The sequence below is a fragment of the Brevibacterium sp. FME17 genome, assembly GCF_014897515.1.
In the GTDB taxonomy this organism is placed as follows: domain Bacteria; phylum Actinomycetota; class Actinomycetes; order Actinomycetales; family Brevibacteriaceae; genus Brevibacterium.
This window is the reverse complement of the sequence record NZ_JABUYD010000027.1, coordinates 1-46,816: the sequence shown is the minus strand read 5'-3', so window position 1 is coordinate 46,816 and position 46,816 is coordinate 1. Positions and strand designations below refer to the sequence as shown.

Annotated in this window: 47 protein-coding genes, 1 tRNA gene and 1 pseudogene; 20 read left to right on the top strand and 29 right to left on the bottom strand. The window is 63.0% G+C overall.

The annotated features are described in order from the left end of the window. Window positions 1-35: 35 nt before the first annotated feature. Window positions 36-1,208, bottom strand: a complete 1,173-nt coding sequence (locus INT40_RS18120; protein WP_193096663.1) for a PucR family transcriptional regulator — start codon at window positions 1,206-1,208, stop codon at window positions 36-38. A 141-nt stretch (window positions 1,209-1,349) separates the two neighbouring features. Between INT40_RS18120 and INT40_RS18115 the strand changes: the two genes are divergently transcribed. The 3 genes from INT40_RS18115 to INT40_RS18105 all read left to right on the top strand — a co-directional run bounded on the left by INT40_RS18115 (window position 1,350) and on the right by INT40_RS18105 (window position 5,819). After that, entirely contained in the window at window positions 1,350-2,681 is a 1,332-nt protein-coding gene (locus INT40_RS18115; RefSeq protein WP_101572192.1) for an MFS transporter, read from the top strand. 100 nt (window positions 2,682-2,781) lie between these two features. Then, entirely contained in the window at window positions 2,782-4,458 is a 1,677-nt protein-coding gene (locus INT40_RS18110; protein WP_193096665.1) for a thiamine pyrophosphate-dependent enzyme, read from the top strand. An 83-nt stretch (window positions 4,459-4,541) separates the two neighbouring features. Continuing rightward, window positions 4,542-5,819, top strand: coding sequence for a M20 family metallo-hydrolase (locus INT40_RS18105; RefSeq protein WP_193071078.1), 1,278 nt, complete (start codon window positions 4,542-4,544; stop codon window positions 5,817-5,819). A gap of 128 nt (window positions 5,820-5,947) precedes the next feature. Here the strand turns inward: INT40_RS18105 and INT40_RS18100 are convergent, their stop codons facing one another. Continuing rightward, entirely contained in the window at window positions 5,948-6,571 is a 624-nt protein-coding gene (locus INT40_RS18100; RefSeq protein WP_193071077.1) for a hypothetical protein, read from the bottom strand. A gap of 327 nt (window positions 6,572-6,898) precedes the next feature. Between INT40_RS18100 and INT40_RS18095 the strand changes: the two genes are divergently transcribed. The 3 genes from INT40_RS18095 to INT40_RS18085 are packed head-to-tail and all read left to right on the top strand — an operon-like array spanning window position 6,899 to window position 8,561. Further along, window positions 6,899-7,513 (top strand): hypothetical protein, encoded by a 615-nt coding sequence (locus INT40_RS18095; RefSeq protein WP_193071075.1) that lies wholly within the window; start codon window positions 6,899-6,901, stop codon window positions 7,511-7,513. Continuing rightward, window positions 7,468-8,127, top strand: a complete 660-nt coding sequence (locus INT40_RS18090) for an NAD(P)-dependent oxidoreductase (RefSeq protein WP_193071073.1) — start codon at window positions 7,468-7,470, stop codon at window positions 8,125-8,127. Before INT40_RS18095 ends, INT40_RS18090 begins: the two co-directional genes overlap by 46 nt. Next, window positions 8,124-8,561, top strand: coding sequence for a MarR family winged helix-turn-helix transcriptional regulator (locus tag INT40_RS18085; RefSeq protein WP_193071072.1), 438 nt, complete (start codon window positions 8,124-8,126; stop codon window positions 8,559-8,561). The genes INT40_RS18090 and INT40_RS18085 overlap by 4 nt, the downstream gene beginning before the upstream one ends. 34 nt (window positions 8,562-8,595) lie before the next feature. Here INT40_RS18085 and INT40_RS18080 read toward each other — a convergent pair whose 3' ends face one another. The 4 genes from INT40_RS18080 to INT40_RS18065 all read right to left on the bottom strand — a co-directional run bounded on the left by INT40_RS18080 (window position 8,596) and on the right by INT40_RS18065 (window position 12,873). Then, entirely contained in the window at window positions 8,596-9,204 is a 609-nt protein-coding gene (locus INT40_RS18080) for a hypothetical protein (RefSeq protein WP_193071070.1), read from the bottom strand. 334 nt (window positions 9,205-9,538) lie between these two features. After that, window positions 9,539-11,350 carry a selenocysteine-specific translation elongation factor gene (gene selB, locus INT40_RS18075; protein WP_193096664.1) on the bottom strand — a complete coding sequence of 604 codons (1,812 nt, stop codon included), beginning with the start codon at window positions 11,348-11,350 and terminating at the stop codon, window positions 9,539-9,541. 1 nt (window position 11,351) lies between these two features. Beyond that, the gene (gene selA / locus INT40_RS18070) at window positions 11,352-12,752 is read right to left on the bottom strand and encodes an L-seryl-tRNA(Sec) selenium transferase (protein WP_193096662.1); all 1,401 of its coding nucleotides are present in this window, start codon (window positions 12,750-12,752) and stop codon (window positions 11,352-11,354) included. Window positions 12,753-12,778: 26 nt separating this feature from the next. Beyond that, window positions 12,779-12,873: transfer RNA gene (locus INT40_RS18065), tRNA-Sec, on the bottom strand. Between the two features lie 82 nt (window positions 12,874-12,955). On the opposite strand from INT40_RS18065, the gene INT40_RS18060 reads away from it, so the two are divergent. From INT40_RS18060 to selD, 4 genes are all read left to right on the top strand, one after another. Beyond that, window positions 12,956-13,564: a class I SAM-dependent methyltransferase gene (locus INT40_RS18060; protein ID WP_193071067.1), complete on the top strand. Its 609-nt coding sequence runs from the start codon at window positions 12,956-12,958 to the stop codon at window positions 13,562-13,564. 65 nt (window positions 13,565-13,629) lie between these two features. Next, entirely contained in the window at window positions 13,630-14,304 is a 675-nt protein-coding gene (locus INT40_RS18055) for a hypothetical protein (protein WP_145997427.1), read from the top strand. Next, a complete protein-coding gene (locus INT40_RS18050) occupies window positions 14,288-14,884 on the top strand; it encodes a TetR/AcrR family transcriptional regulator (RefSeq protein WP_193096661.1) in 597 nt (198 codons plus the stop codon). The genes INT40_RS18055 and INT40_RS18050 overlap by 17 nt, the downstream gene beginning before the upstream one ends. A gap of 97 nt (window positions 14,885-14,981) precedes the next feature. Next, the gene (selD, locus tag INT40_RS18045) at window positions 14,982-15,968 is read left to right on the top strand and encodes a selenide, water dikinase SelD (RefSeq protein ID WP_193096660.1); all 987 of its coding nucleotides are present in this window, start codon (window positions 14,982-14,984) and stop codon (window positions 15,966-15,968) included. 121 nt (window positions 15,969-16,089) lie between these two features. Here selD and INT40_RS18040 read toward each other — a convergent pair whose 3' ends face one another. From INT40_RS18040 to INT40_RS18005, 7 genes and pseudogenes are all read right to left on the bottom strand, one after another. Continuing rightward, entirely contained in the window at window positions 16,090-16,320 is a 231-nt protein-coding gene (locus tag INT40_RS18040; protein ID WP_193071063.1) for a hypothetical protein, read from the bottom strand. A 57-nt stretch (window positions 16,321-16,377) separates the two neighbouring features. Continuing rightward, window positions 16,378-17,616 carry an NrfD/PsrC family molybdoenzyme membrane anchor subunit gene (gene nrfD / locus INT40_RS18035; protein ID WP_101572218.1) on the bottom strand — a complete coding sequence of 413 codons (1,239 nt, stop codon included), beginning with the start codon at window positions 17,614-17,616 and terminating at the stop codon, window positions 16,378-16,380. Further along, window positions 17,613-18,746: a 4Fe-4S dicluster domain-containing protein gene (locus INT40_RS18030; protein WP_193096659.1), complete on the bottom strand. Its 1,134-nt coding sequence runs from the start codon at window positions 18,744-18,746 to the stop codon at window positions 17,613-17,615. Before INT40_RS18030 ends, nrfD begins: the two co-directional genes overlap by 4 nt. A 359-nt stretch (window positions 18,747-19,105) precedes the next feature. Beyond that, a pseudogene (fdnG, locus tag INT40_RS18025) lies at window positions 19,106-22,273 on the bottom strand (formate dehydrogenase-N subunit alpha); the annotation flags it as partial. Window positions 22,274-22,480: 207 nt separating this feature from the next. After that, the gene (locus INT40_RS18015; RefSeq protein ID WP_319022020.1) at window positions 22,481-23,092 is read right to left on the bottom strand and encodes a class I SAM-dependent methyltransferase; all 612 of its coding nucleotides are present in this window, start codon (window positions 23,090-23,092) and stop codon (window positions 22,481-22,483) included. Continuing rightward, window positions 23,089-23,532, bottom strand: coding sequence for a thioredoxin (trxA, locus tag INT40_RS18010; RefSeq protein WP_101572226.1), 444 nt, complete (start codon window positions 23,530-23,532; stop codon window positions 23,089-23,091). Before trxA ends, INT40_RS18015 begins: the two co-directional genes overlap by 4 nt. Before the next feature lie 84 nt (window positions 23,533-23,616). Next, window positions 23,617-24,642, bottom strand: coding sequence for an LCP family protein (locus INT40_RS18005; protein ID WP_193096656.1), 1,026 nt, complete (start codon window positions 24,640-24,642; stop codon window positions 23,617-23,619). Window positions 24,643-25,179: 537 nt separating this feature from the next. Here INT40_RS18005 and INT40_RS18000 point away from each other — a divergent pair. Next, window positions 25,180-25,383 (top strand): cold-shock protein, encoded by a 204-nt coding sequence (locus INT40_RS18000; protein WP_009882802.1) that lies wholly within the window; start codon window positions 25,180-25,182, stop codon window positions 25,381-25,383. A gap of 83 nt (window positions 25,384-25,466) precedes the next feature. Here INT40_RS18000 and INT40_RS17995 read toward each other — a convergent pair whose 3' ends face one another. Continuing rightward, window positions 25,467-25,865 carry a hypothetical protein gene (locus tag INT40_RS17995; RefSeq protein ID WP_193096655.1) on the bottom strand — a complete coding sequence of 133 codons (399 nt, stop codon included), beginning with the start codon at window positions 25,863-25,865 and terminating at the stop codon, window positions 25,467-25,469. A 94-nt stretch (window positions 25,866-25,959) separates the two neighbouring features. Between INT40_RS17995 and INT40_RS17990 the strand changes: the two genes are divergently transcribed. Next, window positions 25,960-26,517 carry a hypothetical protein gene (locus tag INT40_RS17990; RefSeq protein ID WP_193071058.1) on the top strand — a complete coding sequence of 186 codons (558 nt, stop codon included), beginning with the start codon at window positions 25,960-25,962 and terminating at the stop codon, window positions 26,515-26,517. Window positions 26,518-26,524: 7 nt separating this feature from the next. Further along, window positions 26,525-27,169: an HAD-IA family hydrolase gene (locus INT40_RS17985; protein WP_101572231.1), complete on the top strand. Its 645-nt coding sequence runs from the start codon at window positions 26,525-26,527 to the stop codon at window positions 27,167-27,169. Between the two features lie 122 nt (window positions 27,170-27,291). Here INT40_RS17985 and INT40_RS21060 read toward each other — a convergent pair whose 3' ends face one another. The 3 genes from INT40_RS21060 to INT40_RS17975 all read right to left on the bottom strand — a co-directional run bounded on the left by INT40_RS21060 (window position 27,292) and on the right by INT40_RS17975 (window position 28,685). Next, on the bottom strand, window positions 27,292-27,426 hold the full coding sequence (locus INT40_RS21060) for a hypothetical protein (RefSeq protein WP_264298432.1): 135 nt from the start codon (window positions 27,424-27,426) through the stop codon (window positions 27,292-27,294). A 103-nt stretch (window positions 27,427-27,529) separates the two neighbouring features. After that, entirely contained in the window at window positions 27,530-28,099 is a 570-nt protein-coding gene (locus tag INT40_RS17980) for a DapH/DapD/GlmU-related protein (RefSeq protein ID WP_193071057.1), read from the bottom strand. Between the two features lie 82 nt (window positions 28,100-28,181). Then, on the bottom strand, window positions 28,182-28,685 hold the full coding sequence (locus INT40_RS17975) for an SRPBCC family protein (RefSeq protein WP_193096654.1): 504 nt from the start codon (window positions 28,683-28,685) through the stop codon (window positions 28,182-28,184). 61 nt (window positions 28,686-28,746) lie between these two features. On the opposite strand from INT40_RS17975, the gene INT40_RS17970 reads away from it, so the two are divergent. Next, window positions 28,747-29,244, top strand: a complete 498-nt coding sequence (locus INT40_RS17970; protein WP_193071054.1) for a GNAT family N-acetyltransferase — start codon at window positions 28,747-28,749, stop codon at window positions 29,242-29,244. Between the two features lie 165 nt (window positions 29,245-29,409). Here the strand turns inward: INT40_RS17970 and INT40_RS17965 are convergent, their stop codons facing one another. From INT40_RS17965 to INT40_RS17955, 3 genes are all read right to left on the bottom strand, one after another. Continuing rightward, the gene (locus INT40_RS17965) at window positions 29,410-30,348 is read right to left on the bottom strand and encodes a LysR family transcriptional regulator (protein WP_193071053.1); all 939 of its coding nucleotides are present in this window, start codon (window positions 30,346-30,348) and stop codon (window positions 29,410-29,412) included. 82 nt (window positions 30,349-30,430) lie between these two features. Next, window positions 30,431-30,964 (bottom strand): GNAT family N-acetyltransferase, encoded by a 534-nt coding sequence (locus INT40_RS17960; RefSeq protein ID WP_193071052.1) that lies wholly within the window; start codon window positions 30,962-30,964, stop codon window positions 30,431-30,433. 40 nt (window positions 30,965-31,004) lie between these two features. Next, the gene (locus tag INT40_RS17955; RefSeq protein ID WP_319020847.1) at window positions 31,005-31,571 is read right to left on the bottom strand and encodes a dihydrofolate reductase family protein; all 567 of its coding nucleotides are present in this window, start codon (window positions 31,569-31,571) and stop codon (window positions 31,005-31,007) included. A gap of 264 nt (window positions 31,572-31,835) precedes the next feature. On the opposite strand from INT40_RS17955, the gene INT40_RS17950 reads away from it, so the two are divergent. Beyond that, window positions 31,836-32,240 carry a hypothetical protein gene (locus INT40_RS17950; protein WP_193096653.1) on the top strand — a complete coding sequence of 135 codons (405 nt, stop codon included), beginning with the start codon at window positions 31,836-31,838 and terminating at the stop codon, window positions 32,238-32,240. 232 nt (window positions 32,241-32,472) lie between these two features. Here the strand turns inward: INT40_RS17950 and dnaB are convergent, their stop codons facing one another. The 4 genes from dnaB to INT40_RS17930 form a co-directional block, all read right to left on the bottom strand. Beyond that, on the bottom strand, window positions 32,473-33,783 hold the full coding sequence (dnaB, locus tag INT40_RS17945) for a replicative DNA helicase (protein ID WP_050773361.1): 1,311 nt from the start codon (window positions 33,781-33,783) through the stop codon (window positions 32,473-32,475). 173 nt (window positions 33,784-33,956) lie between these two features. Then, the gene (locus INT40_RS17940; protein WP_193071049.1) at window positions 33,957-35,351 is read right to left on the bottom strand and encodes an FtsX-like permease family protein; all 1,395 of its coding nucleotides are present in this window, start codon (window positions 35,349-35,351) and stop codon (window positions 33,957-33,959) included. A 13-nt stretch (window positions 35,352-35,364) separates the two neighbouring features. Further along, window positions 35,365-36,711, bottom strand: a complete 1,347-nt coding sequence (locus INT40_RS17935) for an FtsX-like permease family protein (protein ID WP_319020846.1) — start codon at window positions 36,709-36,711, stop codon at window positions 35,365-35,367. 23 nt (window positions 36,712-36,734) lie between these two features. Further along, the gene (locus INT40_RS17930) at window positions 36,735-37,499 is read right to left on the bottom strand and encodes an ABC transporter ATP-binding protein (protein ID WP_101572245.1); all 765 of its coding nucleotides are present in this window, start codon (window positions 37,497-37,499) and stop codon (window positions 36,735-36,737) included. Window positions 37,500-37,758: 259 nt separating this feature from the next. Here INT40_RS17930 and INT40_RS17925 point away from each other — a divergent pair, with 259 nt between their 5' ends. Continuing rightward, on the top strand, window positions 37,759-38,169 hold the full coding sequence (locus tag INT40_RS17925) for a VOC family protein (RefSeq protein WP_101572247.1): 411 nt from the start codon (window positions 37,759-37,761) through the stop codon (window positions 38,167-38,169). On the opposite strand, the gene INT40_RS17920 is transcribed toward INT40_RS17925, so the two are convergent. Continuing rightward, on the bottom strand, window positions 38,136-38,747 hold the full coding sequence (locus INT40_RS17920) for a TetR/AcrR family transcriptional regulator (RefSeq protein WP_193071047.1): 612 nt from the start codon (window positions 38,745-38,747) through the stop codon (window positions 38,136-38,138). The two genes, INT40_RS17925 and INT40_RS17920, sit on opposite strands and share 34 nt — an antisense overlap. Before the next feature lie 153 nt (window positions 38,748-38,900). Here INT40_RS17920 and INT40_RS17915 point away from each other — a divergent pair, with 153 nt between their 5' ends. Then, a complete protein-coding gene (locus INT40_RS17915; protein ID WP_193071045.1) occupies window positions 38,901-39,761 on the top strand; it encodes an SDR family oxidoreductase in 861 nt (286 codons plus the stop codon). Between the two features lie 58 nt (window positions 39,762-39,819). On the opposite strand, the gene INT40_RS17910 is transcribed toward INT40_RS17915, so the two are convergent. The 3 genes from INT40_RS17910 to INT40_RS17900 form a co-directional block, all read right to left on the bottom strand. Continuing rightward, entirely contained in the window at window positions 39,820-41,364 is a 1,545-nt protein-coding gene (locus INT40_RS17910; protein WP_193071044.1) for an AMP-binding protein, read from the bottom strand. Window positions 41,365-41,396: 32 nt separating this feature from the next. Further along, entirely contained in the window at window positions 41,397-42,530 is a 1,134-nt protein-coding gene (locus INT40_RS17905; RefSeq protein WP_101572255.1) for a DUF5938 domain-containing protein, read from the bottom strand. Between the two features lie 102 nt (window positions 42,531-42,632). Further along, window positions 42,633-43,424, bottom strand: a complete 792-nt coding sequence (locus INT40_RS17900) for an SDR family NAD(P)-dependent oxidoreductase (protein ID WP_193071043.1) — start codon at window positions 43,422-43,424, stop codon at window positions 42,633-42,635. A gap of 120 nt (window positions 43,425-43,544) precedes the next feature. Here INT40_RS17900 and INT40_RS17895 point away from each other — a divergent pair, with 120 nt between their 5' ends. Then, on the top strand, window positions 43,545-44,195 hold the full coding sequence (locus INT40_RS17895) for a TetR/AcrR family transcriptional regulator (protein ID WP_193071041.1): 651 nt from the start codon (window positions 43,545-43,547) through the stop codon (window positions 44,193-44,195). A 69-nt stretch (window positions 44,196-44,264) separates the two neighbouring features. On the opposite strand, the gene INT40_RS17890 is transcribed toward INT40_RS17895, so the two are convergent. Further along, window positions 44,265-45,563, bottom strand: a complete 1,299-nt coding sequence (locus tag INT40_RS17890) for a DUF445 domain-containing protein (RefSeq protein ID WP_101572356.1) — start codon at window positions 45,561-45,563, stop codon at window positions 44,265-44,267. A 173-nt stretch (window positions 45,564-45,736) separates the two neighbouring features. Here INT40_RS17890 and INT40_RS17885 point away from each other — a divergent pair, with 173 nt between their 5' ends. Together INT40_RS17885 and INT40_RS17880 are read left to right on the top strand one after the other, a co-directional pair. Then, the gene (locus tag INT40_RS17885) at window positions 45,737-45,955 is read left to right on the top strand and encodes a DUF2945 domain-containing protein (protein ID WP_101572261.1); all 219 of its coding nucleotides are present in this window, start codon (window positions 45,737-45,739) and stop codon (window positions 45,953-45,955) included. Further along, on the top strand, window positions 45,952-46,539 hold the full coding sequence (locus tag INT40_RS17880) for a DUF488 family protein (protein ID WP_193096652.1): 588 nt from the start codon (window positions 45,952-45,954) through the stop codon (window positions 46,537-46,539). Before INT40_RS17885 ends, INT40_RS17880 begins: the two co-directional genes overlap by 4 nt. Window positions 46,540-46,816 lie beyond the last annotated feature (277 nt).

Sequence of the window (46,816 nt, the reverse complement as noted above, 5' to 3'; positions counted from 1 at the left end):
CACTTTTCTTCTGTCAGTCCACCATCCGGTCGATCCTAATCATGAAAACTCGAGGCTAGACGTGCCGCCTCGGCGGGGATCATCGGGTCGACTCCGGTCAGGTCGGCGAAGCGGCGCAGGCGATTGGCCACAGTATTGCGATGGCAGAACAGTTCCGCGGCGCTGGCTCCGATGCTGCCCGAGTGCAGGTAGGTGTGGACGGCCTCGACGAGACGTTCACGTTCGGCCGCTCCGCAGACGGCGAGCGCACGTTCGACGTCGGTGACGATGGAGTTCCCGGCCGCGTTCAGTGCCTGAGCGGCGAGTCTGGCCCAACCGCGTTCCCAGGTCATCGCCCCCACCTCATCATGTGTGAGCAGCTGCGCCAGATCTCGAGCGGTCAGCGCTGACCTGCGCAGGGACCCGATGCCGGCCGCGTGGACCAAACCCACCCGCACCTCGGCGAGGCGACGTTCGGTCGCTTCCAACCGCGACCCGGCGAGCTCGGACGTGCGAGTGAAGGCAATGAGGACATCGCCGAGGTGGTGCGTGAACATGGTCCCGCCCGCGCGCTCGTGATCGGAGATGAGCACCCGCAGCGCCGAGGTGTCCTCACCGCGGGCGGCCACGACGAGCAGCGGACGTTCCGGATCGAGGCCCAGCGCCGAGGCGATCGTGGACAGACGCTCGTCCGTCGGGTGAAGATCGTCGAACAGTCCCGCGATGAGTCCCTGCCGGACGGAGGATTCTTCCTCCCGCATCCGCTGCTGTTCGGCGGCGTAGGCCTGCTGAACCTGGGAGACGTATTCGTCGACGGTGGAGAGCACGATCCCCGTGTGTCGGATGACGAGCTCCGCGTCGTCTTGCGTCGCGACCCTGGTCAGCGCCTCCCACAAGACGTTGAAGTCATGCCGGATCGCCGTCATCAGTGCCTCCAGCGGAATCCCCACCCGAGCGCGTGAGACCCCAACCTCCGTGGACACCGCAACCGGGCCGTCGAAACCACCGGCACGCAGACCTTCGACGAGGGATTGAAATGAACTATGACCGGTCCGCCGCAGTTCTGAGACCGGAATCGGAGCGGGATCGTAGCCGGGCACTCTGACGACTCGTGACATGAACCGTTCGGTGAGCTGTTCGAGATCGAGGGCATCGAGGAGTTCGATCCAGCGCTGACGGTCTCCCGGCAGCGGCTGATCCCTGAGCTGTCTCTCATGTGTTGGCGGCATCGTCCTAGACTATGTGCAGTTGCACAATCTAAAACAGCGTTCCCGGGGCAAAAGATGCTCGAATTCGTGCGATCTCACTCTGTAGTGTTCTAAGTTACAGGTTGAATGCCCAACCACGTCCTGCGCTCGATGGAGAAATACATGAGTCACAACGACCCAACTGCTGCGGCGGAATACTCCGCGACGCAGGAGCTCAGCATCAAGGATGCCAACAAGGTCGCCCTCGGCGCCCTGCTCGGCACCGCACTCGAATGGTATGACTTCTTCCTCTTCAGCGCGGCTGCGGCATTGGTCTTCAACGTCCAGTACTTCACCAGTGAGAACGCAACCGCGGCCGCAATGGCTTCGTTCGCCACCTTCGGCGTCGGACTTGCCGCTCGCCCGATCGGCGGACTCATCTTCGGTCGCCTCGGCGACAAGGTCGGCCGCCGCCGGGTCCTCATGGTCACGATCGTCGGCATCGGCATCGTCACCGGCCTCATCGGCGCTTTGCCGACCTACGCCGCGATCGGCTTCGCCGCTCCGGTGCTGCTCGTGCTCCTGCGCATCCTGCAGGGCCTGTTCGTCGGTGGCGAATGGTCGGGTGCCATGACGCTCGTCGTCGAGAACGCCCCACTTCACCTGCGCGCACGCTACGCCGCGATTCCTCAGATCGGTTCGCCCATCGGCACCATTCTGTCCTCCGGCGGCTTCTTCATCATGACCCTGATCCTGTCGGCCGACAGCTTCAGCGCCTGGGGTTGGCGCATCCCGTTCCTCGCCGCCATCCCGCTCCTCCTCGTCGCCGTCTACATCCGCAGCCGCCTCGAGGAATCCCCGGTCTTCCGCCAGCTCGAGGAATCCGGTGAGCTCGAGAAGAGCCCCGTGCGCACCACCTTCCGCGACAGCTGGAAACAGATCATCGTCGGCATGGCCGCTGCCCTTCTGGGCGTCGGCGGGTTCTACCTCGTCACCGCATTCTGCGTCTGGTACGGCGTCAACGTCCTCGGCTACGACGATTCGCTTCTGCTCCTTGGCAGCATGGTCGCCGCCGCTGTCGAGATCTTCTGCCTCATCTGGGGCGGAGCGCTCGGAACGAAGTACGGGGCCAGCAAGGTCATCCTGTGGGGTGGAATCGCCTCGGCGGTGGTCGCCGTTCCGGCCTTCCTCATGTTCGCCTCCGGCCAGCCGGTCCTCGTCGTCCTCGCTATGACACTGGCTGTCGGCACACTGTCACTGCCCTACGCCGCCTCCGGCACCGTGATGACCGGCCTGTTCCCAGCCAGCACCCGCTACACCGGCGTCGCCCTGGCCCAGAACGTCGCCGGCATGCTCTCCGGTTTCATTCCGCTGGCAGCCACCGGACTCGTCGCCGCGGCGGCCAATCACTGGTGGCCGGCCGCTGCGATGCTGGCCTTCCTGTCCCTGTTCACGGCCTTCGCCGGGGCCGTCGCACCGCGCCTGAGCGTCGATCTGCCCGGCTTCAAACACTGAGCAACGCTCGCCGAGGTGGGCCGCCGTGAGCACGGCGGACCACCCGCGCCCCCGCCTGCCCTCACACACCATCGCTTCGCCTTCGGAAGGACCCACACGCATGTTCCGCTCGGCCGGTCATCACATCGTCAATACTCTGGAGAACGCTGGTATCCAGCGGGTCTACGCCGTTCCCGGCGAAAGCTACCTCGACGTTCTCGATGGTCTCTACGACTCCTCGATCGAGACAGTCGTGTGCCGTCAGGAGGGCGGTGCCGGGTTCATGGCTCTGTCCGAGTCGCGCCTGACCGGCCGGCCCGGAATCGCCATGGTCACGCGTGGGCCGGGGGCGGCGAACGCCATGATCTCTGTGCACACCGCCTACCAGGACGCCACTGCACTCGTCCTGTTCGTCGGACTCGTGCCCATCGCGGACCGTGCCCGAGAGTCCTTCCAGGAATTCAGCCTGCCCGAGTGGTTCTCCTCGACCGCGAAGAAGGTCATCATCATCGATGATGAGGATCGCGCCGGTGACCTCACGGCCGATGCCCTGCGCATCGCCGCATCCGGGCGCCCCGGCCCCGTCGTCGTGGGACTGCCAGAGGATGTCCTCGTCCGCATGACAGAGGCACCGGACACAGCCCCGGCCCCGATCGCCGAACCTCAGCCCTCTGCAACAGACCTCGAATCCCTGGCCACACGCATCGGCAATGCAGCGAAGCCGGCCTTCGTCCTCGGCGGGGACGGCTGGCACGAGGGCCACGGGCGGGCGCTGCTCGACCTGGCCGCCTCGGCGGGGATTGCGGTCTACTGCGATTGGCGCGCCTACGACGCCGTCCCCCACACCGGACCCGCCTGGGCCGGCTGGTTGGGCTATGGCCGCGCCGAGGCAGTCGCCGCCGGATACGGTGATGCCGACCTTCTCGTCTTCGTCGGTGCCACCCGATCCGATGTGGCCAGCGACGGCTACACGCGCGGCTTCGGTGCGGAGACCGTCGTCGTGGGGCTCGACCCGGAGGCAACCCAGCATGCCGGGCGCATCGACCAGCAGATCCTGGCCTCCCCACGCAGCTTCGTCACGGCGCTGACCGCGTCCACCTCGGTGAACGGCTCGATCGATGCGGCTGATCTGCGCGGGGAGCGCACCGATGAGTGGATGACCTCCCGTTCGGACGTGCAGTCGAAGGTCTCCGCACATCGTCCCGACGCCGAGGTGGCCGGAGCGGTTGCTCGAACCGGCGTCGATCTCGGGGTGGCGTTCGGGATCCTCGACGACCGACTCGACGGGGAAGCCGTGCTCACGTACGGGGCGGGCAACGCCACGATCTGGGGCCACCGCTTCATCAGGCATCTTCAATCGGCGAGCCTCGTCGGTGCCCGCAACGGGGCCATGGGTCTGGCTGTGCCCGGCGCCGTCGCGGCCTCACTCGCCTTCCCAGAACGTCGTGCGGTCGCGATCTGCGGCGATGGCGACTTCCTCATGAACGGTCAGGAGCTGGCCACGGCCTTCGCTCACGGGGCGAGTCCGCTGGTCATCGTCGCCGACAACGGCGTGTACGGCACGATCGTCCAGCACCAGGTCAACCACTATCCGGGCAGGCCCTCGGGCACACGCATGGTCAACCCCGATTTCGCGGTATGGATGTCATCCTTCGGCGGACACGGCGAACGCGTGGAGAAGACCGAAGACTTCGAGGCGGCCCTCGACCGAGCCCTGGCAGCAGAGGGCCCGGCGCTCATCCACGTCCTCATCGATTCCAAGCTCATGCCTCCGGCCGCCGATGAGATCGCAGGCTGACGCTGCCACACGCATGACACAGTCGCACTCCTGACTCTGCCTCACCCCTGACATCTCCCCAGCACACCCGAAAAGGACGCACCATGACACAGACCCCCATTTCGCAGACTCCCGCAGCACAGGCCGACCGTGACGACGAGTTCCTCGCCGACTGGTCCGTGCATTCGCGATTCGGAGCCGTCGAGGGCACGAACGGCGTCGATCGGCAGGCGGCGAGCGCTGCCGATGGCGAGCAGCGCAAATGGTTCGCCGAGCTGCTGGAGAAGCACGGGTTCAGCGTTCACCGGGATGCGATCGGCAATCAGTTCGGTCTGCTCGAACTCGTTCCCGGCGCCCCTTACGTCCTCACCGGATCGCACATGGATTCGCAGCCGACCGCCGGCCGCTTCGATGGGGCGTATGGCGTCATGTCCTCGGCCCACGCCTGCTTCGCCGTCGCCGATGAGCTGCGCGCCGACCCTGCAAGGGCGAAGTACAACCTCGCCGTCATCAACTGGTTCAACGAAGAGGGCTCGCGCTTCAAACCCTCGATGATGGGCAGCAATGTCTTCACCGGCAAGGCCGAGCTCGAGGCGGCACTGGCCACCACCGATCCCAAAGGAATCACCGTCGCCGAGGCGCTCGATGCCATCGGTGAGCGCGGAGACTTCACCGCACCCGAGATTGCCGCCTATGCCGAGATCCACGTCCAGCAGGGTCGCAGCATGGAAGAGGACGGGGTCACGATCGGCCTCGTCAATGCCACCTGGGCCGCCCATAAGTACGAATTCCGTGTCACCGGGGAGCAGGCCCACAGCGGATCGACCCTGATGAGTGACCGCCGCGATGCTCTCCTCGGTGCCGCTCGCCTGGTGGTGGCCGCCCGTGAGCTCGTCGACGAATTCGACGCTGGGGCGCTGCACACCGCGTGCGGTGAGCTCAACGTCTACCCGAATTCCCCGGTCGTCGTCGCGAGCGAGGTCGGGCTGCTCCTCGACCTGCGATCGCCGCGCGCCGAGGTGATCGCCGCCGCCCACGATTCCCTCATGTCCACAATCGCGAAGGTCAATGACGAGGTCGGTGTCGAGATCGAGATCGTCGCCGAACACAGCTGGGATCAGAACCCGTATTCCGAGGACGGGGTCGAGCTGGCACGATCAGCCGCCGAGGACCTGGGACTCACCTCGGCGAGGGTGATGACCGTGGCCGGCCACGACTCGACGAACATGAAGGACACCGTCCCCACGGTCATGCTCTTCATCCCCAGCGTCGGCGGTGTCTCGCACAGCCTGCAGGAGTTCACGAAGGACGAGGATCTCGTCTCCGGCCTGCATCACCTCACCGAGGTGGTGCGGCGGCTGGCCGCTGGCGCGCTGGGCTGAGCTCGCCCCTCCCGCTTCCGCTTCCGCTTCCGCTAGTCAAAAGTGCCCTGGTAGAGCACAAATGCTCTACGTGAGCACGTTTGGCTTGCGGGCGTCAGGGCTCGCCGCAGCCGGGACACATAGGTGCGTCAATTGATGGGCTCGACGTCCTGGTTCTCATCGACGAGTTCTTCGGCCAGCGTCTCCCACTTGTCATAGGCATCGGGATGTCCTGAGCCTTGGACCGCCTGGGCCGCGGCGCCGGGATCCATCGTCTCCCACCCCGCGATCTGAAGCAGCCCCGGGTTCGGGCACTCTGGATTGACTCCGTAGAAGGACTTCGAGGCGTACACCGCATCGGTGATCTGCCCGTGGGTCCCCCAACCGTATGACGGCCGCTGTTGGAACAGTCCGGCAGAGTCTTTGTCGCCGCTGTCGAGATTCCGCAGACTCGATTCCTGCAGCGCGGTCATGACAGCGATCTTCTGAGCCTGGTTCGAGAGTTCAGAGCCCTTGCCGACGGCGATGATGGTGCGCGCATTGTCGCTCTGCTCCTGGGTGAGCTGGCTGGTGTCCTGGGTGCTGCTGATTTCACCGCCGTTGCGGGTATCGCCGGTGGCAGGATGGCTGCCGCTGGTGGGTGCTCGGGTCTCCGCCAGCGCTGCGGTCTCAACTGACGCCGCGGTTGCCGCAGAAGCAGTCGCCGCTGCAGCACCGCCGGCGAGGAGGATTGCTGACAGAGCTGTCACCGCTGATGCTCGTGCAAGTTCCATCTATTCTGATTCTCCCGGTGTCGGCTCGATCGAGCAATGGCCATTGTGTTGAACTATAGGCGAGCGCGACTTACTCTCTGCCGAGAAACGTACGGTCCTCCGCTTTCGATCTTCTGTCTGCTCGCCCACGCTCCAGCCTCCCTAAAAGACAATGGCACCTGCAACGAACACGACGTCAACGTCAGTTGAATTGTGGAGATCCTGCGGTGTGTCGAAGTCGCGCTGCGGTCGGTGGTTCCATTGCCTTGGGCGCCTAACCGTCCCGGCCGCAGCGATATCGATGTCGTCGCAGTTATCAGCGATGAGCGGAAGGAGCGCCGCGGCTTCATGGCACGCTTGCGTCTGCTGCACCTTTCGCAGCTTCCCCGCTTAAGCGTGCGCGCCGGACTTGGGCTGGGCTTCAGCGCGTGCTGCAACACCGTGTTCGTCTGGGAATCGGACGTCTCCAGACCGGTGATTCAGATACGGCCGATCGCCTCACATGTCGGGGAGATCCTCGAGCCAACAGAAGCGTTCGACGTCAATCCGGTGATCTGGAAGCAACTCGTCGACGGCGGCATCTCCGTCCGCGGCGACAAGGTTTCCGACTGGGATCTTGATCCCGAGCCCGAGGTGCTGCACGCGTGGGTGGCACGCAACCTCTGCGAGTACTGGACTCCACTTGCTGACAGCCTGGGCAGCATGCTCTCGACGAATTCCCGGACCATAGTCCGATCATCGAGGTTGCTCTGGCGCGGCTGCTGCGCGACCCGATACCGACGCATCCGCCACGTGAGTGATGGCGGACAAGCACTGGTCTGGCGATGTCCGCTATTCTCATTGAGGCGAGAAACTGATACGCTTCTCGTACTATATTTCCAACGTCGCATCTCCAACCACTCCACGAGGAGGCCCACATGGACATCGCGGTTTTCGGAGCATCCGGGCCGACCGGCCTGCTGATCTGCCAACAGGCAGTCGACGCAGGGCATTCGGTCAGAGCGGTGAGTCGGCGTCGCGAGCGCCTTCCCCTTCCACGAGGTACTGAGGTCGAGCAGGTTCTGGCAGATCCCGGGACTGGGGACGGCATCGACGCAGCGCTATCCGGCGCGCAGGCTGCTCTGTCCGCGCTGGGAGCCGGTTCTTATACGCGAAAGCAGATTGACATCTACTCGGCCGGTACCGCGAATATCGTCGCCGGCCTCAGAGCGCAGGGCGTCGGACGACGACTCGTCGTCGTGAGCTCCGGGCTGACATATCCGCCGCCCCGCCTGAACTTCTTCGCCGACAACATCCTGTTTCCCCTGTTGCGCAATGTCATCGGAAAGACCGTCTACGCCGACATGCGGGCAATGGAGGAATACCTCCTCGACTGCGACGACATCGACTGGACGGTCATGCGGCCGGCCAGGCTGATCAATAGGGACCATGTCTCTGATTATCGGCTGACACTGGATTCCCTGGGCGGCAACTTCACCTCTCGCGCGGATCTGGCCGCGGCGATGATCGCTGAACTCGATGAGTCGCCTCACATCCGACGAGTCGTCGCTCCTTCAACCGACCGACACGCGAAATGAGTGAGGATGGCGCATCGCTGCCCAGCGTCCGTGACGCAATACGCGAACTGAGAATCGAGCTCGTCATCCTCAACGACAGGGTTGCGCGCTCGGTCAAGCTTCAGCCCCGCGATCTGGACATCCTCGATGTCGTCGACCGGGAAGGGCCGTGCACACCGTCACAGATCGCCGACCGGATCGGCTGGAGCCGAGCAACAGTGACCGGAGTGCTCACACGACTCGAGGCCGACAACTGGATCGAACGAGAGACCAACCCCACCGACGGTCGTTCCATGACCATCAGGTCCACTGGGCGATTTGCAGAGTTGAACGCCGCCTATGCTGCTGTCGACCGCGAAGTCGATGATCGCGCCAGAGCCACGGAGGCTGCCGCCTTCATCGTCGAGACGACGAAGAGACTGCGAAGAATCAACCGCTCAGACGCGGCAATCTGAGCACGGCGGTCGGGAGCCAGGCCGGATCCGGAACTCATTCGATGTCGTCGACGTCCTGGTTGTCATCGACGAGCTGCGCGGCAAGGGGTTCCCACTTCGCGTATTCGTCGGGGAAAGCCGAGGACTGCACGTCCTGCGCGGCCCGACCCGGGTCGATGTTCTCCCAGTTGTCGATCTGGGTCAGGCCCGGATTGGGGCTGTCGGGGTTGACTCCATAGAACGACTTCGAGGCGAAGACGGGATCCTCCACCTGCTCGGCCGATCCCCAGTTCATCGAGGGGCGCTGCTGGAACGCTCCGACGGAGTCACGATCCCCGCCGTCGAGATTCTGCAGGCTCGACTCCTGCAGTGCGGTCATCACGGCGATCTTCTGGGCCTTCTCCGACAAGTCTGCGCCCTTACCGACACCGATGATGGTGCGAGCATTGTCGATCTGCTCGGAGCTGAGCTCATCCGGATCGTCGATGCCCACGGCTGTGCCGTCGCCCTGGCCCTGACCGGCCCCCGAGACGTTCTCGCTCGGCTGGTCGACGGCTCCTGAGATCGGACCCGCCGCGGCCGAAGTCACCGCCCCCAGGGAGAGACCCCCTGCGATGACGGCAGCGGACAGTGCAGTCACCGCAAATTTGCGCACGCTGTTCATCTGTTCTCACTTTCCTGTTGGATCGGGCGAGCTGCCCGGACGGCGTCCTGATCGGATTCGGAACACATCTGCTTCCTGCTTTCGGCACAGGGATGCTCCGGTAATCGCCTCACACCACACTGTCGGACGCAGGTAGGCGGTTCAATGCCGAGACGCTCATAGGTGGCTTAGTCTCGCAGCAACGAATCGGAAGGGGCTGGTGAGCATCAGCTCAGAATTCGCTGGATGCTCTGCGACACTACGGGGCGCCCGCACGCATCCGTGACCCGGGTCTCGGCCCGCCCATCGGGCCACTCGAAGGTGAGGGTCAGGCTCCATTCAGGCGCGCGTCTGTCTACCTCACAACCTCGCGTGATGTGTTGTCGATACGGCGGGTCCAACCGCGACCGTCGAGGTATTCGAGCAGGGGAATGACGACGCGCCGCGTGGTGCCCAGAGCCTTCCTGGCCGCACTCGTCGTGAACGGCTGGTCCAGTCGCGCAAGCAGTCGCATCGCCTGTGCCGGTGTCCGTGGTGACACAACCACACCATCGCCGAGGCGCAGGAGCCGTCCCGCGGATTCGGCGACAGCAAGCTCTCGCACTCCCAGTCGGAGTTCTCGCAGGTCATCGGCCTCGGGAGCTGCGAAGGGATTGGCCGCCAAGCGTCGTTCCACCTCGGCGACGCCTGCTTCGGCCGGACCCAGATCGGCGGTGTGACCGGGCGGGCGGACCATGCCTTTGACCGTATCGAGGCCGGCGCGAGAGGCGATGGCAGCGACGAGTTCCTGACCGCCGCTGTCAGGCAATGGAGGGTCGACGCGGCGCAGCTCTTCGGCCAGTGCCTTCTCGGGCACACCAGCAGCCAGAGGCTCTGCCGCCAGCTTCGCCCTCACGATAGTCTCCGCGTTCTCGACCCACTTCTCGAGTGTCTGTCGGTGGACGAGCCATCCTCCGGCGATCTCTTCAACGCCCGCGACGGCGTCGGGAAGCGTCAGTCCGAAGCGCACCAATCTGGCCCGTTCCACGGCTCCACGGCGGGCCACCTCGGCGAGGATGTCCCCGGTTTCCGGACGCCAGTTCAGCTCTCGGGCACGCCGGGTGCCGGCCCCGCGGCGGCCGAGTTCGGGAGGGTCGACATCGAGGACGACGACGCCTGCAAAGACGTTGCGGCTGCCGGGGCTGCGCAGCACGATCCGGTCCGTGACCTGCAGCGGCAGCGGACGCTCGATTGTGAGGCGGGCGTGGTCGCCGTCGAAGGGCCTCATGTGCACCGCGACCGCGGCGGTTCCGATGTGGAGCATGAGTCCGTGCACGCCCTCGTCGAGCAGCTGGCCCATGGTTCGGCGAACGTCGATGATGTCGACGATCGGCCATGCATCGTCGGTGATGAGAGCGTCACCGCGGTGGATATCATCGGCTGCGACCTCGCGCAGATTCACGGCGACACGGGCGCTGGGGGCGACCTCCTCGGCGGAGGAGTTCCGGCTCTGCAGACCACGGACTGCCGTCGCCTCGTCCGAGGTCTCCCCGACGAGGCGCAGGCGGTCCCCGGTGCGCAGAGTTCCGGCCGTGAGCGTGCCGGTGACCACGGTGCCGGCGCCCTTGATCGTGAAGGCGCGGTCGACCCACAGCCGCAGTCGGGCCTCCGCGTCGGGGGCCGGAGCTTCGGCGGTGACGGCATCGAGCGTCGCGACGAGTTCGTCGAGTCCGTCCCCGGTAGTCGCGGAGACGGTGAGCACCGGAGCATCGGCCAGCGGTGTACCCCGCAGTTCGGCTCTGATCTGGGCCTCTGTCGCTGCGACCGACTCGGGGGCGAGGTCAGCGCGGGTGATGACGACGAGGCCGCGGGTGATGCCCAGCGCGGTGATCGCGTCCCGGTGATCACTCGACTGGGCCTGCCACCCCTTGTCCCCTGCGACGACGAGGCACACGATGGGGGCCGGGCCGACGCCTGCGAGCATGTTCGCGAGGAACTTCTCATGCCCGGGAACGTCGACGAAGGCGAGCTCCCTCCCGGACGGCAGAGTCGTCCAGGCGAAGCCGAGGTCGATCGTCAGACCCCGCTTCCTCTCCTCTGCCCACCGGTCCGGTTCCATCCCGGTCAGGGCGTTGACCAGGGTGGACTTCCCATGATCGACGTGGCCGGCGGTTGCGAGAACGTACATCTCAGGCATGGCTCGTGAAGTCCGGATCATCGCCGAAACCCACACCATCGTCACCGAGGTGGTTCCGCGTGTTCGCACGAGCCCGGTTCACGGCCTCGCCGATCAGATCGTCATCGGCTTCTGGGACGCAGCGCAGGTCGATGAGGCATCGTCCCTGGTGAACTCGGGCGACGACTGCCGGGTCGCCGAGGCGCAGCGGGCGGGCGAGCTCCTCGGGCAGTTCGATGGCCCATCCGGGAAGGGGAACACCGGGGGCTCCCCCGCCGCCGACGCGACCGTCATGGGCGACGACGGTTCCAGAGGCAAGCTCTGCCAGGTGCTCGGTGCGTTCTTTGAGTCTGTCGAGATCGATGTGCAGTGCCTCATGGACCGGGTTCTCGGTGTTCGCAACCGTGGCCTCGATTGCGGCCAGCGTGAGTTTGTCGGTGCGCATTGCCCTGGCCAGGGGGTGCTTCGCGATGCGCTGGACGGCGTCGCTGCGACCGAGGATGAGGCCCGCTTGAGGACCGCCGAGGAGTTTGTCACCGCTGACGATGACGACATCGGCTCCGGCGGCGAGCGCGCTGGCGATATCGGGTTCGTTGGGCAGATACGGGTCGGGTTCGAAAAGTCCGCTTCCCAGATCGGCGATGAGGGGAAGGTCGTGCTCGTCGGCAAGTTCACGCAGCTGCGCAATCTCAACCGAGGCGGTGAAGCCTTCGACTCGGAAGTTGCTTGTGTGGACCTTGAGCAGGCTCGCAGTTTCGGCGGTGATGGCCTGCGCATAATCGTCGAGGTGGGTGCGGTTCGTCATTCCGACTTCGCGCAGCCGGGACCCGGTCGTGGCCATGAGGTCGGGAAGGCGGAAGCCGGCTCCGATCTCGATGAGTTCGCCGCGGCTGATGACGATCTCACCGGGACCACCCGTGTTACCAGCGCCGACGCCGTCTTCACGGCACAGCGCTGTCACGGCGAGCAGCAGGGCGGCGGCACCGTTGTTGATGACCAGTGCGTCTTCGGCGTCTGGGCAGGCACGCAGAAGTGCCTGCTTGGCGCCGGTCCCCCGCTTGCTTCGCTTGCCGCTGACCAGGTCCAACTCAACGTCGACATAGCCGGCCGCATCGGCCACGGCCCGGCGAGCGGACTCGGACAGAGGAGCCCTGCCCAGATTGGTGTGGACGATGATTCCGGTGGCGTTGAGGACCGGGGTCAGTGACGATGCCGAGTCGGAACTTAAGCGGGAGATGATGGTGGGGGCCACCTCGGCGACGGGAATCTCACCGTTGCGAGCAGCGGTCTGAGCTTCGGAGATGATCGCTTTGATCGTAGCCTGACTCCGGCTCTCACCTGCGGCGATGACCTCGGGAAGGGCGAGGAGATGATCGGTGCGCGGGATGCTGCGCCGCGGATCCGTATCGACCAAGACTGCGTTCTCCTTCACTGCGGTGGTGGCGGAGGCGGACGGGAATCGAACCCGCCAGACCGAGATACTCGGTCTCACCGGTTTTGAAGACCGGGGAGCCCACCAGGACTCGGACGCCTCCGTGTGAAATCCTACCCCGCGTGGCCGGTGCTATCGCTCTGCTCGTGCTGATCACCGAGTGCTAGCCTGAAAGCGGAGGCATCATGGCTGATTTCACCTGGAACCCCGACACTTACCTCGACGTCATGTCCGAGGAGATCCCCGATTACCGACTGCTGCAGGACGAGCTGCTGGCTGCTGTGGTGGAGGTCGGCCCACGGACGATCCTCGACCTCGGCGTGGGCAGCGGGCTGACCGCCAGACGGGTCGCCGAGGTGTTGCCGCAGACTCATATCCACGGCATCGATGAGAGCGTTGAGATGCTCGCCGGTGCCGCGAAGGTCCTCGACCCGGATCGCAGTTCGCTCTCTCATGGGCGACTCCAAGATTCCCTGCCGGCCGTCCCCGTCGACCTCGTCATGTCGACCCTCGCTGTGCATCATCTCGATGCCGATGAGAAGGCCGATCTGTTCATGAGAATCCACGAGGTGCTCGTCGACGGCGGTCGGTTCGTGCTCGCCGACCTCGTCGTCCCTCCCGATCCGTCAGATGTGGTCACGCCGATCGACGGAGTTGTCGACACCCCCAGCCCGCTGGCCGAGCAACTCGAGTGGCTGACCGAGACCGGTTTCACACCACACGTGACCTGGCAACATCGTGACCTCGCCGTGGTCGCCGCAGACAAGGCGGGGCAGAGACACCGACCGGATTGAGTACACCTCCCGGTGAAGTCGCCTTCGGGTGACCCGCTGCCTTGACGCACGTACAATACGTCCGTATGGTGAATACAATACGAACGTATTGGAGAGTGGTCGTGTTCCGCATCCTCGAGCTCGTGGGCCTGCTTGCCCCGGCGGCAGGAATCGTTCTGCTTGTCATCTATCGACGAGGAGCCGCTGGCGGCGCCTGGGTGGGCATCGTCGGCTGCCTCCTGGCGTTGCTCGCGTCCGGGATCGGCATTGCCGATACGCGCCTGGCTGCGGTCGGGAGTCTTGGAGAAGCCAGTTTCGGCGAGCAGCTTACCGGGTGGACGGTCGGACGATTCGTCCTGCTGACGCTCGCGGTTGCGCTGCTGCTCACCGGAGCATCAGCCGGACGCAGACGGACAGTTCGCACTTCACCTGGGAGTGCCGCCGCCCCGGCCGGCCCCACAGCAAACAGAACAGTGACGGCGCTGATGATCACCGGAGTGGCACTGTCCCTCATCGGCATCGTCGTCCAGTTTGTACCGATCGACCTCGGCGTCGACCACGAGAGACTGACCACGATCATCGGCTTGCTGATGGAGACGGTGGAATTCGCTCTGTTGGGAGGAGGAGTGTTTGCCCTATGTCTTGCCATCGTCACCGACAGACCGCTATCCGGTTCCCTGCCCGATCCTGGCGACTGGCTCAAACGTTCAGCCGTCGGGGCCCATCGCCTGTATCGTCAGTTCCATGAACGACGCGGATGAGCAGAGCGGTCCGATCATCAGCGAGTCCGCCCAACACCTGATTGATACGATGATCGATCTCGTCTCCGAAGGAGGATTCGAGGCACTCAGCGTGCGAACAGTGGCGACTCGAACCGGGGTATCGATCGGCGCGGTACAACATCACTTCCCCACCAAGTCGCAGATGCTTATCGGTGCCATGAGCGAGATCGCACGGCGCGAAACCAAGAGATTCGAGCAGGCGACCGCCGACAAGAACCCCACTTCTCGCCGTAGCGCTCTGCTCGACATACTCCTGCCCTCGAATCCCGATGACCCGGCGGCTCGAGTCTGGCTCCAACTCTCCGCGCGAGCAAGCGTGGACCCTGCGGTCAAGGAAATAAACTCCGCCAGGTGGGGCCGCTTGCGGTCCGAGCTGGCTGATGCGCTTCGTCCACAGATCGCACAACCTGAGGACGCGATGCTTCGGGCAACCGAACTGCTGGCCCTATGCGACGGTCTCGCTGTGACGATCCTCGCCGAGGATGGGGCGGTCACCTCCACAACCGCTCGCACAATCGTCGAAGGGCACATAGCAAGACTGTTGCCGACTGCGAACTGACACATGGTGGCCCCCTCTGCGAGGCCTCCGCCGAGGCGGAGAATATAGCCGAGGTGGCCCGTAGAATCGAGCGTCATCTCGGTGCTAGTCTCGCGGTATGACCGCCACCCAGGAACGTCTGACATCATTCGCCCACGGCGGAGGCTGCGCCTGCAAGATCCCGCCAGGTGAGCTGGAGGAAGCAGTCAAAGGACTGACCGGTCAGTCCGGACCTGATGTGCTCGTCGGACTCGACGACGGTGACGATGCCTCTGCCGTGCGGGTCCGCGAAGACCTCGCGGTGCTCTCGACGGCCGATTTCTTCACCCCTGTCGTCGACGACGCCTACGATTGGGGCCGAATCGCGGCCGCGAATGCACTCTCCGACATCTACGCGATGGGTGGGACCCCGGTGACAGCGATCAACCTCGTCGGTTGGCCGCGGGAGAAACTGCCGATGGAGCTGCTCACCGAAGTGCTGCGCGGTGGCCTCGACGTCGCCGCCCAGGCGAACTGTCCCGTCGCCGGTGGGCATTCGATCGATGACCCCGAGCCGAAGTACGGCATGGCTGTGACCGGCATCGCCCACCCCGATGAACTCATGCGCAATGATGCCGCCGAGATGGGCCTGCCGTTGACGCTGACGAAGCCGATCGGTGTGGGTATCCTCAACAACCGACACAAGCAGACCGGTGAGAACTTCGACGAAGCGATTGCCACAATGACCGCGCTCAATCGCGATGCAGCGCAGGCGGCCGTGGCTGCTGGCGTCCGCGCGGCCACCGATGTTACCGGGTTCGGTTTGCTTGGCCACCTGTTCAAGATGTGCCGTGCCTCAGGCGTGGGAGCGGTCATTGATGCGTCCGCGGTGCCCCGCCTCGGCGGAGTCGATGAATCGATCGCGGACGGATACGTGTCCGGTGGGACGCGTCGCAACCTCGACTGGGTGCGCCCCAATCTCACGACCGACGACTCGGTGACCGAGGACGATCTCTTCCTCCTGGCGGATGCTCAGACGTCCGGCGGACTGCTCGTCGTCGGCGAACTGCCTGGTCACCCGATCATCGGTGAGATCGTCGTCGGTTCGGGCGTGCGCGTGCGGTGACCCCTTGGGCACCCTTCACCGCTAGTGTCGCGAACACCCTGTGCAGCAGGTGGTTTCGTCACCGACAGGGTGGGGCGCGCAGGTACCTGTTTGCCGTGACTGACCGCTCCCCCTCTTCAGTTCAGGAGGGCGTGACGTCCTCATCGCGGAAGCGACGGAATCCGCTGGTAACGACCCAATAGAAGCCTCCGGTCAACAGCGCGCCGAGGATAACTTCCCACCAGCCGAATGAGCCGTGGCCCCAGCCGATCAGGTGCATGATGTACCGGACGAGAGGGACGAGCACAGTCACGACTGCGGCTTCTTTGAGGCTGCGACGGTCGGCGAGCAGCTCCTTGATTGCGTCCTTCATGGGGCCCACGTTACTACTCGGGAAGTTTTTCGCATGCCATCTTGGCAATTGTGCGAACTAGGACCCGGTCGTGATCGAATCGTCGACGATGCCTCGGGCACGGCGTTCTTCTAGGCGAGCGCGCTGCGGTTCCACCACGTGGCGCGGATCCTTCGTCGATTCGATGCCGGCCTCAAGCACCCCGAAACGCGTGTACGCCGAGGCGGCTGCGAGTGCCGTACCGGAGACGACCGACAGCGTCCGCAGGGCAGCACGAGTCTTCCAGCTGCGCTTGCCAGCTCCAACCAGACCGGACCCCGCTCCAGAGTGCTGGCCCAGCTTCTTCGCGAACACCCTAGCCCCCACCTCGACGGCGGCAGTGCCGATCGCACCGGCGATGAGCAGCTTCTCTGCCCGGTGGAGCTTGTGGCCGGGTTCGCCCTCTTCGAGCGGGTCCACCTCGGCGGGGTGCATGCCCTGCTTCATCCGATTCATCGCGAAAGCCTCACCGGCAGCACCGCCGAGCGCGAGCAGACGCGCTGGCCCGGTCTCCCGCACGGGAGCCAAGGCCATTGCCGCACCTCCGGCGGCCACTGCGGCCGAAGATACGAAGACGAACGAGAGTCCGCTGCGACCAGCAGCGTTCCAGGTGGGAACCGCCGTATCGCCCAGGAGAGCCCCGGTGTAGGCCGCCAATGGTGCCGCAAAGAGCGCCGATTCGAGCGCGGCAGGAGTCTCGAAGGCGTGCAGAATTCGACGCAGCGGACCGAGAGGCAGACGCTCACCGGTCAGTCGATCGACCTCGATCGCGGTGAGGACACCGGAACCAACGCCGAAACCGGACAGGATCCAGGTGCCCATACTCATGGGAGAGCTGACCTTGAATACGCGCATCATGTTGAGGAAGCGTTCGGGCCGGCCGAGGTCGGCCACGAGTGCCGCTCCCCCGACAGCCGTCGCTGTGATCGCAGTCAGTCTGGTCGCAATCCGCAGCTGCGGACGATCACTGAATTGCGCCCCCAACCCAAGCAGCGAAGAGCCTCCGGCCAGACCGCCCAGGAACAGGTAGATCGCGATCTCATCGCCCCATGGCGGAGCCTTGACGATCGGCCTGCCGTAATAGGAGGAGAATTCGACGTCCTCGACCATCGGCATCTCACGATTGCCGTCGGCCCCACGGTTCTTCCAACCCTGACCGCCACGCCCTCCGGCACCCGGTCCGCTACGGCCACCACCGGGGCGACCACCTCGGCGACGCTTCTTCCGTCCGCGATCGAGCTCAGGTGGGCGGTAGGAATCGTATTCGGATGTGCTCAACGCCGGCTCCCGAGGAAGGCAAGTCCGGCGGCGGCCACCATGCCGAGCGCCGCGATGCCGGCCTTGGCGTACATCTTCGGCAGGTCCTTCGTCGGCACACGCGGATCCGGCGGCAGCCCGTAGACCTCGGGCTCGTCGAGGATGAGGAAGACCGATCCGGTTCCGCCGACGCCGTCGTTCGGGTTCGCGCCGTACAGGCGAGCCTCGGTCAGACCCTTCGCATGGAGGTCGGCCACGCGGGCGTGAGCCTTGTCGACCATGTCGTCGTGGTCGCCGAACTTGATCGACTCCGTGGGGCAGGTCTGCGCGCACGCCGGTTCCTGCCCATCGAGGAGGCGGTCGTAGCAGAGCGTGCACTTATTGGCCGTGTTCTTGTCCGGCACATCCATGTCCGAGGCGCTGCGATCACGGTCGGTCGGTGTGTTGATCGTGCCGTCATCGCGGCGCTCGATGACGCCGAAGGGACAGCCGGCCACGCAGGTCCCGCAGCCGTTGCAGACATCGTTCTGCACGACGACGGTGTCGAATTCCGTGCGGAAGAGAGCTCCCGTGGGGCACACGTCGAGGCAGCCGGCGTGGGTGCAGTGCTTGCACACGTCCGAGGACATCAGCCAGCGGAAGTCCGCCGTGTCCGGGGGCGTCGTGTCGAGATTGGCGATGTCCTCGGGATCGCTCGGATCCAAGGCGCCGGGTGCCAACAGGTCGATGCCCATCGGTGGGGTCGAGGGCAGTCCGCCGCTTCCGGCAGACCCATCTGCCGCCGCGCCGAGGGCACCGCCGAGAGGCTGTGCACCCGCAGACTCGTCCGTGCGCGGACGGATCGTCGGCATGCCGAGGTTGACGAGTTTCCGCCCCGATTCGCGGGCGGCTTCGATCCTCTCGGAGTCCTGTTCGATGAAGGCGACGTGACGCCAGGTATTCGCCCCGAGGCTGCCCGTGTTGTCGTAGGAGGACTCGAGGAGTTCGTAGGTCCCGTCCTGCGGATTGTTGTTCCACTCCTTGCAGGCGACCTCACAGGCCTTGCAGCCGATGCAGATCGACGTATCGGTGAAGAACCCTTTGCGCTCGTGCGCGGAACCATGCCAGTGCCCGTCCGCAACGGCGTCGTTCTCGACGGTCGATGTCGACATCAGCCCTCCTCCTCGTTTCCTGTGTTGTCCACCGTATCCGTCTGGGCACCCTCGCCGAGGTTGCCCTGCTGAACCTTGTCGACATCCTTGCCGATGTAGCCGCGGTCGGGGTCCCCATCGGTCGGGTCCCCGTCGTCGGCGCGGTTCGCGTCTACGGTCTCGGTCGGGTTCTGGTCCACGCTGTCGGTGGGTCGGAGATCGGCCCGGCCCGTGCGGTCGCCGGCACTGTCGACAGCTTCGTCTCCGAGGGTGCGCCCGGGAGTGACACCGACGGCGGAGTCTCCGCCGCGATGCGGATGCCCGCCCTTGCTGGCCGCAGAGTCCGCGGCCAGGGACTCGGCGACGACATCATCGGAGACCGTGACCAGCTGATTGCCCGATTCGGGGCTCAGACCGGCCTCACGCTGATACTTCTCGACGAAGTCGACGAGCTCCGGACCTCGTGGGCGGCGTCCCGGCATGATCGTGCCGGCCACATACTTGCTGTTCTGGATGAACACATTGGGGTCCATCGTCACGCCCAGCAGATCATTCGCGGAGTCACCTTCGACTGTGGCGTCTCCGCCGACACCCCAGTGGTAGGGCAGGCCGATCTGGTGGAGGGTCTTCCCGCCGATCGTCAACGGCGTCATCCTCCGGGTCACGAGCACGCGGGCCTCGATGGCCGCACGTGGGGAGACCAGCGTCGCCCACCCGTAGGGCTCAAGTCCCACCTCGGCGGCGAGTTCCGGTGAGATCTCGCAGAACATCTCCGGCTGCAGCTCCGAGAGGTAGGGCAGCCACCGCGACATTCCTCCGGCAGTGTGATGCTCGGTCAGCCGGTAGGTCGTGAACACGTAGGGGTAGACCTCGGAACCGGGATTGCCTGCGGCCGGGGCTGAGAGGTTGTCCTCCCTGCGCATCACCAGTCGTGTCGGGCTCGACTGCTGGTCGTAGAGCGGGTTGGATACCGTCGATTCCTGCGGCTCGTAATGCGTGGGCATGGGGCCATCGACCATGCCGCTGGGGGCGAACAGCCAGCCCTTGCCGTCGGCCTGCATGATGAACGGGTCGTCGCCGTCGAGGTTGGCCGGACCACCGTGGGCCTGATCCGAGCGGGCCGAAGGAGACCGGTCGACCGGGAAGTCGGGTACGTCCTTACCCGTCCATTTCCCGGATTCCTCATCCCACCAGACGAATTTCTTGCGCTCCGACCAGGGTGTGCCGTCGGGTGCCGCCGAGGCGCGGTTGTAGAGGATCCGACGGTTCGCCGGCCAGGCCCACGCCCATTCGGCAGCGGTCTCGTCCTGTTCGGCTCGGGGCTTGCGACGGGCGGCCATGTTCTGCCCGCCTGCGTAGATTCCCGCGTAGATCCAGCAGCCGCCGGCGGTGGTGCCGTCGTCGGTCATCTGGTTGAAGTTGTCGAGCGGCTGCCCGTCCTTGTCGCCGCCGATGTGGTATCCGTTGATCTCGGCCAGCACGGATTCGGCGTCGACCTCACCCTCCTCGTCGACCGGGTAGTCCCAGGTCATGTCTAGGAGCGGACGATCGCGAGGATCCTCGGAGTCCTTCAGCTTCTCGCGCACTCGCTTACCGAGTTCGAAGAAGAAGTCGAGTTCGCTCTGTGCGTCGCTGGGCGGGTTGACGGCCTTGTGCCGCCACTGCACGAGGCGCTGCGTCTGCGTGAAGGTGCCGGCCTTCTCCGTGTGGTTGGCGGCGGGCATGAAGAACATCTCGGTCTCGATGTCTTCGGTCTTGAGCTCACCACTGGCGATCTCGGGACCGTCCTTCCACCAGGTGGCGGATTCGATGAGCCGGAAGTCGCGGACGACCATCCACTTGAGGTGGCTCATCGCCATGCGCTGCATTCGGCCGTTGGCCGAGCCGACTGCCGGGTTCTGACCGAGCAGGAAGTACCCGTCGACACCGTCGTTGAGCATGCGGACCTGCGTCTGATAGGTGCCGTGGGCACCGTTGATCTTCGGCAGATAATCGTAGGCGAAGTTGTTCTCCTTCGTTGCCGCATCGCCCCACCAGGCCTTGAGCAGGTTGGTGGCGTAGCTGCGCCCGTTCGCCCAATAACCTTTGTGGGTCTCCGGGGTACCGACGGCGGCGACGTAGTCCTCGAAGGTCTCGTGAACTCCGGCGCTGGGCATCGGCAGGTAGCCGGGCAGCAGGTTGAACAGCGTCGGGATGTCGGTCGAGCCCTGGATCGTGGCGTGTCCGCGCAGTGCCATGATGCCGCCGCCGGGACGACCCATGTTGCCCAGCAGAAGCTGGAGGATCGAGGCGGTGCGGATGAACTGCGCACCCAGGGAGTGCTGGGTCCAGCCCACGGCGTAGGCGAAGCAGGTGGTGCGTTCGCGCCCGGAATTCTGGGTCACCGACTCGACCAGGTATTCGAAGTCGGCGGGTTTGATGCCGCAGTTCTCGGCTACCATCTCCGGCGTGTACCGGGAGTAGTGCCGCTTGAGAATCTGGAACACCGTGCGCGGGTCGCTCAGGGTCTCATCGGTGATGGGCGCCCCCGACTCATCGGTCTGGTACGACCAGGTCGAGTTGTCGTAGGAGTTCGTCTCCGGGTCGAAGCCGGAGAACAGGCCGTCGAGATCCTCCGTGTCCTGATAGTTCTCACTGATGAGATTCGTGGCGTTGGTATACGCACGGACGTACTCGTCGAAGTGCAGACCGTCGCTGAGGACACGGTTGATGAGCGCACCGAGCAAGACGATGTCGGAGCCCGCCCGGATCGGGACGTGTTTATCGGCGATCGCCGTGGTGCGGGTGAAACGAGGATCGACGTGGATGACGCGGGCACCTCGAGCCTTGGCCTCGGTCACCCATTGGAAGCCCACGGGGTGGCACTCGGCCATATTGGATCCCTGGATGATGATGCAGTCCGCATTCGCCATATCCTGGACGGGTTGTGTGGCGCCGCCTCGCCCAAACGAGGTTCCCAAACTGGGAACCGTGGCGGAGTGTCAAATACGCGCCTGGTTCTCGATCTGTATCGCGCCGGCCGCCGTGTAGAGCTTCTTCGCGAGGTAGTTCTCCTCGTTGTCGATGGTCGCCCCGCCGAGGCTGGCGATCCCCATCGTGCGACGCAGGGGGTGGCCCTTGTCGTCGAAGTCCTCCCAATGGTTGCGGCGGGCTTCGATGAAGCGGTCGGCGACCATGTCGATCGCGGTGCCCAGATCGAGCTTCTGCCAGTCCTTGGCTTTGGGAGCTCGGTAGAGGGCGTCGGTGATACGCCCGTTGGCGTTGACCAGCTGTTCGCTGGCGGCACCTTTGGGGCAGAGACGTCCACGAGAGATGGGTGAGTCCGGGTCGCCTTCGATCTGGATGACCTTGTCATCTTTGACGAAGACCTTCTGGCCGCAGCCGACGGCGCAGTATGGGCAGACCGACTGCACCACTTTGTCCGCTGTGGCGGTGCGCGGGGTGGTCTCCCGCGTCTTCTGGGACACCACTGATTCGCCGCGTCCCGACGCATCGGAGGAACGCAGCTGCCGGATCACCGGCCACTCGAGAGGACTGAACCGAGCCATGGATCACATCCTAGCCCTTCTCGGTGGCCGATGGCGACCAATTCGGTCACGATCATCCGCAGCGTTTCACGAGGTGAGGTGCGGTGATCTCACCCGCCGAGGTGGTCCTTCAGTGGGTGATCCTGTGTGCCAGGAGCACGCTGTCGTCGAGTTCGGCCGGCTGACCGTCGGGTCCTTCGACCTCGCGGGTGCGCAGTTCAGCGAAATCTATCTCCCAGCGGACGGGAGTGCAGCGGCGAGGAGAGCGAAATCGCCGTTCGGGGTCACCGGCTCATGATGGTGACCGAGGCCGTGACCCAGTTCGTCATCCTGATTCTCGGCCCACGGCGGCATCTCGGCGTGCGAGATGAGCAGCAGGCGGCCGTCCGGCGCGACATGTTCGGCGACCTTCCCGACGAGTTCTTCGCGGGTGTCGGGCAACCGGGTGTGAAGGAAGCAGCCGACGACAAGGTCATAGCCGCCTCGGCGAGGGTGCTCTGCCTCTGCTTGTGAACCCGAGGGATCCCAGGTGGAGACGTCTCCGACCTCGAAGGATGCGGTGACACCCTTCGCTGCGGCCGCTTCTGCGGCCCGGTCGACGGCGGTCTGCGACAGATCGATGCCGGTAGCTTCCCAGCCGTGCTCGGCCAGCCAGATGACATCTGCGCCCTCACCGCAGCCGACGTCGAGGACCCGGCCGGGGGTGAGGCTTGAGACAGTGGCGACGAGCGCCTCGTTCGGCTTGCCCGACCAGATCGGATCGCTTCCGGAGTAACGCTCTTCCCAGGCCGCCACGGAGTCAGGGACTCCCGCATTTGCGGCCTGTTGGGGTTCGGTCACTGCTCTGTTCCGGATTCGGAGGAAACCTCGGTCGCCTCTGACACCACGGCGCCATCCGATCCTTCGGCGGCGTCGACCTCGGCTTCCTGCTTGGCCAGCTCCTCGCGGACCTCGTTCATGTCGAGTTCCTTGACAGCGTTGATGACCTGTTCGAGCTGGGGCGCAGCGAGCGCACCCGGCTGAGCGAACACGACGATGCCCTCACGGAAGGCGACGAGGGTCGGGATCGAGGAGATCGCGAAGAGACCCGCGAGTTCCTGCTGTGCCTCGGTGTCGACCTTGCCGAAGACGACGTCCGAATACTGTTCGGAGGCCTCTTCGTAGACGGGGGCGAACTGCTTGCAGGGTCCGCACCAGTCGGCCCAGAAGTCGAGAAGCAGGATCGAGCTGTCGGTGATGGTTGACTCGAAGTTGTCTTTGGTGATTTCGATCGTAGACATCCGGGCAGTCTAAACGCCGACTATGAATACTGTCTGGACACTGTCGCAGTCAGGACAGTTCGTGCGGGTCTCGACCCGCTCGAATCAGTCGGCGAGGTCGACTAGGCCGGCGATCGGCTGATCTGCAGTGATAGCAGAGAAGACGGCGTCGGCCGCCGGAGACTTGACGACCCGGTTCTGATTGTCCGGAGCCTGCTGCCACGGCATGATCGCGAACGTGATCGAATCCTTGGGCACGGAGGACACGGTCGCAGCCAGTGACCCGAGTGCTGAGACCGAATCGAGCTCGTCATCGACGCGCAGAGACGAGGTTACCGCGTCAAGGAAACCATAGAGCCGATTCGGCCTCGACAGCGTGTGGGAGCTCTTCGCTCTGTCGATGATGGATTCCATGACCATCTGCTGGTTGCCCATGCGCGAGATGTCACTGCCGTCACCGACAGCATGGCGTGTTCTTGCCAGCGCCAGGGCATCGACGCCGTCAAGAGTCTGTTCACCCGCAGGCAGGTCAAGGTTCGCTTTGTCGTCGTACAAGGGTTCGTCGAGGTCGACGGTGATTCCGTCCAATGCGTCGACGATCGTTGCGAAGCCGTCGAAATTGACCTCGACGAAGTGGTCGACACGAACTCCCGTGAGTTCTTCGGCAGCGGAGACCGAACAGGCCGGGCCCTGATTGAGTGCCGAGTTGATCATTCCGCGCAGGGGCCCCGAGGCACCAGAACCGGTGTCTTCGCAGGCAGGCATGTCCATCATCGTGTCGCGCGGAATCTGGACGGCGTCGATGCGAGAGGAGTCGTCGGAGATGTGGGCCAGAATCATCGCGTCGCTGCGCGCACCATCTGCCGCGCCATAGTCCTCAGCGTCGAGTTCACGGGTGTCGGATCCGAGGATGAGGACATTCAGTTCGTCCGTGATCTTCTCGGGCACCTCACCATCACCTGCACGCAGTGCCGAGGAGGTGATGTTCGACTTCAGACTGTGCATGGCCGCCACGACCGTGACCGGGACCGCGATGACGAGAACAGCGACCATGGCGACAATGGTGCGGCGGCGACGGTACTTCATGGCGAGACGACGCTGACGCCGTGGGCCGATTTCGGGATGCTGCATGAACTTCAATTCGAGATCGGGGTCAGATTGCATACAATCCTAAAAAACTTTTCTTCGAACTTTCTGACACCGCTGGTCGATACATTCTGTTAGAGTTAAATTGTTCCCGTACGAGACAGTGCGGAACACATGGTGCCGCGAGCGTAGGTAGATTCGCTTGGTACCGTGCAGTTGCCAGTTGGCGCGTGTCTACCGTCCGCGCCTCTTATATTTTTTCAGACTTTTCAATCCGGCCGTCCTTCGGCCTCCATCCCGCACCTTCGGTGCATTACCGAAACCGAGCTTCCCCGTTTTCGCCTGAGACAAGGATCTTCACATCAGCACGAATTCCGGAACACCGGTTTCTCCACAGATTTTCGTTGGATCTGCGTTCAATGCGCAGACCATCCAGCGAGAAGTCACACGTTCAGACGATCTACTGATCGACATCGTCGGTCAGCCCAGGTCCCTGAGAGTGTGAACAGCCGGGCCCACTCAAGGGTCCGACCATCCAGATCGTTTCGGCGATCACCAGTTTAAAATAAGGATACAAAGATTATGGCTACAGGTACCGTGAAATGGTTCAACTCGGAAAAAGGTTTCGGATTCATCCAGCCTGACGATGGTTCAGCAGACGTCTTCACTCACTTCTCCGCGATCGAATCGACCGGCTACCGTGAGCTCGCCGAGGGCCAGAATGTCGAATTCGACTCGGAAATGGGTTCCAAGGGCCTTCAGGCCACAAGCGTTCGTCCCCTCTGAGACTTCCGTAACTTTCCGGTCCCGGCCGGATCGCGATTGATTCGTCAATAGCGAGCACCTGCCGGGAACGCAGTTGCACTGAGCTACACCAAAAGCGTGTGTTCGCGTTTGGAGTTTGTGTTTTCACTTGCTCTGAATGCGATCACACGCTTTTCGGCGTCCGCGGGCCCTTTGCCGTGTCGACGCCTGAAATCAGGGAACGCCGAGCACCGCCCGGCAATCCGATCACTGATGGCCTGCCCAGATCCTTCCCTCACACCCGCAAACAGCCCCGAAGCCGAGGCCGTTGCACACGCCTGCCATCCCAGCTCGCCATACACCTTCGGATCAATACTCAACCACTCAACGCGAACGCGCGCTTCACCCCACTCCAGACGACCCAGCAACTCGTTGAGCCATTCCTGTTCGGCGGAATCGAAGTCGTCGCCCAAAAGGGTGACGGCCTTCTCCTCGGCGACCGTGACGGCGTCCTGAAATGGCATCACTGTCTTCAGCGCGTGGGGCGTCTTACGGGCAATGAGCTGAGGGTCGTCGAGCCATTGTCGACGGTTCGCAGTGCACTATACGTTGTGATTTATGCAACCACGGCCGTGCGACCACAATGCGCGCGCCCCACCGCCGCCACCTGCACCACGGGCGCTTCGCTGGCTGGTGGTCGGAGTCCTCGCCAGCATCATCCTGCTCATTGCACTGCCCATCGTCATGATGATCGATCAGGCCGGCCTCAAAGCAGCCATCGAGGAGGACACCGGAGCGGGCCTGGATCCCGAGTGGATGGACTGGGCCCGCATCACATTGACGGCATATCTGGTTGTCGCCAGCTATTTCAGCCTCTACTCGGCCACCCAGGGAGCGATGTTCCTATGGGCCGTGATTCCCACCGATATTCTGCCCGTTCTGATGATCGGTCTCCTTTGGATCCCCGCCCCCGTACGTCGGTACTTCAAACCGCAGCGACCCACGGCTCACCAACCGAGACGCCGCCGAACCACCTACGTGACCGCAGCTGCTCATCGTCGCCATGAGACTGCTCATCGACCGGGCCGGCGAGCGCGTGCATGCTCGACAACGACGACTTCGTGCCCTGAAGTCTGTACCGTAGGAATTCTTGAGATCCCCACACAGAACAGGTGATGTCACGATGACTCAGCCGACCGACCTGCACCCCACCACCGTCGTCTTCGATCTGGGCAACGTTCTCATCGGCTGGGATCAGACTGGCCCTCTCGCCGACCGGATGACCCGCGAAGAGTGGAATGATTTTGCCGCCGAGGCGAACTTCGGCATGCTGAATACGCTGGCTGATCGCGGTGTGCCGATCACAGAGGTGATCGCACGGGCGGCCGAATCCGATCCCCGCCACGGCGAAATCGTCGCCGCCTACTATGACCGTTTCGATCTGTCCCTGACCGGTCCGATCGAAGGAATGGCCGAAATCGTCGCCGAGCTCAAGGCCTCCGACATCAGGCTGCTGGGTCTCTCGAACTGGTCGGCAGAGACCTTCCACCATGCGCCGAAGGTCGCGCCGGCGATCAATGAACTCGAAGATATCGTGGTCTCAGGACGGGAGGAGCTGATCAAGCCCGACCCTGAGATCTTCCGTGTCCTGAGCCGACGTTTCGACCTTGTCCCCGAACGGACGGTCTTCGTCGACGACCTGCCGGCGAACATCGATGCCGCCGAAGAGCTCGGCTTCATCGGCCTGCTCTTCACCGATGCTCAGCAACTGCGAGGCGACCTCGGAGGCCTTGGACTCTTCGTCTCCCCAGCCGCCGATGAAAGCTGACGGGGGTTGTTCCCGTACGCACTCGAGGACTGCTTCGATGAATGGGTCGTTCTGCCGGCGGCTCCAGCCACCGCCTCGGAGGACTTCAACACAATTCCGAATGCCTTCGAGATTCCCTATGCTCATCGGATGATCGGGTCCAGCGACGCGGAGAGGTACAAGTAGGCGGCCGAGGCGGGAACCGTGAACACCGATGCCCCGTCCAACCACTCATCGCAGTTCGCCCCAGTCATGGATCCGACACTCAAAATCGCCACGAAGGCCCGGGTCCTCGCGGCATTGTCGCAATTGAGCAGCTGAGCCGCCGCTGATCCCGCGGCGATTCTTGCCTGGAAGCGGATCGGGCTCGACTCTTCAGACTCAGTCGGTGACCGACCGCACCACACGTGCCGGCGACCCGACCACGACGGTTCCTGCACGCACGTCCTTGGTGACGACCGAGGCCGCTGCGACCACCGCATCATCGCCGATGGTCACGCCGGGCAGGATGGTCACGTTCGAACCGATCCAGACGTTGCGTCCGATGATGATCGGCGCCGGGTGCATGTCGCCACGACGGTCCGGGGTGATGTCGTGATTGAGAGTCGCCAGCACCGTATTGTGGCCGATGAGGCTGTCGTCTCCGATCCTGATCCCGCCTTGGTCCTGGAAGCTGCATCCGGAATTGATGAAGACCCGCTGACCCAGCGTCGTGTTCTTCCCGAAGTCGGTGTGGAACGGCGGGAACATCGTGACGGTCTTGTCCACTGGCTTGCCCGTCAGCGAGGCCAACAACTGCCTCACCGCGTCGGGCTCGTGATACGAACCGTTGAGCTCGGCAGTTATCCGCAGCGCCTCTTGGCTGCTGCGGTGCATGACCTCGTGCAGAGGCGAGCCGCTGACGATGGTTTCACCGTTGTTGAGTACTTTGACCAGATCCTTGAGTTCCATACTGGCCATCCTTTCGTGTGTCCTACTTTCGTGCATTCTCGGTCGAAAACACGTTCACGGTTTGAGCAGGACCTTGATTGCCTCACGCCTGTCCAAACTCGTCCTTCATCGTGGTCAGAGTCCTGTGGATGTTCAGCCGCTGGAAGTCGGCGAAGCTTCTGCCGCCGGTGAGCACTCGGTCAACGATTGCTGCTACCCAGTCGGGCCAGGCGGTGCGGTCATCGTTCCAGGTTTCGGTGACACGCGTGCGCCCATTGTTGATGTCTTCGAATTCGTAGACCCAGGTGGCGATGCCTCCGCTGATCTTCGGTGAGCTCGCACCGATCTTTCGAACCTGGAACGCGAATCGTTCACCCGGTTCAGATGCGGTGACGACACACTCGGTAACCCATTGTGCGCGGCTGCGATGATTGCTGCCCTCGAAGACTTCGCCCACCTGCAGAGGACGGGACTCCGCAGGAGTGTGAGCGCCGATGTTCTCAGGACTCCACCGAGGCATCTGGGTCGGATCGGCCACCTGCTCCCACAGAGTGTCCGCATCGACATTGACGATCATGCTGTCGCTGACCTGCGCAGTGCGTTTCATCGAGTTCCCTTCGTCGGTTGAGTCCAGCCTAGTGGTGAATTTGAAGCGTAGTCTGACTCCCATGCTTCCGAACGCCACGCCCCGCTTGATATTCCGTGAGATGTCACCGAATGATCTCGACGATTTGGCAAACCTCCTCGGCGATCCCCAGGTCATGGAGTACTACCCGCGTCCCAAGGACCGGCCTGAAGCCGCTGGTTGGATCAACTGGAATCTACGCAGCTACGCCGACCACGGCCATGGGCTCTGGGTCATCACGACTCATGATGGTGAATTCCTCGGCGACTGCGGCCTGACCTGGCAGACGGTCGATGACACGCCTGTCCTGGAGCTCGGATACCATGTGAAGACCTCAGCTCAGAAGCTCGGCTATGCTACCGAGGCGGCCGTTGCCTGCCGCGAATACGCCAGTTCGCATGCACTGGCATCCCCTTTGGTCTCGATTATCCACAGGGACAATAGTGCTTCCCAGCGCGTGGCTGGGAAGGTCGGCATGAGACTCGATCAAACACTGCGCCACTCATCGCCGGTCCACGTCGTCTTTGCCATGGACCTGTGAAGGTTCGAGCTCGACAGCATCTGGGGTTGACCCGATTTCACGCTGATCGTACGTGCATTCCGAGGTCAGATCGTCCCCCGGCAATGTCCGAATGGAGGAGGCGTTTCTCGTCATAATCTTCGAGCATCCGCCGGTAAGGGATCGCTGAGGCATCGTCGATTTCACTCAGGCGCTGCCTGATTTGGCTGCGGGCGTCGTCGATTGAGTACCACGCTGTCCCAGGAGAGCCTTTTCATGAGCAACCGCCTGATCCTGCAGGGCTTGGACGACCGCGGCAACGGCCGGTCGGCGCATCGAATCGGGACGCAGCACCATCCAATAGGGCAGTCGTTCGGACAGAGTCTCGGCGAAGAGTCTGACCAGGTCATCATGCAGGTCAGCCATGAAGCAGGGCAGGAAGCCGATGCCCGCGCTGGCACGGGTGGCTTCGACATGGACAAACACATTGGTCGAAGACAGTCCGTCTTTCATCGTGGGGACCAGGCGACGTGGCGCGTCGAGATCATCGACCTGGAGCATGGAATCCACGAAGTACACGAGGCGATGTTCGGTCAGCTCATCCTCGGTGGCCGGAGTTCCGTTCTCGATCAGATAGTCCCGTGAGGCATACATGCCCAGTTCATAGTCGCCGAGTTTGAATGCTTCAGCGCGGTGCACCTGGGGTTCGCCGACGACCACTTCGATGTCGAGGCCCGATCGCTGCTGCAGTGCCTGTCGCGTCACGGTCACGATCTCCACGCTGAGGTCCGGATGCCGACGCCGGAGTTTCGCCACGGCCGAAGCCGCCACATAGGCACTGAACCCATCCGTAGCTGTCATTCGGACCACCCCGGTGATGGCGTCGGGACCGCGCCCTGAGCCGCCGAGGCTGCTCACCGCGTTCTCCACCTGCTCGGCCACCCGCACGGCCTCATGTCCGAGCTCGGTCAGTTCCCATCCACCGGAGGCACGTGAGAGCACGCGGCCGCCGAGGGATTTCTCGAGGGCGGCGATCCGGCGGGAAATGGTTGTGTGGTTAAGGCCCAAGGTCTGTGCCGCGGTCGTGAACTTCGCCGAGCGGGACACCGTGAGCAGCACCAGAAGATCATTCGGCTTCATGTCCATATCTGCAATATTAGGCAGAGGATGTGCTGAAGCGGATCTCAGAACCACAACTTCTGTGCACAAATGCGCATACCGACGTCAGTCATAATCGATCGAATGGACCCGCGTACTGGAAGGCTCCACCCTGATGAGCGTAGTCCGAGAGCGTACGAATCTGGAGGTAGTCGCCCCAGGCCGGGTCAGGCGGAGTCACTGCGGTCGTCGAAGCCGGGACGAAACCGAAACGCGAGTAATAGGCAGGGTCACCGAGCAGACCGACGACGGCCTCACCTCTGGCATCAGCAGCACCGAGCACCGCGTGCATCAGCGCCGAGCCGACGCCGTTTCCCTGCCGCCTTGGAAGGACGCTGACCGGCCCGATACCGAGAGCCGGAAACGAACCCACGTGCGCCCGTGTCGCCACGACATGCCCGATGATCTCATCGTCATCGAGGGCGACAAGAGAGATCTCGGGAATCCATGCAGGATCGTCCCGCAACCATGAGATCAGGGTCGCTTCTCCAGGGTCTTCGCTTGGCTCCACCGGTGGAGCGCTGTGGTCTGCACCGCGGAATACGGCTGCTGTGATTGCGCGGATCTCTTCGGTGTCGCCTGAACGTTCTCGTCTGATCAGCATACGAGCTGAGCCTACCGTGCACCGATGGGGACGAGAATGCTCACCGTCTCGCTTCATATCGGGTCAGAAGAACACCGTTGGGAAATGACTGAGTGTCCAGCAGTTTCAGATTCACCCAATTGTCCAAGGGCGTGAAGAAGGGCGTGCCCCCACCCACCAGGACCGGGTAGGTGAGCAGAATGTATTCGTCGATCAGTCCAGCCCTCATCGCCGAAGACGCGAGCGTGGCGCCGACGATGTCCATAGGGCCACCGTCTTCTGACTTGAGCCGAGAGATCTCAGCAACGGCATCGCCAGAGACCAGTCGAGCATTCCAGTCGACGGCACTGATCGTCGAGGAGAACACCACCTTCGGCATCTCCAGCCACCGGCGTGCATACTCACCCTCAGCTGGTGTGACCCCGGGCTGTTGCCCGGCTGTGGGCCAGTGAGAGCTCATCGCCTCCCATAGCCGCCGACCGTACAAAGCCAGCTCGGTGGACCCCACACGGTCAGACCACCATCGGAACACCTCGTCATTCGGCATGCTCCAGCCCAGATCGTCACCGGGCGCAGCTACGTAGCCATCCAGGCTCACGTTCATCGCAAAGCTCAATTTCCGCGTCACATCGGCCCCTCTCAAGTCGGCAGCCGCTGGTGGTTGTAGAGATGCGTCCTATTTTGCCCACGACGCGCCAATGTATTTTGCACGAATCACAATTCGGAACGATCCGTGTGCAAAATAGTGCGACATGGGGCGAGTCACGGCTAGGGATCCGGGAATTTCGGTTGCCTTGAAGCATCATCCTGTCGGCACCGGATCTCGGTGCAAGGGAAGTGCAGACTGTTAATCTGAACGTCGACTGTCGATGAATTAATGAGGAGCGCGTTGGTGTCCATCAGTGGTTTTAGTAAACGAGCAGGGTCGTTAGCGACAATCTTCGGCGCAATCTGGGTACCCAGCGCCTGCGGGGGCGGAGTATCAGGCGAGTTTTACAACGGAGACGGCATATTGAACATCGACGGCGACTCTGTGACCTTCACGGACTTCGCCTGCTCCGATGGCGACGAGTTAGCGGAACTTGATTCAGAACACCAGTTCAAGGGTGAACTTACCGATGACGGTGCGCAGGTCATGTGGGATGCTGAAAACCAGAGCGCCTACAGTTGGACGCCTGAACCAGCCGAACCGATCGTCGAAAGCAGTTCAGGTGAGCAGATCACAATCGGCGACCAGCAGTTCACGAAGATGGACGAAGAAGAGGCGCTGAAACAATATTCAGCCGACGAATGCTAAGCATCGCAACCTAGCTACACGATGGGGAGTAGGCTCCCGCCGCTCCTTTGAGTGCGCTTTAGAGTGTTTGCCGTGAGACCTCATAGCGGCGGGTGACCTCGGCAACAGAAATCCCATGTCGACCATCACCCGGCACGTTTAATTCGCGTCGAGTCAAGCGAAACAGGCCATTTTCGCAAAGGTAACCTTCAGCGCAGTTTGGGCAAAGTAGGGCGCTTCTCTGCTGATGAGTCTACTGCGGCATGTTGACGAACCTGGACTTCGCGCCCTGGAAGGCCACGGAGATGTCAGCGGTCGGACCGGCACGGTGTTTGGCGACGATGATATCGGCCTCGCCGGCGCGTTCGTGCTCCTTGTCGTACATGTCGTCACGGTGGATGAGCAGCACCATATCGGCGTCCTGCTCGATCGAACCGGACTCACGCAGATCCGAGATCATCGGCCGCTTGTCCGTTCTCTGCTCGCTGCCACGGTTGAGCTGCGAGAGTGCGATGACCGGGATCTCGAGTTCTTTGGCCAAGAGCTTGAGTGAACGGGAGAACTCGGAGACTTCCTGCTGACGTGATTCGACCTTTTTGCCGGAGCTCATCAGCTGCAGGTAGTCGACGCAGACCATCTTGAGATCGTGCTGCTGTTTCAGGCGACGGCACTTCGCTCGGATCTCCGTCAGTGCCATGTTCGGCGAATCGTCGACGAACAGTGGTGCATCGTTGATGCGCGATTCCGTTGCGGCCAGGGTGGTCCAGTCGTGGGGGCTCAGCTCACCGCGGCGAAGGTTCTGCAACGGAATCTCCGACTCGGCAGACAGAAGTCGCATGACGAGTTCGTTCTTGCCCATCTCCAAGGAGAAGAAGACGGCGGCCTGGCCGTGGTGGATCGCCGCCGAGCGCATGAAGTCCAACGCCAGTGTGGACTTGCCCACGCCGGGACGAGCGGCGATGACGATCATCGTGCCCGGGTGGAAACCGTTGGTGAGCGCATCGAATTCGGTGAATCCGGTCGGCACGCCGGCGGTCTGGCCATCGGTGTCGCCATTGCGTTCGATCTCCTGAGCGACATCGCTGAGAATGTCGGAGAGGATCACGTAGTCCTCGGTGGTGTGACGCTCAGTGACTTGGTAGATCTCCGCCTGGGCCGAGTTCACGACCTCATCGGTGTCGCCTTCCGCGTCATAGCCCATCTGCACGATGCGGGTGCCGGCTTCGACGAGTCGGCGCAGGACGGCCTGCTCGCGCACGATCGCGGCATAGTAGCCGGCGTTGGCGGCAGTCGGAACGGAGGAGATGAGCGTATGCAGGTACGCTGCGCCGCCGACCCGGGAAAGGTCGCCGGTCTTCGTGAGGTAGTTCGCCACCGTCACGGAGTCCGCGGGTTCACCACGCGAATAGAGGTCGAGGACGGCTTCGTAGATGGTCTCGTGAGCAGGCTTGTAGAAGTCATCGCCTGTCATGGATTCGACGCAGTCGGCGATCGCATCCTTGGACAGAAGCATCGCGCCGAGGACGCTCTGCTCGGCCTCGACGTCCTGCGGCGGGGTCCTCATCCCGTCAAACCCCTGGTTGTTGCTCAATCGTCTTCCTCTTCCTCGAACCTCGTCGGCGGACACCCGCTTTCAACGCCCTCCAACTGTACCTGGATCGAGAAGCCACAGACCCACCTCGGCGGGGTATCCGGGTGTGAGCACACGCTCACTCCGGCCGGCTCAGCGGCCCGACCTCAGTCCCGCGAACGACCTGCGGTCGCCACGGTCACGAGGATCGGCTTCGCCAGCTGCAATCCCAATCTGATGATGAGAATACCGAGGACCACTGACGCGAGAATCGTGAGGAATGTGATCGGCTTGAGCACGAGCGCAGCACCGGCCAGAGGCAGAACGAGAACCAAACCGAGCCCCCCGGCCAACAGCGACACCCAGATCACCGGCCCCAGGACTGCTCTCACCATGGCTGTGTGCATCGTGTCCGGATCCATTCCCGCGGCGTAGAGATCTTGAAATGTGTCGGCTCGATCGTAGATGTCTGCAACCTGGTTGATCAGCGCGGATACGGCGATCAACAGGATCGAGATTCCCATCACCAGCATGACTCCGGTGAAGATGTCCTGCAGCAGGAACCGGTCGGCGTCGTGCATCCGGGCGCCCGGCTCGTCCCCCGCGTCGAGGCCGAGCTGCATGAGCGAGATGCCGGTTCCGCCCACGGCAGCGACGAACGCAGTCATGGCCAGCCCGGAGACTCTGCGCCAGAACCGTTTGGGTTCGTCGGAGACCAACCGCGCGGCGATGAGTCGTTCCGGAGTCTGCGCCCTATTCCCGCTGAGGTACGCAAACCACCTGATCAGAAGTCCGCCGAGGAGGTCGACGACGATCAGACCGAGGAAGAAGGTCGCGATGACCGCAGAGAGGACGATTCCGAGCCCGAGTTCTCCGCTCTTCGACAGCATCACGACAACCGGCAGTGTCAGGACCACGAGGGTCGCCAGAACCACCTGAACGACGGGGAACTTCCGCTCCAGGGCCTTGGTGCGCACACCCAGCGGTGAGATCGCGACCTTGCGCAGGCCCAGCAGCGCAGCGGCGATGCATACGAGGATGAGGAACACGACTACCGAGGCCACCAACCACGGGGGCATGAGCATGTTCTCGTACCCGATGGGATGTCCCATGAAGCGGATCAGGCTCACCGGCCAGACCAGGCTCAGGTAGCCGAGGACGCCGAGGACGATTCCGCAGATCGCGGGCACCAGCGGTTCGGCCACCGCGAGAGTGACGATGGATGAGCGCCTGGCACCCAGCAGCGACATCGTGGACAGCCGCTCATCCTGTCGCCGGGCGGACAGAGTCGCCGAGGCGGAGGCCAGGGTGCTCGCGGGAATCACGAGGAGGATCGTCGCGAAGCTGGCCAGGAACTTGTACATGAAGTCCATGCCCGCCATGTCCGGGTCCGAGCTGGGTGGGGTCTGGAAGAACATCCAGGCTCCGGCGGCGACGGTGAGGAACAGGGAGGTACAGGCGAAGAACGCGCTCATCACCAACAGCGAACTCGACGAGGTCAGCGTCTTGCGCCCCAGGACGAGGGGTACGACGCGGGTTGCTGTGGGCAGGACGGTGGGCATGTCGATCTCCTTCTCAAACCGCAGCATTCACAGCGGTGACGGTGCGCACGAGCGGGCGGGTGAACTGCAGTCCCAGCCACACCATCGCCACGCCGCCGACGAGCACCGATGCGACAACCCCAATGGTCAGAGGATCGCCGAGGTCACTCGCCGAAGCCATGAGTCCTGCCAGGATTCCGCCCAGCGCCAGGGATACGAGGGTGACGAGGACGATGGGTGACATGACCGCGTTGACCGTGACCCGGTGCATCATCTTCTGTGTCATTCCCGCCGAATGCAGCTCCCGGTACGTCGATGCCCGGTCGAGGATGTCTGCTGCCTGGTTGATCGTCGCGGAGATGACGATGAAAACGAATGCGATGGCCAGGGTGAGGACGAGGCCGGTGAAGATGTCATCGGCCATGTACTGGTACGGGCCCATGATGGCCTTGTCCTCAGCGGTGAGATCTCCTTGATTCGCCCGCATCATCGCCGTGCCGGCACCACCGACGACCGCGATGAAGGTGATCATGGAGAGGCCGGCCACGCGCCGCCAGTACTGAGCGGGGGCATCGGCGATCATCGACGCTGCGATCATCGACGTGGGTGTGCGAGCGATCCGGTGGCTGAACCATCCGTGGATGCGCATGACGAGAACGCCGATGACATTGATGAGCAGAAGGGCGACGCCGATCGTGATGATGCTGGCAACAACGAAGACCATCGTCGGCTGGTTGCGGTCGAGGGAGAAGACGAGGGCTGCGATCATTCCGACCACGAGCACGATCACGGCTATGATGCGGGCCACAGGGAACTTGCGAGCCAAGGACCTGGTGCGCACGCCCAGCGGTGAAACCGTGATCCTGCGCAAACCCAGCAGCGCGGAGAGCAGGCAGACCAAAAGCAGTCCGATGACAACTGCGGCGAGCAGCCACAGCGGCATCATCAGTGCGGAGTAGCCGAGGGCTTGGCCGTTGAAGACGAGGAGGCTGAGTGGGACTGCGAGCAGAAAGTAACCGGCGATTCCCGCAAAGATTCCTGCCGCGGCGGGAATGAAGGGTTCGGCGACGGCGAGGAGTCTGACCGTGCCAGGCTTCGCACCCAGCAAGGAGAGTGTGGACAGCCGTTCGTCCTGACGTCGGGCACTGAGCTTCGCCGAGGCGACCCCCAAGCTGATCGCGGGAACGATGAGGAAGACGGTGGCCAAGATCGCGAGCATGCGATACAGGTCGGCCACCTCGGCGTATCCGGAGACATCGGGACGGTCGTTGAATGCCCAGGCACCGCCGGCGACGGTGAGAAAAAGAGTCGAGCACGCGAAGAAGGCGAAGGCGACGAGCTTCGATGTTGTCGAGGTGAAGGATTTCTTGGTCAATACCACTGGAAGGATATTCATGGTCGGCATCACCAGTTGTTCTGGACGTACTGGGTGTTCTGTGCACGCTGGTCGTTCTGCGCGTACTCGTTCGCGGAGTCCGAGACGATGCGCCCGTCGGCGAGTCGGACGATGCGCGAGCACCGGGCAGCCACGGTCTCATCGTGAGTGACCACGACCAAGGTGGATCCTCGTCCGGTCGTGGAGGCGAGGAGTTCGGAGAGCACCTCGGTGGAGGTGGTGGAGTCGAGCGCGCCTGTGGGCTCATCGGCGAAGGTGACCACGGGCTGGGTGACCTGGGCGCGGGCGATGGCCACGCGCTGAGCCTGTCCGCCGGAGAGCTGCCCGATGCGCTTGTCCAGGTGCTCGGCCAGTCCCAGGCGCTGCAGCCACGCACGAGCGTGCTCGGTCGCATCGGGGCGCTTCAGACCTGAGAGCATTGCGGCGAGCGCGACATTGTCCAAGGCGGTGAGCTCGGGCAGGAGCAGACCCTGCTGGAACACGAACCCGAAGACCTCGCGACGCAGAGCGGTGCGGCCCTTCTCCTTCAGCGACGTGATCTCCGCGGCGGCGCTGCGGTCGGTGGGCAGGAGACGGATATTCCCCTCGTCAGGTCGGATGATGCCAGCGAGGCAGTGCAGGAGGGTCGTCTTTCCGGAACCGGAGGGCCCCATGACGGCCACGGATTCGCCGAGGCCGATGGTGAGGTCGACTCCGGCGAGCGCATAGGTCTGGTTGTAGTGCTTGGTCACGTTCGACGATGTGATGATCGCGGGAAGCTGTGTGTTTGTCATGTCTCCATGTTTTCGCAATCGGACTTGCCCGACTATGAAGACCTCCCACCACTGGGGCGAGGAAAACCCGATAATCGGCACGGAGGTTGAGGAGCCCCGCATGCGACCCTGCAATGGACCAGCACGGCTCACGCCTCTATTGTGAATGCGTAGCGGATGCTTCGAAGGCTCCGCTGCCGAAGAACCACTCTGCGTGAACCACTCCGGGTGAACTCACGACGAGGACCAGTGAAGAGACATCTACAACTGAGGAGTCATCATGAAAGCACAGTGGATCAGCATTCTCGTCGACGATCAGGCTCGCGCTCTGAAGTTCTACACGGATCGGCTCGGCTTCATTCCGAAGGTCGACGTGCCCGTCGGAGACGAGTTCCGCTGGCTCACAGTGGTCTCACCAGAGGATCCCGATGGCGTGGAAGTCGTCCTCGAACCCAAGGGACACCCCGCCGCGAACGACTTCACTTCCGCGCTGAAGGCAGACGGAATCCCCCTCAACCAGTTCGCCGTTGAGGATGTCCAGGCCGAATACGATCGCCTGAACAAACTCGGTGTGACTTTCGTTCAGGAACCGACGACGATGGGCCCGGTCACCACAGCAGTCCTCGACGACACCGTCGGCAACCTGATCCAGCTCATTCACCAGGAAGAGGCCGAGCCTGACCTGCCGTGAGCAGGCTGGCAGATGCCGTCGAGGACCAATCCGGTTCGCCGCTCGTAGGCCGCTCTGGAAGGGCGAACCCCGTACTTGAGTGCGAGTGAGTTGTCGACGGCCATCGCTTGAAAGTCATCCGACGTGACCCCTTCGGCCAGAGCGTTGGCCGCATGCCCATCCTGCACCAGCTCCTCGTGGAAGCTTCCCCCGAGGTGACAGAGTTCCATGAGTGGGCCCGAGGCAGGAAACGCCTGCAGGAGAACGTCGTTGACCGCCGGCAGTCGGTATTGAAGTTCGCGGATGGCACCGACGTAGAATCGAATCCGCTCACTGATACCGGGAACTGAGCGGGCGTCATCAATCACGGACTTCAGCTTAGTCGCGACGACCTCGTCGATGACGGAATCGATCAGTCCGATCCGCCCGCCAAACCTGTTGAAGATCGTCGCCTTGCTCACCTGGGCGGTACCGGCGACGTTCTCCAGCGGTGCCGAAAGTCCCTCGACGCGAAACACCTCGATTGCGGCAGCGCGGATCCGCGCGACATTCCGGCGGGCATCCGTACGCAACGTCGGCCCAGAGTTCCTATCAGCCACCCTCAGCTCTCCCCTGTTCTCTCCATAACTTGACTACATTGGTCACTTTACCGCAGGATGGATGTCGGCACTAAGTTGACCATATAAGTCAACTTGAAAGGGGTGCCTCCATCAGCACCGGTCTCGGACCGGCTTCAGCGAAAGGTCGCCATAATGATCATCGTGACCGGAGCAACGGGCGCTCTCAACGGATTCACTGTGGAGTATCTCCTCCAACGGATTGCGCCGAGCGACATCGGTGTCAGCGTCCGCAACCCCGACCGCGCACAGCACCTGGCAGACCAGGGCGTTCGCGTCAGACAAGGAAGTTACGACGATCCAGATGCGCTCCGTCACTCGTTCGCCGACGCGGAGCAGGTACTTCTCGTCTCCTCGAGTGATGTCACCGCGGACGTCATCACACAACACAGAACAGCCATCGACGCGGCAGTCGAGGCTGGAGCCCAACGAATCCTGTACACGAGCGCTCTCGGGACCGGCTTCAACTCCCCCTACCCTCCGCTGGCAATTCACGCTGCCACCGAGCAATACCTTGCCGAGTCGGGCGTCTCTTGGACGGCACTGCGCAATGGCTTCTACGGAGACCTAGGAGATCTGCTCGGACCATGGCAGGCAACGGGCACGATCGCCAAACCAGCCGACGGTCCCTTCTCGTGGATCGACCGACGCGATGCCGGCAAAGCGGCCGCGACAATATTGACCAGCGCATCGTCCTTCGACGGCCAAGTCAATCTCACACTGCCCTCACCGGTGACTCTCGCTGACTTCGCCGCACGCGCCTCCGAACTATCGGGCCGCCCTGTCGAACGAATCGTTGTCAAGGACGAAGAATGGATTGCAGGTGAAGTGGCCAACGGGGTGCCCGAGGCTGCCGCACGATTCACTCTGACGATGTTCCAAGCAACGCGAAGCGGCCATTTCGCGCACCCCGATCCCACCCTGTCTCGTCTCCTCGGACGGACGCCCCGTACCATCTCCGATCAACTCAAGGAACAGGTGGTGCGGACTGAGTGATTGTCCACGGACCGACGTCCAGCGATAAAGCACACGGCTTCACACCTAGTTCACGATTTCACATCGATGTCTCGTCCTTCAGCAACGCCTTGCGGATCTCGACCTTGAGGACCTTGCCCACCTTCGACCTGGGCAGATCGCTCCAGGCATCGATGCGCTTCGGGGTCTTGATGCTGCCGATCCGGGCTTTGACGTGCCCCCGCAGCTCCTCCGTCGTCACCGCACCACCTGGGCGAAGCTGAACCACGGCGGTGACCATCTCGCCCCAATGTTCATCGGGCAGACCGATGACAGCGCAGTCCTGGACCTCGGGGTGGGAGAGCAGGGCCTGCTCCACTTCGGTGGAGTAGACGTTGAACCCGCCGGTGATGATCATGTCCTTGGCACGATCGACGACGTAGAGGTAGTTCTCTTCATCGAGATAGCCGATGTCGCCGGTATGATGCCATCCGAATCGCGTCGCCTCCTCGGTCGCGTCGGGGTTCTTGTAGTAGCCCTCCATGACGAGGGATCCCCGAACGACGATCTCTCCGCGTTGCCCTCTGGGCAGGATCTCGCCGTCTGGAGACATCACTTCCACGGTGCACAGCGGGGAGGCTCGCCCGGCCGAACTCAACCGGTCCTTGGCCAGGGCCCCGTCGGGCAGGAAATGTTCTCGCGGTGACATCGTCGAAATCATCATGGGCGCTTCAGTCTGGCCGAACAGCTGAGCCATGACCGGACCGATCCTCGCAATCGCCTCTTCTAACCGCACCGGAGACATAGGGGCAGCCCCGTACCACAGGCATTCGAGGGAACTGAGATCTGTGGAATCCAGCCCCGCCTCGGCGAGGATCATGTAGACGATCGTCGGCGGCAGGAACGAATGCGTGACTCCATGCTCTTCGACATGGGCCAGGAACGCTCCAACGTCGGCACCGCGCATGATGACGATCTGCCCGCCAAGCGAGAGGATAGGAAAGCACAGAACTCCGGCCGCGTGTGTCAGCGGTGCCATCGCCAGGTACACGGGCTTCTTCGTGAATGGATAGGACATCAGGGTGAGCGCGGTCATCGTCTCAAGATTCTGATTCGACAACATCACTCCCTTGGGACGACCGGTAGTGCCCCCTGTGCCGACGACCATCGCCAGATCGCCCACGGGTGTGCCCGAAGTTTGCCGGTTGTCTCCAGCGGTGAGGAACTCTTCCCACCCGAGGGCTCCTTCGGGCTCGGCATCCAGGCACACCCAGGTATGGATCATCGGCAGATCCGCGCGGATGCTGTCGACCAATTGCGTGTAGGCGCTCGCGAAGATCACGACCGTGCAGTCCGAGAGCTCCAGTAGCTCACGATTCTCCTGGGCCTCGTTACGAGGATTGATCGGACACCACACGGCACCGATCCTAGAGATGCCGAAGACACAGGTGAAGGCCGTCGGATCATTACTCGAGATGATGGCGACCTTGTCTCCAGGTTTCACTCGCCTGGCAGCAAGCCCTGCCGCGATCTCTGCAGACAGCGACTGCACCTGTTCGTAGCTGCGCGACACTCCATCAGTGGTCAGGCACGGTGCCTGCGGGTCGATGGAGGCACCCTTGTCGAGGTAGTCGGAGAGTCTCATGATCTGCGTTCCTTCGCGTCGGTTTCAGTCTGTCAGCTCTGGACCGTGAGCACCGGTTCGGCGACCAGCCCGAACTCCCGCAGCACGCCGAGGAGTGCTTCGTGACCGAATGCCTGACATCCGGAAGCAAAGCCGACACGCCGAGGTGCCTGCTGGGTCAGGTGGTAAGCGAAGTAGGCTTGGAGCAGTCCGGTCTGCTGATAGTTGCTGTTGCCGTGGATGACACAGTGGGCACGCCCCAGGGGCCCACTGGCATGGACCGAGTCCAGTGACTTGTTCACCAGCGGGTTCTCTCTCGGTGGCATCTCACTCATCACCTGAGCCGCGGTCTCGGTGAGCACCTTGTCGCGTTCGGCATCGGACATGTCCTTGGTCTGTTCGAGCGCATTGGCCACGATGACCGGCACACCCCTCATCAGCGCCGTGTTGAACACGCCGCCCTGGGCCTTGACGTTGGCAACCCGCGGGTCGTTCTTGAACCAGACCGGGTGGCTCGTTCCGCCCCAGGGAAGGGACTGTGCGAGCTCATGCTGACCGGGAACGACAAGCGGAACCAGCCCCTCGTTGGGGTCGAACTCGCTGTAGGCATTGCGTTCGAGGTAGTACGCCTTGGAGGTCGCGGCATTGACGAGGATCGTCTGCGTCGAGGCGATCGTCGGGCTCCCGCCCCAGAATACGGCGATGTCCAAGGTGTCCAGACCGGGCTTCTCGAGACACAGGTTGGCCGCGATCTCTCCGATCGTGTACATCTGCGCCAGACCCGGTGAGAGCAGACGGTTCTTCTCTGCGAACTGCTGACCGAACTGCTCCTCGCAGGTGATCAGCCAGTCCTGCTCTCCCGAGGTGTCGGAGTAGTGGGCTCCCGCAGCCAAGGCGGCTTCGACGACCATGGGGCCGTACTTGCTGAACGGGCCGACAGTGTTGATGACAACCTCGGCGCCGGAGAACAATTCGGTGAGAGCTCCGACCTCGTTGTCGACGGCCTTGACCTCATAGTCAGCGGTCTCGATCCCGGGAACGTTGGTGTTCATCGATTCCTGCAGGCGTTTTTCGCTGCGTCCGGCGGCGATGAACGGCACACCGTATTGGCGCAGATACTCACAGACGATTCGTCCTGTGTAGCCGCTTGCCCCGTATACGACGACGGGCTTCTTCTGCTCGGACATCAGTGTCTCCTTCTCGCGAATAGTGTTCAGATGTGCGGATGATGGTCAGCGTGGTGCGGATTGTGGTCGGATGTGTCCCGGATGATCAGCTGCGTGCGGACATCACATGCCCATGCCGCCGTCGACCTGCAGGGCGGCTCCATTGACGAATCGTGACTCGTCGGAGGCCAGGAACATCAGCGCATCGGTGATGTCCTTCTCCTCTCCCAGACGTCCGGACGGGGTCAACTCAACAACAGCGGCGACAGCGGCCTCTGGACTTTCGAAGAGCCCGAGTTCCGATACGTCATTGGCCAGTCCTGCACCCATCGCGTTGGGAACCAGGCCGGGGAAGATGCAGTTGACTCGGACTCCGTATCCCAGCTTTCCGCTCTCCATTGCCGCCACTCTGGTCAACCGGTCGATTGCCGACTTCGTCGCGGAATAGACAGAGATCCCGGGAAAGGCGATCGTCGCCGCCACGGAGGCGACGTTGATGATCGTTCCTCCGCCTTCCGCCGGCCCGCCTGGGCGCATCGCACGCAAACCGTGCTTGAGACCGAGAACCGTGCCGAGCACATTGACGTTGAGCATCTTCTTGGCGTCATCAGGGTTGATGTCCGTGATCAGGCTGGTGATCTCCAGTCCGGCATTGTTGACGACGATGTCCAACCCACCCAGTGCCGCGACCGTTGAGTCGATCGCCGCCTGCCATGAGGAATCGTCTGTCACATCGAGTCTGACGAAGTGATGGCCTTCGCCCAGTTCCGAGGCGACTTCGGCGCCTCGGTCCTGCAGATCGGCGATGGCGACTGTGGCTCCTGCCGCAGAGAGGGCGCGAGCGTATGACTCGCCGAGGCCCTGCGCTCCACCTGTGACCAAAGCTCTGCGCCCGGTGAGATCGTACGGTGACATTTTCGGCTCCTTTGCCTGCGATTTAAGCGACGAGACAAGCGTCACATTCAAGCTTGACAACTGTCAAGACCAACTGTCCAGACCATTGATCAAGAAATGGACTGCGGCTAGTATTGAGATGTGGCAAGCACCCAGACTCAGCAGAAGGCTGCCCGCAGCAGGAGGGGCACGGGCAGTTACGACGAGCGTCGAATAGCGCTCGCGGAATCCGCGTTGCGGACCCTCGGCGAGCTCGGCTATGCGCGGACGAGCTTGCGCGACATCGCAGCGAACTCCGAATTCAGCCACGGCGTGGTTCATTACTATTTCCGCGACAAGACCGAACTCATCGTCTTCTGCGTCAAGCATTACAAGACTCAGTGCATGCACCGCTACGACTCGGTAGTTCAGGAGTCCACCACGTCGGCGGGTTTGCTCACCGGATTCGCCGACAAGTTGGTGCAGACACTGACGGAAGAGCCGTCAATGCACCGTCTCTGGTACGACCTGCGCTCCCAGAGCATGTTCCAGGAGGTGCTTCGCGACGATGTGCATGACATCGATCGTGGTCTCGAGGACATGATCTGGCGTGTGGTCTCCCGCTATGCAGAGCTCAGTGACGGCCGCCCATTGGTCGAATCACGCGCCGCTTACTCGATGTTCGACGGCATCTTCGAGAGCACTCTGCGCGATTTCCTCGCCGATCGATCGGGTGCGGTCGACTGGATCAGAGCTCAGGTGAGAAGCCTGCTTCCTGCGCTGTGCGCACCCGTGGACTCAGCCTCGAACTGATCGACCAGCCCTCAAGCTGTCCATCCGGCGCTCAGATCGAACGTCCGGCTTTCAAGCCGGCAAAGGCCCTCACCCAGGCAGCAGCACAATGATCGTGTGGATGAGAAGTCCGACCAGGGCGCCGATCACGGTTCCGTTGATCCGGATGTACTGCAGGTCTTTGCCCACGTAGAGTTCGATCCTCTCGGCGGCTTCCTTCGCATCCCAGCGTTCGATGGTGTCTGAGATGACGCTGGCGATTTCGGGGCCGAAGCTCTCGGCCAGGTCTCCAGCTGTGGTGGCGATCCGGTCGTCGATCTTGGCGGCAAACTCCGAGTCAGCCTGCAACCGCTGGGCGAACTCTCCGATGAGTTCTGAGATCCGTCCCCGCACCTCACCGTTCGGATCGATGATGGCCTGACGCAGGAGCTGTTTGAGGCTGCTCCAGATCTCGAGCACCGAGTCGACGACCCCGGACTGGCTGAGCAGGTCGTTGATGATGACTTCGGCCTTCTCCGACAGCGGAGTATCCGAGTTCAGGTCGTCGGAGAGATCGACGAGCCAGGAATCGAGGGCCTGACGCGCCTTGTGGTATTCGTTGTCGCGGACGTCGGCGACCCAGCCGAGCACCTCGCGCTGAAGTCGGTTGGAGAGCTGCTCGTTGACGAATTCGGGGATCCAGGAAGGTGCCCGATTGTGAACGATCTCATCGATGACCTGCGGATTGTCACTCAACCAGGAGTACGCCTCGGCGACGATGAGGTCGACAAGTTTATGGTGCGCCCCGTCAAGGACGATCTGGCGCAGAAGCTGGGCCAACACCGGAGTCTTGCGGGTCGCGACCAGGCGCGGAATGATGACATTCCTGGTCAGGGTTACCACGGAATCGTCATCGATGCGGGCCAGCACATATTCGAGTCCACCGGCGGCACGGTCGACGACGAGGTCACGGTTGGCGGACCTGCTCAGCCACTCACCGGCGCGGTGGGAGACTTGGGCGGATCGGATCTTCGTCGACACCGCCTCGGCGTGGAGGAAATTCGCGGCGACGAACGCGGACATGCTCGCGCCCAAGGTGTCCTTCTTGCGCGGAATGATCGCTGTGTGAGGAATGTGCAGACCCAGCGGGTGACGGAAGAGCGCGGTGACGGCGAACCAATCGGCGATCGCACCGATCATCGCGGCCTCAGAAGCGCGGGAGACGAATCCCCAGACTCCGGTGTTGTCGGTGAAGATGTGGGTGATAAGGAAGATGAGGGTGGCGAGGATGAGCAGTGACAGTGCCAGCGTCCGCATCTTGCGCAGACCCCGCGCCCGTTCCTGATCCTCCGGCGTCAGTTCGCTCGGACCGCCGAAGCGCGGCACAGATGGTGCTTTTTCGATCGACATCGTTTCCCCCTTGTCACCTGTCATCGACTTTAGCGAAGTCCCTGCCCAAGATGGTCATCGGCAGGCTGTGCTGAGCCTGAGAACCTGAGTCGCGGACTCCGCACCCTGACATCCTCGCCCCCCAACATGCTTGTATGGGGAGAAGAGCATTCGACGATTTTGGGGAGGATAACATGGCGGAGAACTTCTCTGTCGGCGATCACGTGGGTTGGAATTCGGAGGCCGGCGAGGTCTCGGGCACGATCACGAAGGTCCACACTTCTGATTTCGAGTACAAGGGCCACAACCGTCGGGCGTCGAAGGACGAGCCGCAGTACGAGATCAAGAGCGACAAGACCGATCACATCGCCGCTCACAAGGGCAGTTCGCTCCACCGGATCAGCAAGAAGTGACCGATTCGCAACCGGTTGATCCACGGTTCTTCACCATCGGGCATTCGACTCATTCCCTCGAGGAATTCATCGAACTCCTGACCGAGAATTCCGCCGAGGTGGTCGTCGACGTCCGCAAGCTGCCCGGATCGAACAAGTTTCCCCAGTTCAATGCGGATACCCTCGTCGATGACCTGGCCGAGGCGGGCATCAGACTCCGGCGCCTCGAGGGGCTGACAGGCAGACGCCCGGTGAATCATGACATCGACTTCGACGTCAACGGATGGTGGAAGAACCGCAGCTTCCACAACTATGCCGATCACACCCTGACCGAGGAGTTCCGTCACGACTTCGACCAGCTGCTCGGATGGGGCGCGAAGAGTCGTTGCGTCCTCATGTGCTCTGAGGCGGTGTGGTGGCGCTGTCATCGGCGCATCATCGCCGACAACCTACTCGCCCACGACTTCTCAGTCAGCCACATCATGGGCAAGAACCAGACGACTGCCGCTGAACTCAGCGCCGCAGCCGTTGTCGATAAGGACGAAAACGTCACGTACCCGGCAACCGACTCAGCCAGCTCCACCAGTAAGCCCACGGATTCATAGCGATTCGTGGGGGCGCGCAGCAATTCTTGGGGGTACCAAGCGATTTGCAGGTAACAGAACCCCGATTTCGCACGCTCAGATCGAGGTTCTTCTCCCTCTGACTTGAGCTGCGCCCCGCTAGGCTCACTTCATGGCATATTACAAACAGCGCCAGCGGGCAGAGTCCTTCGGTCAGGTTGCTCAGAACTACGATGCCTTTCGCCCGCAATATCCTGAGGCCTTAGCCTGGATCCACCGATGAGGCTGGGCCGATAGCGGCGTGCCGATAGAGAGAATG

Excerpts from the sequence above, each read along its gene's own strand:
- INT40_RS18120 (WP_193096663.1), bottom strand. The coding sequence starts at position 1,208 with ATGCCGCCAACACATGAGAGACAGCTCAGGGATCAGCCGCTGCCGGGA.
- INT40_RS18115 (WP_101572192.1), top strand. The coding sequence starts at position 1,350 with ATGAGTCACAACGACCCAACTGCTGCGGCGGAATACTCCGCGACGCAG.
- INT40_RS18110 (WP_193096665.1), top strand. The coding sequence starts at position 2,782 with ATGTTCCGCTCGGCCGGTCATCACATCGTCAATACTCTGGAGAACGCT.
- INT40_RS18105 (WP_193071078.1), top strand. The coding sequence starts at position 4,542 with ATGACACAGACCCCCATTTCGCAGACTCCCGCAGCACAGGCCGACCGT.
- INT40_RS18100 (WP_193071077.1), bottom strand. The coding sequence starts at position 6,571 with ATGGAACTTGCACGAGCATCAGCGGTGACAGCTCTGTCAGCAATCCTC.
- INT40_RS18095 (WP_193071075.1), top strand. The coding sequence starts at position 6,899 with ATGGCACGCTTGCGTCTGCTGCACCTTTCGCAGCTTCCCCGCTTAAGC.
- INT40_RS18090 (WP_193071073.1), top strand. The coding sequence starts at position 7,468 with ATGGACATCGCGGTTTTCGGAGCATCCGGGCCGACCGGCCTGCTGATC.
- INT40_RS18085 (WP_193071072.1), top strand. The coding sequence starts at position 8,124 with ATGAGTGAGGATGGCGCATCGCTGCCCAGCGTCCGTGACGCAATACGC.
- INT40_RS18080 (WP_193071070.1), bottom strand. The coding sequence starts at position 9,204 with ATGAACAGCGTGCGCAAATTTGCGGTGACTGCACTGTCCGCTGCCGTC.
- selB (WP_193096664.1), bottom strand. The coding sequence starts at position 11,350 with ATGTACGTTCTCGCAACCGCCGGCCACGTCGATCATGGGAAGTCCACC.
- INT40_RS18060 (WP_193071067.1), top strand. The coding sequence starts at position 12,956 with ATGGCTGATTTCACCTGGAACCCCGACACTTACCTCGACGTCATGTCC.
- INT40_RS18055 (WP_145997427.1), top strand. The coding sequence starts at position 13,630 with ATGGTGAATACAATACGAACGTATTGGAGAGTGGTCGTGTTCCGCATC.
- INT40_RS18050 (WP_193096661.1), top strand. The coding sequence starts at position 14,288 with ATGAACGACGCGGATGAGCAGAGCGGTCCGATCATCAGCGAGTCCGCC.
- selD (WP_193096660.1), top strand. The coding sequence starts at position 14,982 with ATGACCGCCACCCAGGAACGTCTGACATCATTCGCCCACGGCGGAGGC.
- INT40_RS18040 (WP_193071063.1), bottom strand. The coding sequence starts at position 16,320 with ATGAAGGACGCAATCAAGGAGCTGCTCGCCGACCGTCGCAGCCTCAAA.
- INT40_RS18030 (WP_193096659.1), bottom strand. The coding sequence starts at position 18,746 with ATGTCGACATCGACCGTCGAGAACGACGCCGTTGCGGACGGGCACTGG.
- trxA (WP_101572226.1), bottom strand. The coding sequence starts at position 23,532 with ATGTCTACGATCGAAATCACCAAAGACAACTTCGAGTCAACCATCACC.
- INT40_RS18005 (WP_193096656.1), bottom strand. The coding sequence starts at position 24,642 with ATGCAGCATCCCGAAATCGGCCCACGGCGTCAGCGTCGTCTCGCCATG.
- INT40_RS18000 (WP_009882802.1), top strand. The coding sequence starts at position 25,180 with ATGGCTACAGGTACCGTGAAATGGTTCAACTCGGAAAAAGGTTTCGGA.
- INT40_RS17995 (WP_193096655.1), bottom strand. The coding sequence starts at position 25,865 with ATGCCATTTCAGGACGCCGTCACGGTCGCCGAGGAGAAGGCCGTCACC.
- INT40_RS17990 (WP_193071058.1), top strand. The coding sequence starts at position 25,960 with ATGCAACCACGGCCGTGCGACCACAATGCGCGCGCCCCACCGCCGCCA.
- INT40_RS17985 (WP_101572231.1), top strand. The coding sequence starts at position 26,525 with ATGACTCAGCCGACCGACCTGCACCCCACCACCGTCGTCTTCGATCTG.
- INT40_RS17980 (WP_193071057.1), bottom strand. The coding sequence starts at position 28,099 with ATGGAACTCAAGGATCTGGTCAAAGTACTCAACAACGGTGAAACCATC.
- INT40_RS17975 (WP_193096654.1), bottom strand. The coding sequence starts at position 28,685 with ATGAAACGCACTGCGCAGGTCAGCGACAGCATGATCGTCAATGTCGAT.
- INT40_RS17970 (WP_193071054.1), top strand. The coding sequence starts at position 28,747 with ATGCTTCCGAACGCCACGCCCCGCTTGATATTCCGTGAGATGTCACCG.
- INT40_RS17965 (WP_193071053.1), bottom strand. The coding sequence starts at position 30,348 with ATGGACATGAAGCCGAATGATCTTCTGGTGCTGCTCACGGTGTCCCGC.
- INT40_RS17960 (WP_193071052.1), bottom strand. The coding sequence starts at position 30,964 with ATGCTGATCAGACGAGAACGTTCAGGCGACACCGAAGAGATCCGCGCA.
- dnaB (WP_050773361.1), bottom strand. The coding sequence starts at position 33,783 with ATGAGGACCCCGCCGCAGGACGTCGAGGCCGAGCAGAGCGTCCTCGGC.
- INT40_RS17940 (WP_193071049.1), bottom strand. The coding sequence starts at position 35,351 with ATGCCCACCGTCCTGCCCACAGCAACCCGCGTCGTACCCCTCGTCCTG.
- INT40_RS17930 (WP_101572245.1), bottom strand. The coding sequence starts at position 37,499 with ATGACAAACACACAGCTTCCCGCGATCATCACATCGTCGAACGTGACC.
- INT40_RS17925 (WP_101572247.1), top strand. The coding sequence starts at position 37,759 with ATGAAAGCACAGTGGATCAGCATTCTCGTCGACGATCAGGCTCGCGCT.
- INT40_RS17915 (WP_193071045.1), top strand. The coding sequence starts at position 38,901 with ATGATCATCGTGACCGGAGCAACGGGCGCTCTCAACGGATTCACTGTG.
- INT40_RS17910 (WP_193071044.1), bottom strand. The coding sequence starts at position 41,364 with ATGAGACTCTCCGACTACCTCGACAAGGGTGCCTCCATCGACCCGCAG.
- INT40_RS17905 (WP_101572255.1), bottom strand. The coding sequence starts at position 42,530 with ATGTCCGAGCAGAAGAAGCCCGTCGTCGTATACGGGGCAAGCGGCTAC.
- INT40_RS17900 (WP_193071043.1), bottom strand. The coding sequence starts at position 43,424 with ATGTCACCGTACGATCTCACCGGGCGCAGAGCTTTGGTCACAGGTGGA.
- INT40_RS17890 (WP_101572356.1), bottom strand. The coding sequence starts at position 45,563 with ATGTCGATCGAAAAAGCACCATCTGTGCCGCGCTTCGGCGGTCCGAGC.
- INT40_RS17885 (WP_101572261.1), top strand. The coding sequence starts at position 45,737 with ATGGCGGAGAACTTCTCTGTCGGCGATCACGTGGGTTGGAATTCGGAG.